Here is a 49,301-nt window from a genome sequence, read left to right as displayed (position 1 = left end):
GTAAGGTTGGTCGAGTTGCCCCAGGGTGGATGTCACGGTTTCGTGGTTGATGTCTGGGAGTGCCCGAATCTTGAGAACTCAACAGTGTGCTTTAAGTCAATGCCAATTTTTTTTGCACTGCAGGGCCTTTGTGGTCTTGTTTTGCGTTTTCCCGTCGCGTGGCCTCTTTTTTGGGGTTGCGTGTTGGGTTTCTTTGAGTGAAATTTTGATTGATCCAGTGATGGATTTTGGTCAGTGTTTGATTCGAAGTTGTTTGTGACGGTTTGCGGGCTGCCTCTTTTGGGGTGGTTTGTTTCCGATATTTTTCAACGGAGAGTTTGATCCTGGCTCAGGACGAACGCTGGCGGCGTGCTTAACACATGCAAGTCGAACGGTAAGGCCTCTTCGGGGGTACACGAGTGGCGAACGGGTGAGTAACACGTGAGTAACCTGCCCTTGACTTTGGGATAACATCTGGAAACAGGTGCTAATACCGGATATGAGCCTTTTCCGCATGGGATTGGTTGGAAAGCTCCGGCGGTCATGGATGGACTCGCGGCCTATCAGCTTGTTGGTGAGGTAGTGGCTCACCAAGGCTTCGACGGGTAGCCGGCCTGAGAGGGCGACCGGCCACATTGGGACTGAGATACGGCCCAAACTCCTACGGGAGGCAGCAGTGGGGAATATTGCACAATGGGCGGAAGCCTGATGCAGCAACGCCGCGTGCGGGATGACGGCCTTCGGGTTGTAAACCGCTTTCAGCAGGGACGAAGCTAACGTGACGGTACCTGCAGAAGAAGCACCGGCTAACTACGTGCCAGCAGCCGCGGTGATACGTAGGGTGCGAGCGTTGTCCGGATTTATTGGGCGTAAAGAGCTTGTAGGCGGTTTGTCGCGTCGGGAGTGAAAACTCAGGGCTTAACCCTGAGCCTGCTTCTGATACGGGCAGACTTGAGGAAGGTAGGGGAGAATGGAATTCCTGGTGAAGCGGTGGAATGCGTAGATATCAGGAGGAACACCAGTGGCGAAGGCGGTTCTCTGGACCTTTCCTGACGCTGAGAAGCGAAAGCGTGGGGAGCAAACAGGCTTAGATACCCTGGTAGTCCACGCCGTAAACGGTGGGTACTAGGTGTGGGGGACATTCCACGTTCTCCGTGCCGCAGCTAACGCATTAAGTACCCCGCCTGGGGAGTACGGCCGCAAGGCTAAAACTCAAAGGAATTGACGGGGCCCCGCACAAGCGGCGGAGCATGCGGATTAATTCGATGCAACGCGAAGAACCTTACCTGGGTTTGACATATGCCGGAAACATCCAGAGATGGATGCCCCTTTTTGGTCGGTTTACAGGTGGTGCATGGCTGTCGTCAGCTCGTGTCGTGAGATGTTGGGTTAAGTCCCGCAACGAGCGCAACCCTCGTCCTATGTTGCCAGCGGGTAATGCCGGGGACTCATAGGAGACCGCCGGGGTCAACTCGGAGGAAGGTGGGGATGACGTCAAGTCATCATGCCCCTTATGTCCAGGGCTTCACGCATGCTACAATGGCCGGTACAAAGAGCTGCGAACCTGTAAGGGTGAGCGAATCTCAAAAAGCCGGTCTCAGTTCGGATTGGGGTCTGCAACTCGACCCCATGAAGTCGGAGTCGCTAGTAATCGCAGATCAGCAACGCTGCGGTGAATACGTTCCCGGGGCTTGTACACACCGCCCGTCAAGTCATGAAAGTCGGTAACACCCGAAGCCGGTGGCCTAACCCTTGTGGAGGGAGCCGTCGAAGGTGGGACCGGTAATTAGGACTAAGTCGTAACAAGGTAGCCGTACCGGAAGGTGCGGCTGGATCACCTCCTTTCTAAGGAGCCTGTAGCGTCATCACTGTGTGGTGGGGCTCATGGTCGTGTTCTGGGGCGTCTGTTCCCGGCGCGGCCGGCACCGGAATGTGGAACATTGATTTTGTATGCCTGGTCAGAAGTCTGGTTCGTTAGTACAGCCTCCTTTTTTGGGGGAGTGGAATGCGGGTCGGGTGGAGGTTGGGTTAAGCACACTGTTGGGTTTTGAAGGGTCGGTCGCTTGTGCGGCGGCTTTTCTGTGCGGACCAGGTCTGATCATCTGTTTGTGGGTGGTTGGGTGTGGGCTCGCCCGTATTTTGAGAACTTCACAGTGGACGCGAGCATCTTTGTAGATTAACAAGCTACTAAGTGCGATCGGTGGATGCCTTGGCACCAAGAGCCGAAGAAGGACGTTGTAACCTGCGATAAGCCTCGGGGAGTTGGTAAACGAGCTTTGATCCGAGGATGTCCGAATAGGGAAACCTTGAAATACCGGAGTCATGTCCGGCAACCTCTGCCTGAATATATAGGGTAGTTGGAGGGAACGCGGGGAAGTGAAACATCTCAGTACCCGCAGGAAGAGAAAACAATTGTGATTCCGTGAGTAGTGGCGAGCGAAAGCGGAAGAGGCCAAACCTCATGTGTGTGATAGCTGACAGGTGTTGCACATGGGGTGTTGTGGGGCCGTTCGGACCGTGCTGTCATGCGGTCAGAGAGTAAGAAATGGACAGGGAAGTCGAAGTGGCTGCGAAGGCCACAGCATAGAAGGTAACACTCCTGTAGACGTAAGTTGTTCACTCTCGAGCGTTACCCCAAGTAGTGCGGAACCCCTGAAATTCCGCATGAATCTGGCGGGACCATCCGCTAAGCCTAAATACTCCTTGGTGACCGATAGCGGACAAGTACCGTGAGGGAAAGGTGAAAAGTACCCCGGGAGGGGAGTGAAATAGTACCTGAAACCGATCGCATACAATCCGTCGGAGCCTGTAAGGGTGACGGCGTGCCTTTTGAAGAATGAGCCTGCGAGTTAGTGGTACGTGGCGAGGTTAACCCGTGTGGGGTAGCCGTAGCGAAAGCGAGTCCTAATAGGGCGTTTTAGTCGCGTGCTCTAGACCCGAAGCGGAGTGATCTATCCATGGCCAGGGTGAAGCGACGGTAAGACGTCGTGGAGGCCCGAACTCACTTGGGTTGAAAACCGAGGAGATGAGCTGTGGATAGGGGTGAAAGGCCAATCAAACTCCGTGATAGCTGGTTCTCCCCGAAATGCATTTAGGTGCAGCGTCGCATGTTTCTTACCGGAGGTAGAGCACTGAATGGTCTAGGGGGCCCACAAGCTTACCGAAATCAGTCAAACTCCGAATGCCGGTAAGTGAGAGTGCGGCAGTGAGACTGTGGGGGATAAGCTTCATAGTCGAGAGGGAAACAGCCCAGATCATCAGCTAAGGCCCCTAAGCGATAACTAAGTGGAAAAGGATGTGGAGTTGCGGAGACAACCAGGAGGTTGGCTTGGAAGCAGCCACCCTTGAAAGAGTGCGTAATAGCTCACTGGTCAAGTGATTCTGCGCCGACAATTTAGCGGGGCTCAAGTTATCCGCCGAAGCTATGGCATTCACGTGTTTAGGCCGTAAGGCTGCGTGGATGGGTAGGGGAGCGTCGTGTGCGCGGTGAAGCGGCGGGGTGACCCAGCCGTGGAGAGCACACGAGTGAGAATGCAGGCATGAGTAGCGAAAGACGGGTGAGAAACCCGTCCGCCGAATATCCAAGGGTTCCAGGGTCAAGCTAATCTGCCCTGGGTAAGTCGGGACCTAAGGCGAGGCCGACAGGCGTAGTCGATGGACAACGGGTTGATATTCCCGTACCGGCGAAATATCGTCCGTGCTGAGGCGAGTGATGCTAAGCATGCGAGGTCGGTTGTGGTCTTCGGATCGTGGCTGGCTGAGTCTGTGACCCAATCTTGTAGTAGGCAAGCTGCGGAGGGACGCAGGAAGGTAGCTCTTCTCGGGTTTGGATATCCCCGGGCTAAGTGTGTAGGACGGAACGTAGGCAAATCCGCGTTCTATATGTTTGAGACATGATGGGTCGGTCACTTTTGTGGCCGTAAGAGTGATCCTATGCTGCCTAGAAAAGCTTCGTGAGCGAGATATGAGCCGCCCGTACCCCAAACCGACACAGGTGGATAGGTAGAGAATACTAAGGCGATCGAGATAACCATGGTGAAGGAACTCGGCAAAATACCCCCGTAACTTCGGGATAAGGGGGACCTGATGCGTATTAGAATTTACTTCGAAAGCGTTGAGGGTCGCAGAGACCAGGCCCAAGCGACTGTTTACTAAAAACACAGGTCCGTGCTAAGTCGAAAGACGATGTATACGGACTGACTCCTGCCCGGTGCTGGAAGGTTAAGGGGAAGGGTTAGCCTCACGGCGAAGCCTTGAACTTAAGCCCCAGTAAACGGCGGTGGTAACTATAACCATCCTAAGGTAGCGAAATTCCTTGTCGGGTAAGTTCCGACCTGCACGAATGGAGTAACGATTTGGGCGCTGTCTCCACCATGGACTCGGCGAAATTGCACTACGAGTAAAGATGCTCGTTACGCGCAGCAGGACGGAAAGACCCCGGGACCTTCACTATAGTTTGGTATTGGTGATCGGTGTGACTTGTGTAGGATAGGTGGGAGACTTTGAAGCTTGGACGCCAGTTCAGGTGGAGTCATCGTTGAAATACCACTCTGGTCACTCTGGTTATCTAACCTAGGTCCATTATCTGGATCAGGGACAGTGCCTGATGGGTAGTTTGACTGGGGCGGTCGCCTCCTAAAAGGTAACGGAGGCGCCCAAAGGTTCCCTCAGCCTGGTTGGCAATCAGGTTTCGAGTGTAAGTGCACAAGGGAGCTTGACTGCGAGAGAGACATCTCGAGCAGGGACGAAAGTCGGGACTAGTGATCTTCTGGTGGCACATGGAAGCGCCAGGACTCAACGGATAAAAGGTACCCCGGGGATAACAGGCTGATCTTGCCCGAGCGTCCATAGCGACGGCATGGTTTGGCACCTCGATGTCGGCTCGTCGCATCCTGGGGCTGGAGTCGGTCCCAAGGGTTGGGCTGTTCGCCCATTAAAGCGGCACGCGAGCTGGGTTTAGAACGTCGTGAGACAGTTCGGTCCCTATCCGCTGCGCGCGTAGGAGTCTTGAGAAGAGCTGTCCTTAGTACGAGAGGACCGGGACGGACTAACCTCTGGTGTGCCAGTTGTTCTACCAAGAGCACGGCTGGTTGGCTACGTTGGGAAGTGATAACCGCTGAAAGCATCTAAGCGGGAAGCACGCTTCAAGATGAGGGCTCCCACAGATTAATCTGGTAAGGCCCCCTATAGACCATGGGGTGATAGGTCGGATGTGGAAGTGCAGTAATGCACGGAGCTGACCGATACTAATAGGCCGAGGGCTTGTTTCTACAAAGATGCTACGCGTCCACTGTGAGGTTCCCGGGATACGGTCGGGAACCTCGAAAATGCAATAATTCAATATTGGCTTTTCGTAGGCTTCGAATGCTATCCTCATAGTGTTTCGGTGGTCATAGCGAGAGGGAAACACCCGGTCCCATCCCGAACCCGGAAGTTAAGCCTCTCAGCGCCGATGGTACTGCAAGGGGGACCTTGTGGGAGACTAGGACGCCGCCGGACTTACATAAACCCCCCGACCCTTGGTCGGGGGGTTTATTTGTTTCCCCACCGGCACGATTGGCCGGCCTCCCTCGTGCTGCTGGCCTGCCCGATTGGGCGGATGCCGCCCAGGCTGGGAGAATGGGCCCATGTCTAGTGAAAACTCCACACCGAGCCAAGACCGCCAGGGTCCGCGCGACGGCCGCCCGCACCGTGACGGTGGCACTTCAGGGGGCGCCGGCCGGCCAGGTGGCGAGCGCGAAGGATCCTGGGGTGGCGGGCCCAGGCGCGACGACGACCGCCGCGGGCCCCGGCAGGGCGATTCCCGGGGTCAGCGCTCCGGCGGAGACCGGGCGCAGTGGGGTGGCAGGAACGATGACCGTCGCGGCCCAAGCCAGGGCAACTGGCGTGGCGACCGGCCCCAATGGGGGAACCGCGACGATGACCGGCGTGGGCAGCGCCCCGCCGGCGATCGACCGCAGTGGGGCAACCGGGACGACGACCGTCGTGGGTCGCGTCCCGAGGGTGACCGGCGTCAGTGGGACAACCGTGGCGATGACCGCCGCGGCCCGCGGCAGGACTCCCGGGGTCAGCGCCCCGGCGGCGACCGCCCCCAGTGGGGTGACAGGAACGATGACCGTCGCGGCCCAAGGCAGGGCGACTCACGTGGCGATCGGCCGCAGTGGGGCAACCGCGACGACGGCCGTCGCGGGTCGCGTCCCGAGGGTGACCGGCGTCAGTGGGACAACCGCGGAGACGACCGCCGCGAACCTCGACAGGGTGATTCCCGAGGCCAGCGCCTCGGCGGCGATCGGCCCCAGTGGGGCAACCGCGACGATAATCGTCGCGGCCCGCGTCAGGACGACCGGCGTCAGTGGGACAACCGCGGAGACGACCGCCGCGGCCCACGGCAGGGTGACTCGCGTGGCGACCGGCCTCAGTGGGGCAACCGCGATGATGACCGTCGCGGCCCGCGTCAGGACGACCGGCGTCAATGGGACAACCGTGGCGACGACCGTCGCGGCCCGCGTCAGGACGACCGGCGTCAATGGGACAACCGTGGCGACGACCGCCGCGGACCACGGCAGGACGACCGACGTCAATGGGACAACCGCGGAGACGACCGCCGCGGACCACGGCAGGGTGACTCGCGTGGCGACCGGCCCCAGTGGGAAAACCGCGACGACGACCGTCGCGGCCCGCGTCAGGACGACCGGCGTCAGTGGGACAACCGTGGCGACGACCGCCGTGGCCCTCGACAGGGTGACTCCCGAGGCCAGCGCCCCGGAGGCGACCGACCGCAGTGGGGCAACCGCGACGACGACCGCCGCGGCCCGCGTCAGGACGACCGGCGTCAGTGGGACAACCGTGGCGACGACCGCCGTGGCCCCCGGCAGGGAGACTCCCGAGGCCAGCGCCCCGAGGGCGACCGCCCCCAGTGGGGCAACCGCGACGACGATCGCCGCTTCGATCGACGCGGGGATGCGGAGGAGCGTGCGTACAAGCCGGGCACGGCGCCGCGTTCCGACGAGCCGGAGACGCCTCGCGACTTCGTCGAGTCCGAGCTGCCTGTCGGCGTGAGGGCGGAGCTGAAGGGACTTCCCAAGGACCTGGCCGAGACGGTGGGTGCGCACATCTGGGCCGCGGGCCAACTCGTCGATGTCGATCCTGAGCTCGCGTTCCGGCACGCGGAGGCGGCACGCCGTCGGGCCGGCCGGCTCCCGATCGTGCGGGAGGCGGCCGCTGAGACCGCCTATGCGGCCGGTGAGTACGCGGTGGCGTTGCGTGAGTTCCGGGCGATCCGGCGCATGTCCGGCGGAGACGAACTCATCCCCGTGATCGCCGACTGCGAGCGTGCGTTGGGGAGGCCCCGCGACGCCCTGGAGGTGTTGGCGGAGCTCAGCCCGAAGAACAGGGACATCTGGCTGCGGATCGAGTGCCTCCTCGTCGAGGCGGGTACCCGTGCCGACATGGGCCAGAGGCCCGAGGCGATGCGCCTGCTCCAGGCCGCCATCAGCCGCAAGGTCGGACCTCCGTTCGGGCAGGCCCGCCTGCGCTACGCCTACGCCAACCTCCTTGAGGAGGCAGGGGACCTGGACGGGGCGCGCGAGTGGTTCAGCTCGGCGGCCGCACTCGACCAGGGGACGGAACTCGACACGGCCGACCGCATCGCGCGGCTCGACGGAGTGGTCCTCCCCGACTTCGAGCCCGAGGATGAGGACGACGAGCTCGACGCCGACGAGGAACTCGACGCGGACGTGTCCGGGGAGGATGTGGCCGACGCAGACCTCGACGAGGCTGACGATGACGACTACACGGGCGCCGACGGGGACGACCTTGACGGGTCGGAGGCTGTCGGGGACGTCGACGACGACCTCGACGCCGACGCGTCCGATGAGGATCTGGCAGACGCCGAGGTGGACATCGACGGGGCTGGGGAGCTCGACGCTGACGAGGTCCTCGCTACGCACGATTCGTCTGAGGCCGACGCGGCCTCGAGGGATGACCGCAGCGTCGAGGATGAGGACGTCGAGGATGAGGACGTCGCGCCTGAGGTCGACGTCGAGGGCGAGGACGTCAGCGAGACCGACGAGCAGGACGACGCTCGGCCGGAGGCTACCGTCGTGGACGACGACGACGCAGAGCGGGCCGCCGACGACGGGGACGCCGTCGACGACGATGCCGACACTGAGGAGGATGAGCACTGATGCAGGCACTGGCGGCCGCCTACGATGCGGCACTGTTCGACCTCGACGGCGTGATCTACCTCGGCCCGTACGCGGTCGAGGGCGTCGCGGAGGCCCTTGACGAGTTGAGGTCGCGGGGGACCCACCTCGGTTTCGTGACCAACAACGCGGCCCGGACGCCCGCCGCGGTGGCCGAGCACCTCACCGAGCTCGGCATCACCGCGCAGGAGGAGGACGTGGTCAACTCGACCCAGGCCACGCTCCGCATGCTGGCGGCGGACCTGCCCGCCGGGGCACGGATCCTCGCCGTCGGCACGGAGGCCCTCGCCGAACAACTGGGCGGGGCGGGCTTCACCGTCGTGGCGTCGCTCGATGACGATCCCGTCGCCGTGGTGCAGGGCTACAGCCCAACCATCGCGTGGCAGCGGCTGGAGGAGGCGGCCCTCGCGGTCCAGCGGGGGGCCGCGTGGTACGCCACGAACCCGGATCTGACCAGGCCGTCGGACCGAGGCATCGTGCCCGGGCTCGGGTCTCAGGTGGCCGTGGTGCGCGCGTGCGTGGACGTCGAGCCGAAGATCGCCGGCAAGCCGTACCGCCCGCTGCTCGACGAGACGGTCCTGCGCATCGGCTCGGAGCACCCGATCTTCGTGGGTGACCGCACCGATACCGACATCCTCGGCGCCAACAACGTCGGCATGGACTCCCTGTTCGTCTTCACCGGTGCCCACGGCAAGGCCGACCTGGCAGAGGCCCCGCCGGCCTACCGCCCCACCTACATCGGCTACGACGCCTCCGCGCTCCTCGAGCCGCCACGGGAGGCCGAGTTCCGCGGTGAGCGCTTCGTCTGCGGCTACCAGGAGATCGACATCATGGACGGCTTCGGCTACCTGTCGACCAAGCCGGTGACGCGCGACGAGCAGCTGGACGCGCTGTGGGCGGCGCTCCAGGCCGCCTGGCGGCTCGAGGTGGACATCTCCGCGGTGCTCAACTCGCTCGACACCCTGCGATGAACCCTCCCAGCCCGGCGGACTCGGCGCCCTCGGACGTGAAACGCACAGCACTCGTCCACGCGACCATGGCGGGGCTCGAAGGCCTCGAGGACCTGCCCCTGGGTGAGCAGATCGCGCTCCTGGGCGAGGCGCAGACGGTCTTGGCGGGGGTGCTCAACAACGATCCCGGCCTCAACCAGCCGGGCATCCCCGGCGTGTCCCGGTGAGGCTGGACCTGGCCCTCGTCGACCGTGGACTGGCGCGTTCGCGCACCCATGCCGCCGCGCTGATCGCCGACGGACGGGTGCGCGTCAACGGCGCGGTCGCCTCGAAGCCGTCCACCCGGGTCGACCCCTCCGATGAGGTCGTGGCGGAGGCCGAGCAGTGGGTGTCGCGGGCGGCGCACAAGCTCATCGGCGCCCTCGACGGCTCAGGGGTGAGCGTGGGGGGCGTTGTTCTGGACGCCGGCGCCTCGACCGGCGGATTCACCCAGGTGTGTCTCGAGCGTGGGGCGGCGCTCGTGCACGCCGTCGACGTGGGGCACGGGCAGTTGGCCCCGCTGCTGCGGGATGACCCCCGCGTCCGGGTGCATGAGGGCCTGAATCTGCGTTCGCTCACCCTGGCTCACCTGGATGGGCAGCCGGTGGATCTCGTCGTCGGCGACGTGTCGTTCATCTCGCTGCGGCTGCTGCTGCCCGCGGTGCTGGCTGTGGTCCGCCCCTCCGGTGACGCGCTGCTGCTCGTCAAGCCGCAGTTCGAGGTGGGCCGCGAACTCCTGGGCTCCGGAGGCGTGGTCCGCGACGACCGGCTCAGGGCGCGCGCCGTCGACGACGTGGCTGAAGCCGCCGAACAGCTGGGATGGGTGGAGCGATGGCGCGGCGTCAGCGCGCTGCCGGGGACCGCCGGCAACGTGGAGTACTTCCTGCACCTCACTCGGTAGGGTGAGTATGTGATGCAACGAACTGTGGCGGTGCTGGTCCACCCGGAGCGCGACGAGGCCATCGACAAGGCCGCGCAGTTCATCGCCGACCTTCACGAGATGGGCTTCGCGTTCATCGTCTTCCCGGCAGACCTGGCGCGCCTGCAGGAGCGGGTGCCCAGTGCTCGGATCCACGCGCTGGACGGCACCCCGGCCGAACTGGCCGTTGTGTTCGGCGGCGACGGCACCATCCTGCGCGCCGCCGAGTGGGCCCACCCGCTGGGCGTGCCGCTCCTCGGCGTCAACCTGGGGCACGTCGGGTTCCTGGCGGAGCTGGAGCCGTCGGACATCCACGCGCTCCCCGGGGTGGTGGCGAACCGGCTCTACCTGGTGGAGGAGAGGCTCGCCCTCCAGGTCGAGGTGCGTGACGCCGAGGGGAAGACCACCTGGGCCTCGCCGGCCGTCAATGAGGTGTCCCTGGAGAAGCTGGCCCGGGAGCGCATGCTCAACGTCCTGGTCAGCGTGGACGAGCGGCCGCTCTCCAGGTGGGGGTGCGACGGGGTGCTGGTCGCGACGCCGACGGGGTCGACCGCCTACGCCTTCTCCGCAGGCGGGCCGGTGGTGTGGCCCGACGTCCGCGCGATGCTCGTGGTCCCGCTGGCCGCGCACGCGCTCTTCAACCGGCCGATGGTGCTCAGCCCCGCATCGGTGGTCAAGCTGGAGATCCCGGACGACCAGCCCATCCGCGGGATCCTGTGGTGCGATGGGCGGCGCAGCCACGATCTGGCCCCCGGCGAGTGGGTGAGCGTCCGGTCGCACAAGCACCCCGTGCGCATCGCGCGGATCGGGGAACAGCCGTTCACCACGCGCCTGGTGAAGAAGTTCGCCCTGCCCATCGAGGGCTGGCGGAAGCGCAGCGACCGCTGATGCTCGCCACCCTCCGCCTCACCTCCTTCGGCGTCGTCGACGAGGCACACCTGGAGCTGGGGCCAGGCCTGACCGCCCTGACCGGCGAGACGGGTGCAGGCAAGACGATGGTGGTCTCCGGCCTCGGTCACCTCCTAGGGGCCCGGGCCGATTCCGGGATCGTGCGCCGCGGCAGCGACCGCGCCGTCGTCGAGGGGCGCTGGGAGCTTCCACCGCGGCTGGTCGATCGCGTGCGGGAGCTCGGGGGCGAGGCCGACGACGGCGAGGTGGTCACCCTGCGCCAGGTCACGGCCCAGGGAAGGTCGCGGGCCGTCGTGGGCGGCGCCGGCGTGCCCGTCTCCGCGCTGGCGGAGCTGATCAGCGAGGCAGCCACCATTCACGGACAGGCCGGACAGATCCGGCTCTCCTCGCCGGAGCGGCAGCGGGAACTACTGGACGCCCATGCGCGGCCCGCCAGGCTGGAGGCCTACCGGGCCGCCCATGCCGAGCGCCGGACGGCGGCCGCCGAGCTGGACCAGCTCGTGGCCGAGGCCACGGCGCGCGCCCGCGAGGCAGACATGCTGCGGTTCGGCCTCGACGAGATCGCCGCGGTCGATCCCCAGCCCGGGGAGGATCACGCCCTGGCGGGCGAACAGGCCCGGCTGATGGACCTCGACGACCTGAGGCGCCTCGGCGCCCTGGCGCAGGAGGGGCTCAGCGGCAGCGAGGTCGACTTCGACGCGCCCAGCGCCGTCGCCCTGATCGGCGAGGCGCGCAAGGCGCTGCGGCAGCTCGCGGACAGGGACGAGGTGGCCGCTCCGCTCGCGGCGCGCGCCGTCGAGTTGGGGATGCTGGCCGCAGACCTCGCGGCCGAGGTGGCCGGCTATGTCGACGACCTGGTGGCCGATCCCCTGAGGCTGGAGGCGGTGGGGGAGCGCCGGGCGCAGCTGGCCGGGCTCACGCGCCGGTACGGCGCCACCGTCGACGATGTCCTGCGGTGGGCGTCCGACGCGGGCGCCCGGCTGGCCGAGCTGGTGGGCAGCGATGAGCGGATCGGCGAGCTGCGGGCCCGCATCGCGCAGCTTGACGCAGCCCTGGCCGCGGATGCCGCCGAGATCTCCACGGCACGCCGCGTGGCGGCGCAGGAGCTCGCCGCGAGCGTGAAGGAGGAGCTGGCGGCGCTCGCCATGCCCCACGCCGAGCTGCGGTTCGAGGTCACCGACGCACCCCTGGGCCCGCACGGGGCGGACCGGGTTGAGCTGCTGTTCTCGGCCAACCCCGGATCGGCTCCGGCCACCCTCGCGAAGGTGGCCTCGGGTGGCGAGCTGTCACGGGTCCGCCTCGCGCTCGAGGTGGTGATCGCGGGGAGCGCCGAGGGGCACACGTTCGTCTTCGACGAGGTCGACGCGGGCGTGGGCGGCGCCGTGGGCCTCGAGATCGGCCGGCGGCTGCAGCGCCTCTCCACCACCTCGCAGGTCATCGTGGTCACCCACCTCGCCCAGGTGGCGGCGTTCGCCGACGCGCACTTCGTCGTGCACAAGGCCTCGGACGGGCAGGTCACCACCTCGGGAGTCCGGCGCCTCGCCGACGCGGAGCGCGCGGCGGAGCTGGCACGCATGATGGGCGGCGAGTCATCGTCCCTCAAGGGGGTCGAGCACGCGGCGGAACTGCTGGAGCGGGCGCGCCGGGGCTGAGCCGTCGCGCCGGGCGTTACGGTCTCGTTTCACCGTCGTCCTGCCTGTACTTGACCCCCCTCCACCCCATAGGCTGGAGTTCCGTGGACAACTCGAAGATCACCAAGCATGTGTTCGTGACCGGCGGAGTGGTGTCGTCGCTCGGCAAGGGACTCACGGCCTCCAGCCTCGGCAACCTGCTCGTCGCCCGCGGGCTTCGCGTCACGATGCAGAAGCTCGACCCGTACCTCAACGTGGACCCGGGCACGATGAACCCCTTTCAGCACGGCGAGGTCTTCGTCACCGAGGACGGCGCGGAGACCGACCTCGACATCGGACACTACGAGCGGTTCCTGGACGTCAACCTGTCCGGGGACGCGAATGTGACCACCGGCAAGGTGTACTCCACCGTCATCGCGAAGGAGCGGCGCGGCGACTACCTGGGTGACACGGTGCAGGTCATCCCGCATATCACCGGGGAGATCCGCGACCGCATGATGGCCATGGAGTCCGAGGGCGTCGACGTGGTGATCCACGAGATCGGCGGCACCGTCGGCGACATCGAGTCGTTGCCGTTCCTGGAGGCCGCGCGCCAGGTCCGCCACGAGATCGGCCGCGGCAACGTGTTCTTCCTCCACGTCTCCCTCGTGCCCTACATCAAGCCCTCGGGCGAGATGAAGACCAAGCCGACCCAGCACTCGGTGGCCGCGCTGCGCCAGGTGGGCATCCAGCCCGATGCGATCGTCTGCCGCTCCGAGTCGCCGATCTCGGAACCGCTCAAGCGCAAGATCGCCCTCATGTGCGACGTGGACGAGGAGGCGGTGGTCAGCTGCCCGGACGCACCCAGCATCTACGCCATCCCGAAGGTGCTCCACGACGAGGGGCTCGACGCCTACGTGGTGCGCAGGCTCAACCTGAGCTTCCGCGACGTGAAGTGGAAGGCGTGGGACAACCTGCTGCAGCGGGTGGAGCACCCCCGCCACAGCGTCACGGTTGCCCTGGTCGGGAAGTACATCGACCTGCCCGACGCCTACCTGTCGGTCTCCGAGGCCCTCCGCGCCGCCGGCTTCGCCCACTGGGCGAGCGTTCGCATCCGCTGGGTGGCCTCGGACGACTGCGACACCCCCGAGGGGGCGGCGGAGAAGCTCTCCGACGTGGACGCCGTGTGCGTCCCCGGCGGGTTCGGCATCCGAGGGGTCGAGGGCAAGCTCGGGGCCCTGACGTACGCCCGCGAGCACCGGATCCCCACCCTGGGGCTCTGCCTCGGCCTGCAGTGCATGGTGATCGAGGCCGCCCGCAACCTCGCAGGCATCCCTGACGCGGCCTCCAGTGAGTTCGACACGCACACCGCCCATCCCGTGATCGCCACCATGGCGGAGCAGGTCAGCATCGTCGACGGCGGGGGAGACCTCGGCGGCACCATGCGCCTCGGCTCCTACCCGGCCACCCTGGCCGAGGGCAGCGTGGTGGCCGCTGCCTACGGAACCGGGAAGGTCACCGAACGCCATCGGCACCGTTACGAGGTCAACAACGCCTACCGCGGACGGCTCGAGGAGGCGGGGCTCGTGATCTCCGGCACCTCACCCGACGGCCGCCTGGTGGAGTTCGTGGAGCTGCCCGCGGACGTCCATCCCTATTACGTGGGGACCCAGGCCCACCCCGAACTCAAGTCGCGGCCGACGAGGCCCCACCCGCTCTTCTCAGGGCTGATCGGCGCCGCCCTCGCGCGACAGGAGAACGCCGCACATGCGCATGGATGAGCCGATGAGCTGGCCTGTGCGCTCCCGCACCGTGCTGGGGGAGGGGCGGATCTCGGCGTTCGTCGACGAGGAACTCACCACCCCGTCGGGCCACGTCATCACACGGCAGTACCTCACGCACCCGGGTGCCGTCGCCGTCGTGGCCTGGCGTGAGGACTTCGACGACATCGCGGTGCTGCGCCAGTACCGGCATCCCGTCAGGATGGAGCTCGTGGAGATCCCCGCGGGCCTGCTCGATCTCGACGGCGAGGAGTGGGTGGTCGCGGCGCAGCGGGAGCTGGCCGAGGAGGCGGAGCTGCAGGCGTCGAGGTGGGACGCTCTGGTGGACATGTGCACCACCCCCGGCGCCTGCGAGGAGTCGCTGAGGATCTTCCTGGCGCGCGATCTCAGCCCCGCCGAGCGACCCGACGGATTTGTGCTGGAGGGCGAGGAGGCGCACATGACGTGGGACTGGGTGCCGCGGGCCGACCTCGTGGACGCGGTGCTCGCCGGCCAGTGCCAGAGCCCCACCCTCGTCGCCGGGATCCTGGCGCTGGAGGTGGTCAGGGCGGCCGGGAGGCTCGACGGGTTGCGCCCGCCCGACGCGCCGTGGCCGATCCGAGGATGACCCTCGTCGCCGATGCGGTGACCGACTACCTCAACCACGCGCGGGCCGAGCGCGGGCTCGCGACCAACACGGTGGCGGCCTACCGCCGCGACCTGGGCGCATACGCCGACTTCCTCGAGGCCCGGGGGGTCCGCGACATCGGCGACGTCACCCCGGTGGAGGTCAGCGAGTACGTCCGCGAGCTCAGCACCACGCAGGCGAGATCATCCGTGGCCCGCCACGTCGTCAGCGTCCGCATGCTGCACCGGTTCGCCGCCGCGGAGGGGCTGGCTGAGGCTGACCCGACAGTGGAGATCTCCCCGCCCAAGCTGCAGCAGAACCTGCCCAAGGCCCTCAGCGTCGACGAGGTCACCCGCATCCTTGAGGCGCCTGACCGGGGCGATGTCGTCGGGCTCCGGGACGCGGCGCTCCTGGAACTGCTCTACGGCACCGGCGCCCGGGTCTCCGAGGTGTGCGGCCTCGACGTCGACGAGGTGAGGGCCAGCCTGGCCGCTCCGGAGGCGGGGCTGCGGCTGCTCGGCAAGGGCGGCAAGGAACGGGTGGTGCCGATCGGCTCCTACGCGGCCGCCGCGGTTGGGGCGTACCTGGTGCGGTCGCGGCCGGTGCTCGCCGCCGGCAGCGCGCGACACGATCCCGCGCTCCTGCTCAACCTGCGGGGACGCCGGCTCAGCCGCCAGTCGGCCTGGGCGGTGCTCCAGACCGTGGCGAGGGCGGCGGGTGTGACCACCGACGTGTCGCCGCACTCGCTGCGGCATTCGTTCGCCACCCACCTGCTCGACGGCGGGGCGGACCTCCGGGTGGTCCAGGAACTGCTGGGCCACGCGTCGGTGGCCACCACGCAGATCTACACGCTGGTGACGATCGAGCACCTGAGGGAGGTGCACGCGGCGGCCCACCCGCGGGCCCGCTGACCCGACGATGGCGGCGGCCCCCGGCGAACCGACGGGGATAACCACTAGGCTGGATCGAACGTGAGACGAGGAGGCCGACAGGTGGCGGAAGACGGGCTGTTCGAGGAACCCCCCATCAGCACGGGCGGCCTGCCCGCATCGTCGTCGGCGGTGGACCCCGGTGGCATCGGGCCGACGGGCCGCCCGCTGCCCGTCTTCCCGGAGCCTGCCCCGGTGGCCCCCGGCCGGAAGCACGCCACCATCGTGTCGATGTGCAACCAGAAGGGCGGGGTGGGGAAGACCACCACCACCATCAACCTGGGGGCGGCGCTGGCGGAGCTCGGCCGCAAGGTGCTTCTCGTGGACTTCGACCCGCAGGGGTCGCTCTCGGTGGGGCTTGGCGTCAACCCCCACACCCTGGACGTCTCGATCTACAACCTCCTGCTGACCCGCGGAACCGACCCGCTTGAAGTCATCACGCCCACCACCGTCGAGGGGCTGGACGTGCTGCCCAGCAACATCGACCTCTCCGCCGCGGAGGTCCAGCTGGTCAGCGAGGTGGCGCGGGAGCAGACCCTCATGCGGGTGCTGTCCAAGCTGCGCCCCCACTACGACTTCATCCTCATCGACTGCGCGCCCAGCCTGGGCCTGCTCACCATCAATGCGCTGACGGCCAGCGACTACGTCATCATGCCGCTGGAGTGCGAGTTCTTCGCCCTGCGCGGCATCGCGCTGCTCACCGACACCATCTCGAAGGTGCAGGACCGGCTCAACCCGGACCTCCAGCTCCTCGGGATCCTCGGCACCATGTACGACGCCCGCACGCTGCACAGCCGCGAGGTGCTGGAGCGCGTGGTGCAGGCGTTCGGCGACGACGTGTTCCACACCGTCATCCGACGCACCATCAAGTTCCCGGAGACCACGGTGGCCGGTGAGCCGATCACCACCTACGCCTCGGCCTCGCCCGGCGCGGACGCCTACCGCCAACTGGCCCGGGAGGTGCTCCAGCGATGCCAGGACCAGTGAACCGGCGCGCGTCGCTGCCCGGCGCCTCCGAGCTGTTCCGGCCCACCAGGGAGCCGGTGCAGGTCGAGCCGGAGCCGCCCGCCGACCCGGTGGCGCCGAGCGCGGAGACCACCGCGCCGGCGACCGGACGGGTGCGGCACTCGCAGAAGATCACGGTGTACTTCAGCGACGAGGAGCTCATCGCGCTCGAGGACGCCAACCTCGAGCTGCGGCGGGCGCACGGCATCCGCGTGGACCGCGGCCGGATCGTGCGGCTGGCGGTGTCGCGGGCCGTGGCGGACCTCACGGCCAACGGCGCCGAGAGCTTCCTCGTGAGTGAGCTCACCCAGCAGTGAACCGGCCCAGGGCTTCCGAGCGCCACGACGGCGTGGAGGGGTTCGAGGTGCACCTCACCAACTTCGAGGGGCCGTTCGATCTGCTTCTCCAGCTCATCACCCGCCGGGAACTCGACGTCACCGAGGTGGCGCTGTCCCAGGTCACCGACGAGTTCATCGCCCACGTGAGGGCCGGAGGGGCGGGGTGGGACCTCGAGAAGACCAGCGCGTTCCTTGTCGTCGCCTCCACCCTGCTGGACCTGAAGGCGGCCAGGCTGCTGCCGGGAGGCGAGGTGGCCGACCCGGAGGACATCGCCGCGCTCGAGGCCCGCGATCTGCTGTTCGCCCGGCTGCTGCAGTACCGCGCCTTCAAGCGGGCCGCGGAGTGGCTGGCGGAGACGATGACCGCGGCGGAGACCACCCACTGGCGTCCCGGCGGGCTGGAGGAGCACTTCCGGGCGGTGCTACCCGAGGTGGAGCTCCACCTGACGCCCGCGGACGTGGCCCGGCTCGCCGCGGCGGCCATGACCCCCCGGCCGGAGCCCGTGGTGGAGCTCACGCACCTCCACGGCTCGGCCGTCAGCCTCAGCGAGCAGGTCACCCTCCTGGCGGATCGGCTGCGCCGCGACGGAGCCGCATCCTTCCGGGCCCTGATCGCCGGGAGCGACCGGCTCACGGCGGTGGTGCGCTTCCTGGCCGTCCTGGAGCTCTTCCGCGCCCAGCAGGTGGCGTTGGACCAGCTCTCGCCCCTGGGGGAGCTGACGGTGCGCTGGATAGCGGGCGAGCAGCGCGCCGTCGAGGTCATCGACGACTACGGTCCACAACCCGAACTGGAGGAAGCATGAGTCTCGGTCGCGCGCTGGAGGCGATGCTGCTCATGGTCACCGAGCCGGTGCCCACGGACGAGTTGGCGGCGGCCCTCGACGCGCCGTCGGCCGAGGTGGAGGCTGAGCTCGAGCAGATCGCGGACTTCTACGTCAGGCATGACAGGGGGATCCGGCTGCGGGCGGTCGCGGGCGGGTGGCGGTTCGCCACCACCCCGGACGTCTCCGACGTCATCGAGGCGTGGCTGGTCTCGGACCAACGTTCCCGGCTCACCCAGGCGGCGCTCGAGACCCTGTCGGTCATCGCCTACCTGCAGCCGGTCTCGCGCGGGCGCATCGCCGCGGTGCGTGGGGTCAACGTCGACGGTGTGGTCAAGACGCTGGTGGTCCGCGGGCTGATCAGGGAGGCGGGCGAGGACTCGGTCAACGGGGCCATGACGTTCGCCACCACGCCGCTCTTCCTGCAGAAGTTGGGGCTGCGGACGCTCAAGGACCTGCCCGATCTGGCACCGTTGCTGCCCGACGCCGTAGCCTTGGAGGCTGAGCTCGGTCAACTGGCCGCCGCGGAGGCGGCCCAGGTCCGGGACGAGAAGGAGAGCAGTGATGGCTGAGGACACCGAGAGCCCCGAGGGCACCCGCCTGCAGAAGGTGCTGGCTGCGGCGGGCGTCGCGTCCCGAAGGGCCAGCGAGATCCTCATTGAGGAGGGGCGCGTCGAGGTCAACGGCGAGGTCGTCACCGAGCAGGGACGGCGCGTGAATCCGGAGACCGACCGGATCCGCGTCGACGGAGCGAGGATCCCTCCGCCGCGGCGCCACGTCTACCTGGTGCTCAACAAGCCCAAGGGCGTCGTGTCGACCATGGAGGACCCGGAGGGCCGGCCCACTCTCAGCGACTACCTTCCCCGCACCGGCGAGCGGCTGTTCCACGTGGGGCGCCTGGACACCGACACGGAGGGCCTGATCGTCCTGACCAACGACGGAGACTTCGCGCACCGTCTGGCGCACCCCAGCTACAAGGTGCCCAAGACCTACACCGTCCAGGCTGCGGGCGTGATGGACAACCGGATCATCCGGCGGCTCGAGAAGGGCGTCACCCTCGACGACGGGCCAGTGCGCCCTGACAAGGTCAAGCTCATCTCACGGGGGCAGGACCGCACCCTCCTGGCCATCACGCTGCATGAGGGCCGCAACCGGGTGGTCCGGCGCATGATGGACACGGTCGGCCACCCCGTCGACAAGCTGTCGCGCACCGAGATCGGGCCCGTCCGCGTCGGAAACCTGCGCCTCGGGGAGACCCGCGAGCTCACCCGCGACGAGCTCGGCGCGCTGCTTGACCTGGTGGGGATGTAGCGTCTTTGGGCGCCTGGGTTAGCATTCCGGGCGTGACACTTACCGCCCGCACGCTCCGCCGCGCCGTCATGGCCACGGCCACCGCGTCCCTGATCGCACTGTCCGCCTGCTCGGATCCCGACAGCGCGACGCCGTCCGCGTCGCCCTCGTCGGCATCCGCCAGCGCCTCGCCCAGCGCGAGTCCCAGCGCCAGCCCTGCGCCGACGGTGGAGCCGTCGGCGGACCTCAGCCTCGTGGAGGTCAGCGACGAGGACACCCCGGTGATCACGGTCCCGGCCCCGTGGGGGATCACCTCCACCCAGTCGAAGGTGCTCCGCCCGGGCGGCGAGCAGACCCTGACCGCCAGCTCGGTGGTCACCCTCAACTACGTGGGCGTCAACGGCACCACCGGCGAGATCTTCGACAGCTCCTACGAGGGCGGTGAGCCCGCGACGTTCCCGCTCGAGGGCGTGGTGGCCGGCTTCCAGAAGGGCCTGGAGGGGCAGGCCGTCGGGTCGCGGGTGCTCATGGCGATGCCCAGCGAGGACGGATACCCGGATGGCACGCCGGACGGCAGCATCGCCGCGGGCGACTCGATCCTGTTCGTCGTCGACATCCTCTCGGCGAACTTCGACGACGCGACGGGGGAGCCGGTCACCCCCGCCGCCGGGCTGCCCATGGTCACGATGACCGACGGCAAGCCTGAGATCGCGGTGGCCGCAGACCTGCCCGCGCCGTCCGAGCTCACCGTCCAGCCGCTGATCAAGGGCCCTGGCGCCGCCATCACGCCGGAGTCCACCATCCAGGTGCGCTACCGCGCATGGACCTACGTCGACGGACAGCTGTGGCAGGACGCGTGGGAGCCGCAGGAGGGCCCGCTGGCCAACCTGATCGCCGGGTGGACCGAGGGCCTCGTGGGGCAGACCGGCGGTTCCCGGGTGATGCTGGTGGTGCCGCCCGCGAAGGCCTACCCGGACGGGCTGCCCCAGGCCACTCCGACGCTGGCCCCGGGCCAGACCCTGATCTACGTGATCGACATCCTCAACGTGCAGGGCTGATCGGGAGCAACGCCCCGTCGGCCCACTCCGCGCCGGCGAAGAAGCGCTGGTCGCCAGGCATGGCGGCCAGCGCTTCGCGCGTCGTGCGGCAAGGGCCGAGCCCGAGCGAGGAGGTCAGCTCCGCCAGCACGGCGCCGGCATCGAGGGGGTGGAGGTCGGCCAGCGACACGGCGCCGTCGCGCTTGGCGAGGCGACGTCCCTCAGCGTTGACCACGAGCCCGACGTGCGCGTATCGGGCGGGGGTGCCGCCCAGGCGTTCAGTGAGCCAGGCCTGCCTGGGCGCCGAGCTCAGCAGGTCGTCCCCACGCGTGATGTGGGTTACGCCCATCGCGATGTCGTCGACGACCACGGCCAGGTTGTAGGCGAACTGCCCGTCGTTGCGCACCAGGACGAAGTCGTCGACCACGTCGGTGAACCGGCCCGCGCGGGCGTCGTCGACGGTGAACCTCTCTCCGCCGGAGTCGACTCTGATCGCGGGCGGGCGAGCGGCCCTGCGCTCGGCGCGCTCACGCGCGGTCAGCGTGCGGCACGTCCCCGGGTACGGGCGGTAGCCGTCGTGCGGCGCCGACGCGGCCTCGGCGATCTCCCTGCGGGTGCAGTAGCACTCGTAGGTGGGCAGGCCCGCCAGGGCGTCACGGTAGAGGTCCAGCCGCTCGGACTGGCGCACGATCCCGCCGTCCCAGTCCAACCCCAGGGCCAGGAGATCGCGCAGCTGCCGTGCCTCGACGCCCTCCGCGGCCCGAGCCCGGTCACGGTCCAGGTCCTCCACGCGCATCAGCCACCGGCCGCCGGCGGCCCGGGCGAGCAGCCACCCGGCGACCGCCGTGCGGAGGTTGCCGAGGTGCAGGTCCGAGGTGGGACTCGGGGCATATCGGTCGACGTGGCTCACAGCACCATGCTGCCAGCCCGAGGGCGGGTCGCCACCCACGGCGAGGCCCGCCGGATAGCCTGAGGCCTGGAGGTGTCATGTCGGCGAGGAAATCGGAGCGGATGCTGAATCTGCTCATCGCGCTGCTCAGCACGCGGCGCTACCTGACCAAGCATGAGCTGCGCGAGATGGTGGAGGGCTACCGCGGCGGAACCGTCGGCGGGTTCGAGCGGCAGTTCGAGCGCGACAAGGAGGAGCTGCGCGCGCTGGGGGTGCCCATCGAGACGGGCTCCAACTCGCCCGACTCCGACGAGGAGAGCGGGTACCGCGTCCTCCGCAGCGAGTTCGAGCTCCCCCCTCTGGCGTTCACCCCCGACGAGCTGGCCGCGCTCAGCGTGGCCGGCCAGGTGTGGCAGGACTCCGTGGCCGCTGAGCACACCGCCCAGGCCTTCGAGGCGCTCCAGGCGGGTGGGGCGGCGCCCGATCCCGCGCTGCTGCCGACCGTCACCCCGATCGTGGCGGTGCACGACCCGAACTTCGACGTGGCCTACGAGGCGGTCCTGAGCAGGACGGAGCTGACCTTCGGCTATCGGGACGAGCCGCGCCGCCTCCAGCCGTGGAAGCTCATCCAGCGTCGCGGCCAGTGGTACGTCTTCGGGTTCGACCCCCTGCGCGGGGCAGACCGCTTCTTCAAGCTGAGCAGGTTCACCGCCGCGGCCGCGACAGCCGGCAGGCCAGGGGCCTTCGTCGTACCCGACGACGTGGACGAGCGGGCCGCCCGCCTGGAGCCCTCCTTCGACGTGGCCGCGGTCGTCGCGCTCCGCGACGGGGTGGCCCACGCCTGGCAGGATCTCGAGCCGGTCGCCTGGGAGGGCGCGCTGCCCGCCGGGTTCACGGCCTACCTGGTGCGCCAGGGGAGCGAGGGGGCCCTCGTGGACGAGGTGGTGGCCGCCGGCCGCGACGCGGTCCTGATGGACCCGCCGTCGCTGAGGGCCCGGGCCATCGAGCGGCTGACGGAGATGGCCCGGTGAAGGCCGAGGAGCAGGTCGCGCGGATGCTGCGCATGGTGCCTTATCTGTCCGCGCACCAGGGCGTGGCCGTCACCGAGGTGGCGCGCGTGTTCGGCACCACGCCGAACCAGGTGATCCGCGACCTCGAGGTGCTGCAGTTCTGCGGGCTGCCGGGGGGCTACTACGACGACCTGTTCGACGTCGACATCGACGTCGTCCGGGAGGAGGGCCACGTCTACTTCCGCAACGCCGACGTTCTCGCCCGGCCGCTACGGCTGCGGCCGGCGGAGGCGGCCGGCCTGCTCGCTGCGCTGCGCCTCGTGGTGGAGGTGGCCGGAGATTCGGAGGCGGCCCGCTCAGCGCTGGCGAAGCTCGAGGCGGCGGTGGGCAGCGAGGCGCGTGGCGTGAGTGTCGCGGTGGCCGCGTCCGACCCGGGGCGTCGTGCCGTGCTGGCCGCGGCCATCGCCGACCGGCGGGCGGTCCGCCTGACCTACCGCACCCCCGGCAGACCCGGGTCCTCCGACGCCGTGGTGGAGCCGGCCCGGCTGCACGTCGTCGATGGCTACACCTACCTCGACGCCTGGAGCCGCCCGCGCGAGGCGTGGCGCTCCTTCAGGCTGGACCGGGTGGAGGGGGCCGAGGTCCTCGACGAGCCCTCCGGCGACCACGGATCACCGCCGTCGGGATGGTTCGGAGACGTCGCCACCAGGCTGACGCTCACGGTTGCCCCGGCGGCGCGATGGGTGGCCGAGTACTACCCCACCACGGCGGTCGAGGACCTGGGAGACCGCTTGCGGGTCACGTTCCCGGTGGCCTCCACCGACTGGGCCGTGGCCCTGGTGCTGCGGCTGGGCGACCAGGTGCTCGACGTCTCCGACCCCTCTGTGGCGGAAGCCGCGCGCGCGACGGCCGGGGCGGCGCTGGCGTTGTACCAGGACGGCGTCCGGTAGCATCTGAGCGGTGATCTTGGTTGCGGTTGTGGGCGGCATCGCCCTGATGGGATTCATCGCCGTCGCCGTCTACGCCGTCATGCTCACGCACAAGGTCGACGACGTGATGGCGGAGGTGGCCGTGGTGCGTGGCCGGCTGGGCGAACTGAGCACCCTGATCGGTCAGCTTGAGCTGCCCCCAGGATCACGAGAGTAGACTCGCACACATCATTTCGCAGTGGCCTGCCGCTGCAGACGGGAGAAATTTCACTATGCCTGGTGGATGGGAATGGATCATCATCCTGGCCGTCGCCCTTCTGCTGTTCGGCGGTTCGCGGCTGGCCGGACTCGGCAAGGGCGTCGGGCGTTCGATCAGGGAGTTCAAGGAAGAGGTCAAGACGGTCGAGCCGCCCAAGACCCCCTCGGATGAGGTCGTCGACGCCGAGATCGTCCAGCCCGAGATCGACCGCAAGAACAACCCCGAGCACTGACCGTGGCAGCCGCCCCCACTGAACCGGCGACGAAACCGCGCCGGCTCGCGTGGCTGCGGCCCCCTCAAGGGGGGCCGGGCGGGACGATGTCGCTGACGGACCACCTGCGGGAGTTGCGCTACCGCGTGACCGTGGCGTCGTTCGCCATCGTCGTCGGCTCGGTCGCCTGCATCTTCTTCTACCGCGAGCTCATCGGGATCATCATGGGCCCGTACTACAGCGCCGTCGCCGAACTGGAGCGGATCAGGCCGGACGCCGAGACGATGATCGTCAACGACGGCGTGGTGTCCCCGTTCACTCTGGCGGTGATCGCCTGCGTGTCCGGCGGGATCGTGCTGTCAAGCCCCGTGTGGCTCTACCAGCTGTGGGCCTTCGTCGCCCCCGGCCTGGTGGCGCAGGAGAAGAAGTACGCGATGGGCTTCATAGGGGCGGCGCTGCCTCTGTTCCTGGGCGGCGCGGCGCTGGGCTACTTCGTCTGGCCCAAGGGCATCACGGTGCTGCTCAGCTTCACCCCCCAGGACATGGACATCGTCAACCTGCTCGAGATGAGCAGCTTCCTGAGCATGGAGCTCAAGGTCATCCTGGTGTTCGGGCTGTCCTTCCTGCTGCCCGTGGTGCTGGTGGGCCTCAACATCGCCGGCGTGGTCCGCGGCTACCAGCTCAGGCGCGCCCGCAAGTTCGTGATGTTCGGCTCGGTGGTGTTTGCAGCGATCGCCACCCCGTCGACCGATCCGTTCTCGATGCTGGCGCTGGCCGTGCCGCTGTCGGTGATGTTCCTCATCGCCGAGTTCATCTGCCGCGCGTGGGACCAGAAGCGCGGTATCAGTGAAGAGACCGCCGCCGAGTTCGCCGTCGACCTGGACGACGGTAAGTGAGCGGGGAGCTCGCGAAGCGGCGGCTCATCACCGTCGTGTGCAACCAGGCCTCCGGCGGTGGCCGCGCCGGCCGGGTGCTGCCGAAGGTGGCCCGCAGGCTCCGCGACGGCGTGGGCAACGCCGAGCTCCACATCGTGATCTCCACCTCCTACGAGCAGGCCCGCGACCTCACCCGCTCCGCGGCCCTCAGCGCCGTGCCGGGTGACGTGGTGGCCGTGATGGGCGGCGACGGGATGGCCCACCTGGGCCTGAACGCCTGCGCCGGGACCGATGCCACCCTCGCGATCATCCCCGCAGGCACCGGGAACGACTTCGCCCGCGGCGCCGGCGTGCCCGGCTCGGTCAAGGAGGCCGTCGAGGCACTGGTGCGCGGGGAGACGCGGGTCATGGATCTGTCGCTGCTCACCAACGCCGCCGGATCGCGGTACGTGGGGGCGGTGGTCTCCAGCGGCTACGACGCGCGCGTCAACCGTGCCACCAACGACATCAGGCTGCGGTTCGGGCCGCTCAGCTACGGCTACATCGCTCTGCGTGAGCTGGCGCACTTCTCGCCCCTGATGTACCGGCTCGTCATCGACGGCGTCCCGCGCGAGGTGGAGGCCATGCTGGTGGCCGTGTGCAACACCGGCGTCTTCGGGGGCGGGATGCAGATCTCGCCCGATGCCGACGCCGCGGACGGGCTGCTGGACGTGACCATCATCCACAAGGCATCCCGCGGCAAGCTCATGCGCCTGCTGCCGCTCACCTACAACGGCAGCTTCGTGAACTCGCCGGTGGTCGAGCGGCTCCGGGCCCGCACCGTCGAGGTGGACGGCGCGGACCTGTTCCTGATGGGCGACGGCGAGGAGATGGGCGAGGTCCCCGCGATCGTCGAGTGCCGCCCCGGCGTGCTGAGGCTCATCGTCGGCTGAGGCTGGTTTGCTAGGTTGGGCGGTGTGAGCACAGACGCCCTGCCAGACGAGGTGCGCGAGTTTTCCGCCCTCTACCCGTTCGGCCTGGACGCGTACCAGCTGGACGGATGCCGCGAGCTCGCCCTCGGGCGCGGGGTCCTGGTCGCCGCGCCCACGGGCGCCGGCAAGACGGTGGTGGGGGAGTTCGCCGTCCATCTCGCCACCACCCAGTCCCGTAAGTGCTTCTACACCACGCCGATCAAGGCGCTGTCCAACCAGAAGTACCACGACCTCGTGGAGCGCTACGGCCCCGAGCGCGTGGGCCTGCTCACCGGCGACACGTCCGTCAACTCCGAGGCGCAGATCGTGGTGATGACCACCGAGGTGCTGCGCAACATGATCTACGCGGGATCGCCGACGCTGGGCAACCTCGGGTTCGTGGTGATGGACGAGGTGCACTACCTGGCGGACCGATTCAGGGGTCCGGTGTGGGAGGAGGTCATCCTCGGCCTGTCCGACTCGGTGCAGATCGTGGCGCTCTCGGCCACAGTCAGCAACGTCGAGGACTTCGGCGAGTGGCTGCGCACCGTCCGCGGCGAGTTCTCCGTGGTGGTCTCCGAGCGACGCCCGGTGCCGCTGTTCCAGCACGTGCTCGTGGGACGCAGACTCATCGACCTGTTCGACGGCGTGGCCCCCACCGCCACCGAGCTGCCCGCCGAGCGGATGGCCAGGGTCAACCGCGAGCTCCTCCAGGTGAGCAGGGCCGAGTCCTCCCGGGTGCGCGACGACTCCCGCCGCCCCCGCGGGCGCAGCGGGCGCGGCAAGACCTCCCACGGCCAGGGCTCGGGACAGTACGGGGGCGCCACCCACGGCAGGTTCGCCGGGCGTCCCACCAGCCGGGGCGAGGTGGCCGTCGCGCTTGAGCGTGCATCGCTGCTGCCCGCGATCTACTTCATCTTCTCCCGGGTGGGCTGCGACGCGGCGGTGCGCCAGGTCTTCGACGCGGGGATCACCCTCACCGACCGGGGCGAGGCGGCCCTCCTCGGCAGCATCGCCGACCGGCACGTGGCCGGCCTCAGCGCGCAGGACCTCGAGGCGCTGGACTTCGAGGGGTTCCGCGAGGCGCTGTGCGCCGGTGTCGCGGCCCACCACGCGGGCCAGCTGCCCGCGTTCAAGGCGATCGTCGAGGAGGCCTTCGTCACCGGGGCGCTGAAGATCGTCTTCGCCACCGAGACCCTGGCCCTGGGCATCAACATGCCCGCGCGGACCGTGGTGCTGGAGAAGCTGATCAAGTACAACGGCGAGAGCCACGTCGACATCACGCCCGGCGAGTACACGCAGCTCACAGGCCGGGCCGGGCGTCGCGGGATCGACGTCGAGGGCCATGCGGTGGTGATGTGGCAGTCCGGCATGGACCCGCGCGCCGTGGCCGGGCTCGCGTCGAGGCGGACGTACCCGCTGAAGTCCAGCTTCGCCCCCACCTACAACATGGCCGTCAACCTCATGGCCACCCTCGGCCGCGAGCGTGCCCGTGACCTGCTCAACCAGTCCTTCGCGCAGTTCCAGACGGACAAGTCCGTGGTGACCGCGGCCAGGGTGGGGAGGCAGCTGCAGTCCGACATCGAGGAGGCGCGCGCCGCCGTCGAGTGTCACCTGGGCGACTTCATGAGCTATGCGCGGCTGCGTGAGCAGATCTCGTCGCTGGAGTCCTCGTCGTCGAAGGCGAGGAAGGCCGACCATGCTGCTGCCGTCGCGGCGAGCCTGACCACCCTGCTCCCCGGTGACGTGGTGCATGTGCCGCGCCAGGGCTGGTGCGTGGTGCTCAGGGTTGGGCAGAAGGCCGACCGGCACGCCGACCCGTGGGCGCAGATCATCTCGGGCGATCACACTGTCCTCAAGCTCCAACCCCACGACCTGACCGGGCCGCTGAGCCCAGTCGGGAGGGTGCGGGTGCCGCGTGACTTCTCCGTCCGCGACCGCAAGGACCGCCGCTCGCTGCTGTCGGCGATGTCGGCCAAGGTGGAGCAGGTCGACCCCTCGATTCCCGACACGTCCCTCCCGAGCGACGACGCGGTGGAGCGCGAGATCCGGCAGCTGCGCACCGAGATGAGAGCGCACCCGTGCCACGACTGCCCCGAGCGTGAGGACCACGCCGTCGAGGCGGCCCGGTTGCTGAGGCTGGAACGGGAGGCCGCGCGCGCGGAGGCCGAGGTGACCGGCCGGGCAAACTCGTTGGCCCGCCAGTTCGACAGGGTCACGGCCGTCCTGGAGGAGCTCGGCTACCTCGACGGCGACGAGCTCACCGACGCCGGCCGGATGCTGCGCCGCATCTACAACGAGCTCGACCTGGTGGCCGCGGAGTGCGTGCGCCGCGACGTCTTCGCCGGGCTGACCCCTCCGCAGCTCGCGGCGGTGCTGTCGACGATCCTCTACGAGGCCAGGCCCACGCGCGACGCGGTCCCGCCGCGCATGCCGGACGCGGCTTCGGAAAGGGCGCAGTCCGAGCTGCGCGCGGTGTGGCGCGACGTCGGGCTGCTCGAGCGCAAGCACCACCGCGACCGCGGCCGTGAGCCCGACATCGGCTTCGCGGAGGCGGCCTGGCGCTGGGCGAGCGGACAGGACCTCGCGAAGGTGCTGAGGCACACCAGCATGTCCGCGGGCGACTTCGTGCGCTGGGTACGTCAGGTCGTCGACCTGGCCGGACAGCTGGCGGTGGCCACCGGCCCCGGCGATCTCAGGCGCACCTGCCATGCCGCAGCGGACGCCATGCGTCGCGGCGTGGTGGCGGCCGATCTGACCGAGGATTAGGTTGTCCTCCATGGCCGTAGCCCTCCGCGTGATCCCCTGCCTCGACGTCCACGACGGTCGTGTCGTCAAGGGCGTCAACTTCCGCCACCTGCGCGACGCGGGGGACCCCGTCGAACTGGCCGCCCGGTACTCGGCGGAGGGGGCCGACGAGCTCACCTTCCTCGACATCTCCGCCTCCTCCGACGGCCGGGAGACCACCCGCGACATGGTGGCCCGCTGCGCGGAGACGGTCTTCATCCCGCTGACCGTCGGCGGAGGCGTGCGCGAGGTCGCCGACGTTGACCTTCTGCTGCGCAGCGGCGCCGACAAGGTGGGGATCAACACCGGCGCCCTCGCCCGCCCCGGCGTCATCGACGAGATTTCGCGGACCTTCGGCAACCAGGTGCTGGTCCTGTCCGTCGACGCCCGCCGTGAGGACTCGATGCCCTCCGGTTTCGGCGTCACCACCCACGGGGGGCGTCGCTCCGCGGGCGTGGACGCCATCGCCTGGGCACGCGAGGCCTGCCGGCGCGGTGTGGGGGAGATCCTGCTGAACTCCATGGACGCCGACGGCACCACCGACGGATTCGACATCGAGATGATCCGCGCCGTGCGCGAGGTGGTGGACGTGCCCCTCGTCGCCTCCGGCGGTGCCGGAACCGTGGAGCACTTCGTGGCGGCGGCGCAGGCCGGGGCAGACGCGGTGCTCGCCGCCAGCGTCTTCCACTACGAGCGGCTCACCATCGACGAGGTCAAGGCCGGGCTGCGGGCCGCCGGATTCGAAGTCCGCTAGGACACCAACGAGGAGGAACCATGGACTGCCTGTTCTGCGCCATCGTCGCCGGTGACATCCCGGCCAAGCTGATTTATGAGGATCAGGCGGCCATCGCCTTCCTCGACATCAAGCCCTGGCAGGAGGGCCACACGCTGGTGGTGCCCAGGCGGCACACGGCCGATGCGCTCGACGACGACCAGGTCCTCGCGGAGATCGGCCCAGCGGTGGCCCGCGTGGGGCGCCTGCTTAAGGAGCGCCTCGGGGCCGACGCCTGCAATCTCCTCTCCAACGCCGGCCCGGTCTCCGGGCAGGAGGTCCTGCATACGCACGTCCACGTGCTCCCGCGCTACGCGGCCAATCCGGGGATCGCGGGCATCCGCGGCCCCGTCCACTCGAACCTCGACGAGGTATGGGCGCGGCTCGGTGGGGCAACCTAACGCATCCCCTCCCACCGCTTAATACCACCCCCCGGTAAGGGTGTCTTTAGGGTGTTCTACATTGGTCATATCAAGGGGCGTGGACGCGTCCCGAAGGAACAAGAAAGGGACCTCCATGAAGGCCACCAAGATCGCCGGGATCCTCTCCATCGTCGCCGGAATCGTCATGATCGTCGCCGGCGCCCTCACCTGGGGCACCGTCAGCGCGCAGCTCGCCGCCGAGAACATCACCGTTCCGGGCGACTCGACGTTCATGGGCGGCTCGTTCGCGGGCAAGCCCGTCTCCGGCCCGCTCAGCGCCTACGCGCAGGCGGACATCATCAACCACCACGCCCTCGACGGCGCCGGCGGCAAGACCTACGCCGAGCTCGGCGCCCTGGCCCGTGAGGCCAAGGAGGCCGGTGACGACGCGGCCGCCGAGGAGTACACCGCGCAGCGCACCACCGCGATGAACGCCTCGTTCCTCCGCGCCTCGCTGTTCACCTCCGTCGTGTCCTACGGCATCGCGGCTCTGGTCATGGGCCTGGGTCTCCTGTTCGCGGTCATCGGCTGGGCGCTGACCACCGTGAAGTACCCCGTCGCGACGGCGGGCACCGTCACCGAGTGACGCTGGGCACCGGACGCAGGACGGCGGGAGGGCAGGAGCCCTCCCGCCGTCTTACATTTCGGGACCGGGCGTTCGTGTGCTTGACAGGCCGCCGACGACGGGCAAAGGTGTACCCATGCCCATGAGCCGGCTCGTAGTCATTCCCTAAGCGCTTCGCGATCAGCATCGAACCGAAGCGCTCCCTCGTGTGCCCCAAACGGGCAACGGGGGTTTTTTCTTGGAATGACACCGTGCGAGCGACAGAAGAAGGGAGAGGCACATGACACAGACAGACGGTCAGGTCATGACGGGGGCGCAGGCGCTCGTCGAGTCGCTGGAACGGATGGGTGTGGATGTAGCCTTCGGTATCCCGGGCGGCGCCATTCTCCCCGCCTACGATCCACTGTTCGACTCCAAGATCCGCCACATCCTGGTGCGCCACGAGCAGGGCGCCGGGCATGCGGCGGAGGGCTACGCGATGAGCTCCGGGCGCGTGGGCGTGTGCATCGCCACCTCCGGTCCGGGCGCCACCAACCTGGTCACCCCCATCGCCAACGCCTACATGGACTCCACGCCGCTGGTCGCCATCACAGGCCAGGTCAACAGCCATGCCATCGGCACTGACGCGTTCCAGGAGGCGGACATCCGGGGCATAACCATGCCCATCACGAAGCACAGCTTCCTCATCAAGGACGTCCGGGGCATCCCGCTGGCCATCCGCGAGGCGTTCCACATCGCCGCCACCGGCCGGCCGGGGCCGGTCCTCGTCGACATCGCCAAGGACGCCATGGTCCACAGCGCGCCCTTCGTGTGGCCGGAGGAGCTCGATCTCCCCGGGTACAAGCCGACCGTGAAGCCCCACTCTCGCCAGGTGCGGGCCGCCGCGAAGATGATCTCCGAGTCCAAGCGGCCGGTGCTCTACGTCGGCGGAGGGGTTGCGCTGGCGAAGGCGGCGCCGGAGCTTGCCGAGTTCGTCGCGAAGACGCGCATCCCCGTCGTGACCACGCTGATGGCCCGCGGGCAGTTCCCCGACAGCCACGAGCTGCACATGGGCATGCCCGGCATGCACGGGACCGTCGCCGCGGTCGGCGCGCTCCAGAAGTCGGACCTGCTGATCGCGCTCGGCACCCGGTTCGACGATCGGGTGACGGGCAAGCTCGACAGCTTCGCCCCGCACGCCAAGGTGATCCACGCGGACGTGGACCCCGCCGAGATCGGCAAGAACAAGGCGGTCGACATCCCCATCGTCGGCGACGTCAGGGAGACCCTGATGGCGCTCAACGAGGCCGTCGAGGCCTACCCGGCACCCGAGGCCGACGCGTGGCGCAGGCAGCTGGGCCTCATGAAGGACCGGTACCAGCCCCGATGGGAGGAGGCGCCCGACGGCCGGCTCTCCCCCCAGGAGGTCATCAAGCGCATCGGCGAGCTGAGCCCGCCGGACACCATCTACGCCGCCGGCGTGGGGCAGCACCAGATGTGGTGCGCCCACTTCCTCCCGCACGAGAAGCCCAACACCTGGATCAACTCGGGCGGCGCGGGCACCATGGGGTTCTGCGTGCCCGCCGCGATGGGGGCCAAGGTGGCCAACCCCGACGCCACGGTGTGGGGCATCGACGGCGACGGCTGCTTCCAGATGACCAGCCAGGAGCTGGTCACCTGCGCGCTCAACAACATCCCGATCAAGATCGCCATCATCAACAACAACGCGCTGGGCATGGTGCGCCAGTGGCAGTCGCTGTTCTACGAGGGCCGGTACTCGAACACGGACCTGATGACCGAGTCGCTCCCCAACTTCCCCAAGCTGGCGGAGGCCATGGGCTGCGTGGGGCTCCGCGCCACCAACGAGGTGGAGATGGAGGCGGCCATCCAGCAGGCGCTGGAGATCAACGACCGCCCCGTCGTCGTCGAGTTCGTGGTGCACAAGGACGCGATGGTGTGGCCCATGGTGCCTGCCGGCGTCAGCAACGACGAGATCCGCGTGGCCCGCGACATGGCCCCCGAATGGGAAGAGGAAGTGCTGTGAACAACCACACCCTGAGCATCCTGGTGTCCAACCGCCCGGGCGTGCTGACGCGGATCGCCGCGCTCTTCTCGCGTCGCGGGTTCAACATCCAGTCACTGGCCGTGGGCCCCACCGAGCGCGAGGACATCTCGCGGATGACCGTGGTGGCCCAGGTGGAGGACGACGCCACCCTGGAGCAGATCGTCAAGCAGCTCAACAAGCTCATCGAGGTGCGTAAGGTGCTGGAGCTGGGCGCCTCCGCGGTGCGCCGCGAGATGATGCTGGTCAAGGTGCATGCGGACGTCCAGACCCGCAGCCAGGTGATCGACGTGGTGAGCCTGTTCCGCGGGAAGGCGGTGGACGTGTCCGCCGAGTCCATCACCGTGGAGGCCACGGGCAGCGACGAGAAGCTCGCGGCCCTGCTCGAGATGCTCGCACCACACGGCATCATCGAACTCGTGCAGTCCGGGCAGGTGGCGCTCACGCGCGGCTCCCGGAGCATGTCCGAGCACAAAGCTAAGTAGAAACCCAACAAGGAGAACCCATGGCAGAAATGTTCTACGACAAAGACGCCGACCTGTCGATCATCCAGGGTCGCCATGTCGCCGTCATCGGCTACGGCTCGCAGGGCCACGCCCATGCGCTGTCCCTGCGCGACTCCGGTGTCGACGTCCGCGTCGGCCTGCGTCCGGGCTCGCCGTCGGCCGCCAAGGCCGAGGCCGAGGGTCTGCGGGTGCTGCCGGTGGCCGAGGCCGTCGAAGAGGCGGATCTCATCATGATCCTCGCGCCGGACCAGGTCCAGCGCGCCCTCTACAAGGAGGAGATCGAGCCGCACCTCACCAAGGGCGACGCGCTGTTCTTCGCGCACGGCTTCAACATCCGCTTCGGCTACATCACCCCGCCCCCCGGCGTGGACGTGTGCATGGTGGCGCCCAAGGGCCCCGGCCACCTGGTGCGCCGCGAGTACGCCAACGGTCGCGGCGTGCCGGCGATCATCGCCGTCGAAAAGGATGAGACCGGCAACGCCTGGCCGCTCGCGCTGAGCTACGCCAAGGCGATCGGCGCCCTCCGCGCCGGCGGCATCAAGACCACCTTCACCGAGGAGACCGAGACCGACCTGTTCGGCGAGCAGGCCGTGCTGTGCGGCGGCGCCTCCGCCCTGGTGCAGGCCGGCTTCGAGACCCTCGTCGAGGCGGGCTACCAGCCCGAGGTGGCCTACTTCGAGTGCCTCCACGAGCTGAAGCTGATCGTCGACCTCATGTACGAGGGCGGCATCGCCAAGCAGCGCTGGAGCGTCTCCGACACGGCCGAGTACGGCGACTACGTCTCCGGCCCCCGCGTCATCGACGCGCGGGTGAAGGAGAACATGAAGGCGGTCCTCACCGACATCCAGACCGGGGCCTTCGCCAAGCGGTTCATCGACGATCAGGACGCGGGCGCGCCCGAGTTCAAGGAACTGCGCGCCAAGGGTGAGGCACACCCCATCGAGGAGACCGGGCGCCAGCTGCGCGGGCTCATGAGCTGGGTCAAGACCGACGACGCCGACTACGTCGAGGGCTCAGCCGCTCGCTGACACAGACACCACAGAAGGGCCCGTGAGGATCTCACGGGCCCTTTGTGTCGCCGCACCACCCAAAACAACATGATCCAACAGCTTTGTGGCGAGATTTACTTGACTTTGAGTTGGTTTGCCTTCAGGATTGCTCCGTGGGCACAACCCACCCGGCTGCGCATCGGGGCGCCGACCGGTCGAGTATGGGAGAAGAACATGACTGCTCTTCCTGACGCACGCGTCAACAAGAACTTGGAGGGTCCGGGCCTGCGGGCGAAGATCCAGAAGTTCGGCGGCTATCTGGCCGGCATGATCATGCCGAACATCGGCGCGTTCATCGCCTGGGGCCTCATCACCGCGATGTTCATCGAGACGGGCTGGCTGCCCAACGCCACCCTGGCGGGCCTCGTCGGGCCCATGCTGTACTTCCTGCTGCCCATCCTGATCGGCCACACCGGCGGCAAGATGGTGCACGGCCACCGCGGCGCGGTCATCGGCGCCATCGCCACCGCCGGCGTGATCATGGGCGGCATCACCGAGTTCGCCACCCTGAGCGGCACGCCGATGTTCCTCGGCGCCATGATCATGGGCCCCTTCGCGGGCTGGGTCCTCAAGCACTTCGACCGCGCCATCGAGGGCAAGGTCCGGCCGGGCTTCGAGATGGTGGTCGACAACTTCTCGCTCGGCATCATCGGCATGGTGCTGGCCATCGTCGGCACCCTCGGCGTCGGGCCGGTCGTGTCCGCGATCGTGGCCGTGCTGTCCGCCGGTGTGAACTGGCTGGTGGCGGCGAACCTGCTGCCGCTCGCGTCGATCTTCGTCGAGCCCGGCAAGGTCCTGTTCCTCAACAACGCGATCAACCACGGCATCTTCACGCCGCTGGCCGCCATCGACGTGCAGACCGCCGGCCAGTCCATCCTGTACATGGTGGAGTCCAACCCCGGCGCAGGCCTGGGCCTGCTGACCGCCTTCATGCTGTTCGGCCCCCGGTCGCTGCGCGCCTCCACCTCCGGCGCCATCGTCATCCACTTCCTCGGCGGCATCCACGAGATCTACTTCCCCTACATCCTGATGCGCCCCGTGATGCTGCTGGCCATGATCGCCGGCTCCATGTCCGGGCTGTTCGTCGCCACCGCCACCGGGGCCGGGCTCGTCGCGCCCCCGTCGCCCGGATCGATCCTGGCCTACTTCGCCGTGACGCCTCCCGGTGGGCACCTCCCCATGATCCTCACCGTGCTCACCGCCGCCGTCGTATCCTTCCTGGTGGCCTCCGCGCTGCTCAAGTTCGGCCGCGGCTCCGATGACAGCGCCCAGGTGGCGGCCGAGGCCGAGGCAGTGCTCGCCGCAGCCGACGCCCAGGGTGACGGCGCCTCCGTCGCCGGCTCCAGCGTGCGCAAGCTCGTCATCGCCTGCGACGCCGGCATGGGCTCCTCGGTCATGGTGGCCGGCCAGATGCGCAAGCGGCTCGCCCCCTTCGGCGTCGAGGTCATCCACACACCCGTGGACCAGATCCCCTCGGACGCCCAGCTGGTGCTGACGCACGAGGGCCTCGCCGACCGCGCCGCCAAGCGCGTGCCCGGCACGCTCGTCATCCCCTTCTCCTCCTACCTCGGGGACGCGGCGTTCGACCGCGTCGAGCTGGCGATCCGTGAGGGACGCACCCTGACGGCCACCGGTGTGGGCGCGGGCGCCTCGACGCCGGTCGCCCCCAGCGCCGCCCCGGCGGCCGCGACGACCACGGCCACGATGGCCCGGCCGAAGAAGCGGCTCGCCCCCGGCATCCTCCCGCGCCAGAACGTGCGCCTGGGGCTCACCGCCACCGGCAAGGACGACGCCATCAGGCAGGCCGGGCAGGTCCTGGTGGGCTGCGGCGCCGCCGAGCCCGCCTACATCGAGGGGATGCTGGCCCGCGAGCTGCAGACCACCACCTTCCTCGGCCAGGGCGTGGCCATCCCCCACGGCACCAATGAGGCCCGTGCCCACATCAACTCCGCCGCGCTGGGCTTCCTCCAGTACCCCGACGGCGTCGACTGGGACGGCCACACCGTCAACGTCGTGATCCCCATCGCCTCCAACAGCGACGAGCACGTCTCGCTCCTGGCGGCCCTGGCCACCACGCTCGCGGACAAGACCCGCGCCGCGCGACTCCGCTCGGCCACCTCCGTCGACGAGGTCCTCGACCTCCTGACCCCCACCGAGGAGTGACCCATCCATGAAGGCACTGAGATTCCACGCCCCAGGCGACGTGCGGCTCGAGGACGTCCCCGAGCCGCAGTGCGGGCCGGAGGAGGTCAAGATCCGGGTCCGCAACTGCTCCACCTGCGGGACGGACGTCAAGATCCGCGCCAACGGTCACGTCAACATCACCCGGGTCACGACCATGGGCCATGAGATCGCCGGCGAGGTGGTCGAGGTGGGCGCGGAGTCCCTCGGTGGCTTCGAGGTGGGGGACCGCGTGCAGGTCATCGCGGCCGTGCCCTGCGGCGACTGCCACGAGTGCCGGAAGGGCTGGATGGAGGTCTGCCAGAATCAGACCTCCGTCGGCTACCAGTACGACGGTGGGTTCGCCGAGTACATGATCGTGCCGAAGGAGGTGCTCAAGGTCGACGGCCTGAACCGTATCCCCGATGAGGTGGGCTTCGACGAGGCCTCCGCGGTGGAGCCGTTCGCCTGCGCGATCAACGCCCAGGAGCAGCTCGGCATCGAGGAGGGCGACTTCGTCGTCGTCTTCGGGGCGGGCCCGATCGGCTGCATGCACATCCGGATCGCCCGGGGCGTGCACAAGGCCGGCACCATCGTCCTGGTGGACATCAACGCCGAGAGGCTGGCCATGTCCGCGGATGCGGTCCATCCCGACGCGACCATCGATGCGTCGTCCACCGATGTGGTGGCCGAGGTCATGCGCATGACGGAGAGTCGCGGCGCGGATGTGATCATCACCGCCACCCCGGCCAACGTGTCCCAGGAGCAGGCCATCGCCATGGCCGCGCGCAACGGGCGGATCTCGTTCTTCGGCGGCCTGCCGAAGACCAACCCCACCATCACCTGCGACAGCAACCTGGTGCACTACCGCCAGCTGCACATCCACGGTGCCAACGGGTCGGCGCCCAAGCACCACAGGGACGCGCTCGGCTACATCGCGTCGGGCCAGATCCCGGTCAAGGACCTCATCACCCGCCGGGTCCCGCTTGCCGACGCGCTCAGCGCGTTCGACATCGTGGCGCGCGGGGAGGCGATCAAGGTCACCGTCGAGCCGTAATCCGCAGATCGAAGGGCCGGGCACCGCAAGGTGCCCGGCCCTTTCTGCGTCCGCACGCCCCTCTCGGCGTCCGCACCGCCCCTCTCGGCGTCCGCGTCGCCTCTCTCTGCGTCGGCGTGCCCTCTCCGAGGCCCCGCCTCTCCGCGTCGGCACCCACCCCGCACCCTCACACATGAAACAGGGCCGGGCACCGCGAGGTGCCCGGCCCTGTCTGTGGTCGATCAGCCGAGGAGCTGCAGCGCGAGCTCCTTGGCGTCGCGGGCGTTGCGGGAGCGCACCACCTGGAGCGCCGCCACCCGGCACTGGTCGGCGGTCACGCCGCCGAGCCGGACGCCCACCGACGGGATGGCGGTGACGGCCATCGACAGGGAGGAGACCCCGAGGCCCACGAGCACGCAGGCGAGCAGCGGATCGGCCGCGGCCTCCCCACACACGCCCACCGGCTTCCCCGCGGCCACGCCCGCCTCCGCGGCCAGCTGGATCAGCCTCAGGACGGCCGGCTGCCACGGGTCGGTCAGCTGCGCGAGCGCGCTCGACATGCGGTCCGCGGCCAGCGCGTACTGCGTGAGGTCGTTGGTGCCGATCGAGAAGAAGTCCACCTCGGCGAGGAACTGCTCGGCGAGGAGGGCCACGGAGGGCACCTCGACCATGATCCCGGGCTTGAGGCTGCGCGCCCTGCAGAGCGCCGCGAACTCGAAGGCCTCGTCGACGGTGGCCACCATGGGCGCCATCACCCACGCCTCGCCCACGCCCCGCTGATCGGCGGCCATCGCGATGGCGTCCAGCTGGCGCTCCACCAGACCAGGGTTGGTCCAGCTGAGGCGGATGCCGCGCACGCCGAGGGACGGGTTCTCCTCGTTGGCGTGGTTCGCGAACGGCACGGGCTTGTCCGAGCCGGCGTCGAGCGTGCGGACCACCACCTTGCGGCCCTCGAACGCCGCGAAGACCTCGCCGTAGATCCGGGCCTGCTCCTCGACGCTCGGCTCGGTCTGAGCGGTCAGGAAGCACAGCTCCGTCCTGAACAGCCCCACGCCCTCGGCCTGCGAGGCCGACGCGGTGCGGGCGGCCGAGCCGTCCTGCACGTTGGCCAGCAGCTGCACGGGCCCGCCGTCGGCGGTGCGGGCCGGTCCCTGCCAGGAGCGGACCTGCGCGCGGTGCTCGCGGTCGCGCACCATGAGCGAGGTGGCCAGCGCCGCCTCGGGGTTGACCGTGATGATGCCGGAGGTGCCGTCGACCAGCAGCGGCGCCCCCTCGGGCACCGTGTCCAGGTCCGTGACCGCGACGACGCAGGGGATCCCCAGCTGGCGGGCGATGATGGCCGTGTGGCTCGTCGGGCCGCCGAACCGCGTCACGAGCGCGGTGATCAGGGTGGGATCGAGGCCGGCGGTGTCGGCCGGGGCGAGATCGTCGGCGCAGAGCACGACGGGCGCCGACGGCGTCGGGATGCCGGGCTCCGGCAGGCCGAGGAGCTCGGCCACCACGCGGTTGCGGATGTCTCGCAGGTCCGTCGCGCGCTCGGCCATCAGGCCGCCCAGCTGCACCAGCTGGGCGACGAAGCCCTCGATGGCCTGGTCCGTCGCGGACTCGGCCGAGGCCCCGGCGGCGATCAGCTTCTTCGCAGCGCGCAGCCATCCGCGGTCGCGGGCGAGGGCTGCGGTGGCGCCGAGCACCTCTGAGGCGACGCCCGTGGAGGAGCTGGCGCGGTGCGTGAACCGGTCCGCGACTGTGGTGGCGGCGTCCATGAACCGTTGCGCCTCCGCCTCCCGGTCCGGCTCGTCGAGCGGGGGGCGCGGTGGTGGGGGAGCGATGGCCGGGCGCGTCCACGCGGCCGGGGCGAAGGCGATGCCGGCGACCACACCGGTGCCACGAACAGAAACAGATTCCATGTTTCCTCCACAATGAGGGTTGAGTATGACTATCGTCGCCCGTGGATGGGTTGAAGTCAACATAAACACAGATCTGACCGTGTCCGATTGCTTCTGGGGCCGGCTCAGGGTTGCAGGGTGGAGGGTGCATGTACGCGGAGGAGCGGCAACACGAGATCGTGACGCTGGCCCGGGGCCTGGGGCGCGTGGCGGTGGCCGAGCTGGCGTCCAGCTTCGGCGTGACGCCCGAGACCATCAGGCGTGATCTCGACGCGCTCGCGGCCCGCGGGCTGCTCAGTCGGGTGCACGGCGGCGCGGTGCCGTCGGACAAGCTGTGGTTGGCGGAGGCCCCCGTGGGCCAGCGCGAGGCCACGTCGCAGGACGAGAAGCTCGCCATCGCCTCGCACGCGGCGTCCCTGCTCCCGGCGCGCGACGACCTGACGGTTCTCATCGACGCCGGCACCACCACCTCGCGGCTGAGCGCCTTCCTGCCGGGCCGGGTCTCGACCGTCGTCACCAACTCCGTTCCCACGGCGGCCTCGCTGGCCGACAGGGGCGACGTGGAGGTGCTCCTGCTGGGCGGGCAGGTCCGCGGCCTCACCCAGGCGACGGTGGGCGCGGAGGCGCTGGCCACGCTGGCCCGGCTCAGGGTGGACGTGGCCTTCATGGGCACCAACGGCTTCTCGGCCGAGCACGGATTCTCGACCCCGGACCCGGCCGAGGCGGCCGTCAAGCGCGCCATGATCGGCGCCGCGCGCGAGGTCTACGTGCTGGCCGACGCCACCAAGTTCGGCGCCGACTACCTGGTGCGATTCGCCGAGGTCGGCGACGTGGATGCGCTGGTCACCGACGACCGCCTGGCGCGGGCCTCGATCGAGGCGTTGGAGGCCGTCGAGCTGCGGGTCGACGTCGTCGGCTGATGTTGGTTTATGTCGCTTTCTCTTGCTTTGCTTCCGAAATAGGGGTATAAACGTAGCAACAGCCTCGAGGGAGCGGACATGGTCGACGACGTCGCACGCAGAGTGGTCACATTCACGGCCAACCCCAGTATCGACCGGACGCTCACGCTCGACCGGTGCCTCGAACGCGGTCAGGTGCTCCGCGCGTCCGGCGTGACCGAGCAGGCGGCCGGCAAGGGCGTCAACGTGGCGCGGGTGGTCAGCGCGTCCGGCCTGCCCGTCACCGTCGTGGCCGCGGCCCTGGACCGGGGATTCCGGAACCTGGCCGAGCGGGCGGAGGCGCCGCTCACGGTGCTGGGCCAGATGCTCGACGACGGCCGCCGCGTGCGGATGAACACCACGGTCACCGAGCCCGACGGCACCACCACCAAGCTCAACGAGCCGGGGCCCTCGCTGACCTCGGCGCAGCTCGCCGTGGCGGGGGACACCCTGGTCGACGTCGCCCAGGGGGCGGCCTGGGTGGCGCTCGCCGGCTCGCTCCCGCCCGGGGCACCCGACGACTGGTACGCGCTCCTCGCCGACCGGCTCTCGGGGCTGGGCTGCAGGATCGCCGTCGACACCTCCGGGCCCGCCCTGGACGCGCTGCTCGCATCGCTCAAGGCGCCCATCGACCTCATCAAGCCCAACGCCGAGGAGCTGGCGCAGCTGACCGGCGGTGACGCCGCGGCACTCGAGGCGGCCGCCGATGCCGGGGACGTGAGCGGCGTCGTCGAGGCCGCCCGCCAGCTCCACGCCCGGGGCATCAGGGCCGTCCTGGTGACCCTGGGCGGTGCCGGGGCGGTCCTGGTGACCGGGGAGGGCGCCTGGTTCGCGGCTGCGCCGCCCACGGACGTGCGCAGCACGGTCGGCGCCGGCGACTCGGCCGTTGCGGGCTACATCCTCGCGCACGTCCGCGGTCAGGATCCGGCCAGCTGTCTCGCCTCGTCCATCGCCTACGGCTCGGCGGCGGCGGCGCTGCCGGGCACCACCCTGCCGACCCCGTCGGACCTGACGGCCGAGAAGATCGACGTCGTCGCGCTCGGCTGACCGGCCGGGCACACCACCACCCACAGAAGAGAGACACCCATGGCTTCCAGAACCGTCGTCGTCGGATCATCCGTCGGCCTCCACGCCCGCCCCGCCGCGATCGTCGCCGAGGCGGCCGGCGCCTACGACGAGGACATCACGATCCGCCTCGCCGACATGCCCGAGGACGAGGGTGTGGACGCCGCGTCCAGCCTCATGATCATGACGCTCGGCGCGGGCGCCGGCGCCGAGGTGATCGTCGAGTCCGAGGATGCCGCCGCGGTCGAGGCGATCGCCGCCCTTATCGAGCGGGACCTCGACGCCTAGCCTCCTGCCGCGCTTGCCGCGGTCACTGCGGCGGCTCTGACTTCGCGCGGTCGAGGATGGCCAGCCATGCCTGATCCGTCAGGAGGCTGATCGCCTGCTCGTCCGTCAGAGGCAGCGAGTCGCGCGTGGCCGCACCATCGTTGCCGACGTTGCTGAAGGTGAGGTGGATCGCCGCGTCATCGGTGCGTCGATAGGTGTAGGTGCGGCTCATCCGGACACCGCCGTGGAACTCGGCATCGACATACACGGTTCCGTCGAACGACGGGAACTCGAGGCACGATGGCGACGCGCATGCCTCCGCCGATGGGGTCAGGTGCCAGATGTTGATGCTGCCGTGGACGGTCCCGTCGAGGTCGGTCAGCGTGAACGCGGCGCTGTTCGCACTGCGTGCGCCGACCGAGGCGACCTGGAGGCTCTCCGGAAGGAGGCTGGCGAAGACGCCGAGGACCTCCGAGGACCGGGCCTCGTCCTCCGGAGACAGCGCGATCTCGGTGGGGATGACGGGGAGCGTGACCTCGTCCAGGGGGATGACGGCGGCGTCGCGCTCGTAGCGGGTGTCGATCGGGACCATGCTGGCCTCTGGTCCGCCCTCGACTTCGAGCAGCGCCCCGCGCATGTACGGGGGGCCGTCGAGCCCGAGCAGGCTGTACATGCCCACCATGATCTCACCGGGCGTCGATCCGAAGGGCCCCCTCGTGGTGGGATTGCCGAGTGGCCCGCTCAGCCTGACGATGAATGCCGGCGAGTCGTCCGCACCGGTGACCTCGACATCGGGGGACAGGACTGCGAGGCCATCTGCCCAGGTGGTCCGGGATACGGTCGCGACGAAAGGCGACGGATCATCGGTTCCGATCGCTGCGGACACGTGTTGCAGGATCAACTGCTGCTCGGACTCCGAGTATGCCGTGAAGAAGTCCGCGGTCGCCGTCGGATCGGGTTGGAGCTCCGTGGGTCCCGCCGATGGGCTGGGTGCCCCGGAGGCCGAGCTGGGCGTGGAGGACGGGGACGAAGATGCCGACGGGGTGGCCTGCACGGGGGCAGCAGTGATACCTCGCCGCTCGACCAGCGTGAGGGTCCCGATGGCCAGACCGGCCACGACCCCCACTGCGGCGAGTCCGGCAAGTCCGCGGCGCACGGCGCGGGTGCGTCTGCCGCGCCGAACGGCGGTGGCGATCATCTCGTCGACTCGATGGGGAGGCAGGGACGCGGACATGTGCGGACCTTTCACAGGGGAGTGGATGCGAGCTCGGGTGCCAGCCGCAGCTTCTGCAACGTCCTGGCGGAGGTGACTTTGACCCACCCCTCGGTGCGGCCGAGGAGCTCGGCGCAGGCGGCTACCGGGAGGTCGTCGATGTACCGGGCCACCACCAGCGCCCGCTCGATCGGCTTCAGCGACGCGAGCGCGCGCGTGAGGTCGATGCGGGTGGCGTTGTCGATCTGCGGCTACAGCAACTCCGGGAGGTCGTCGGTGACCCACTCCGTCGAGCTGCGCCGCCGCCTGAGGGAGACGAACTGGTGGTACAAGCTCCGCATGGCATACCCATGGGGGTTCCTGGCGGCGTCAACCCGGCCCCACGCCAGATACATCCTGGTCAGGGTGTCCTGGACGAGATCCTCAGCCAACTGGGCGTCGCCCGTGAGGAGGCGAGCACGTGAGTACAGCGCCGGCACGGCTTCGCGGGCCCAGGACGTGAACGTGTCCGGTTCCGTCATGTGCCCCCTCCCCGTGTCGATCGTCTCACCTGGACATACGCGACGGGGCCGTCACCAGGTAACGGCCCCGTCGGGGAGCGAGCGCGCGTTGCGTCAGGCCAGGCGGGCCGCGATCCGGTCGCCGATCTCGGTGGTGCGGAACTTCGCCGCGCCACGGTCGGCGATGTCGGCGCTGACCGCGTCGTCGATCCGCTGCGCCAGCTCGGGCCTGCCGAGGTGGTCCAGCAGCAGCGCCATCGAGGAGATGGCGGCCGTCGGGTCCGCGATGCCCTGACCCGCGATGTCAGGCGCCGAGCCGTGGACCGGCTCGAACATCGACGGGTACTCCCCGGTGGGGTTGATGTTGGCCGAGGCCGCCAGGCCGATGCCGCCGGTGACGGCCGCCGCGAGATCCGTGACGATGTCGCCGAACAGGTTGTCGGTGACGATCACGTCGAACTGGCTGGGGTCAACCACCATGGCGATCATGGCCGCGTCGATGTGCAGGTACCTGCGCTCGACCTCGGGGAACTCCGCGCCCACCTCGGTGAAGATGCGGTTCCACAGGCTGCCGGCGTTGACGAGCACGTTGTGCTTGTGCAGCAGAGTCAGCTGGCCGCGACGCGCCTGCGCCCGGCGGAAGGCGTCGCGGACGACGCGCTCCACGCCGTAGGCGGTGTTGACGGAGACCTCGGTGGCGAGCTCCTGCGGGGTGCCGACGCGCACGGCGCCGCCGTTGCCGCAGTAGAGGCCCTCGGTGCCCTCGCGGACCACGACGAAGTCCACCGTCTTGCCCTCGACCACGCTGGGGGCAAGGGGCGTGGGGACGCCGGGGTACAGCTTGGAGGGGCGCAGGTTGACGGCGTGATCGAACGCGAAGCGCAGCTTGAGCAGCAGGCCGCGCTCGAGCAGGCCGCTGGGGATCGCCTTCGATCCCGGGGCGGCGCCGACGGCGCCCAGCACGATGGCGTCGACGCCCTTGAGCTCCTCGAGCACCGAGTCCGGGAGCACCTCTCCGGTGCGCTGCCAGCGCTCGGCGCCGAGGTCGTAGTGGACGAAGCTGAACGCGTCGGCGCCCGCGACCGCGGTCAGCGCCTTGAGCGCCTCCGCCGTCACCTCGGGGCCGATGCCGTCGCCGCCGATGACGGCGATGGTGCTGGTCTGAGTCATGGGCAGACCCTACGGCTTGGCACTTTGGCGGGGGTAGGGGTGAGGGGTGCCCGTCCACTGGCTGAGACACCTCGCGGGGCGCCCGGCGGGGTATCCTTCGCTCTGATTCACGACCCTTGGGAGAGATCAATGCCGATGCTGCCGACCCGCCCGGCCGAATTCCACGTCTTCGACACCTCGCTGCGCGACGGCGCGCAGCAGGAGGGCATCCACCTCTCGGTGGCGGACAAGCTGAAGATCGCCGGGTACCTCGACGAGCTGGGCGTCACCTTCATCGAGGGCGGCTGGCCCGGCGCCAGCCCCGCCGACACCGAGTTCTTCGTGAAGGCCAAGGAGCTCAACCTGCAGCGGTCCAAGCTGGTGGCCTTCGGCGCCACGCGCAAGGCCGGTGGGAGGGCCGAGGAGGACGCGCTGACCCGCGCCCTCGTCGACGCGGACACCGAGTACATCTGCATCGTGGCGAAGTCGCACGACGAGCACGTCTACCGGGCGCTGCGGACCACCCTCGAGGAGAACCTCGAGATGATCACCGACACCGTGCAGTTCCTCCGGGCGCAGGGGCGGCGCGTGTTCGTGGACTGCGAGCACTTCTTCGACGGCTACCGCGCCAACCCCGAGTACGCCATCAAGGTGGTCCAGACGGCCCACGACGCGGGCGCCGAGGTGGTGGTGCTGTGCGACACCAACGGTGGGATGCTGCCGAGCTGGATGGCCGAGGTGGTGGAGGCCGCCGCGGCGACGGGCGCCAAGCTCGGCATCCACTGCCACAACGACACGGCCTGCGCGGTGGCCAACACGCTCGCCGCCGTCGAGGCCGGCGTGATGCACGTCCAGGGCACCTTCAACGGGTACGGCGAGCGCACGGGCAACGCGGACCTGTCCGCGCTCATCCCGAACCTGCAGCTCAAGTACGGCTGGGACGTGCTGCCCCCCGAGCAGCTCGCGGACCTCACCCGGGTGGCGCACGCCATCGCGCTGGTGGCGCACCAGCCGCTGCTCGGCCGGCAGCCCTACGTGGGGCACTCCAGCTTCGCCCACAAGGCCGGCCTGCACGCCTCCGCCATCAGGGTGGACGAGAACCTCTACCAGCACACCGATCCGGCGCTGGTCGGCAACGACATGCGCATGCTCGTCTCCGACATGGCGGGCCGGGCCAACATCCAGATCAAGGGTGAGCAGCTGGGATTCGACCTCGAAGACCGCGCGCTTGCGGCGTCGATCACCGAGCGGGTCAAGGCGAAGGAGGCCGAGGGCTACTCCTACGAGTCTGCGGACGCGTCGTTCGAGATGCTGCTGCGCGACGAGCTGGGCGTCCTCGAGCTGCCGTTCCAGGTGCAGTCCTGGCGGGTGTTCACCGAGGAGCGCGACGGCGTCAACATCTCCGAGGCCACCGTCAAGCTGACCGCCAAGGGCGATCGGCACATGGTGGTGGGCGAGGGCAACGGGCCCGTCAACGCCCTCGACGGCGCGCTCCGGCAGGCGCTCGCCGTGCCGTTCCCCGCCGTCGCCGAGTTCGAGCTGACCGACTACCGGGTGCGGATCCTCGACGAGGGGCACGGCACCGACGCCTCGGTGCGCACGCTCATCGACACCTCCTACAACGGGTTCACCTGGACGACGGTGGGCGTGGGCACCAACGTCATCGAGGCCTCGTGGGAGGCGCTGATGGACTCGCTGGCCTACGGCATCCTCACGCACCTGTCGGCCGAGTAGCCCCGGGTAGCGGGGGCAGCCTCCCACTAGGCTGGGCGCATGCGCATCGCTCGTTTCGTCAAGGACGGCCAGGACCCCGCCTACGGGATCATCGAACTCGCGGTTGACGGGGGGGACCACCCGGATTCCATCGCGACGCTCACGGGGGACCCGCTGGCCGGGGTGGCGGTGAACTACACCGGCGAGCGGCACGAGCTGGAGGACGTCCGCCTGCTCGCGCCTGTGATCCCGCGCAGCAAGATCGTCGCGGTGGGCAAGAACTACGCCGATCATGCCAAGGAGATGGGCGGCGAGGTGCCCGCGTCGCCGCTGCTGTTCTTCAAGCCCAACACCTCGGTCATCGGGCCGGAGGAGACCATCCTCCGCCCCGAGGGCTGCTCCGAGCTGCACTACGAGGGGGAGCTGGCCATCGTCATCGGACGCATCTGCAAGCAGGTGCCGGCCGAGCGGGTGCCCGAGGTGATCTTCGGCTACACCATCGCCAACGACGTGACCGCCCGGGACTGGCAGGCCACCGACGGGCAGTGGGCCCGAGCCAAGGGCTCCGACACCTTCCTGCCGCTCGGCCCCTGGATCAACACGCACCTGAGCATCGAGGAGGCCGAACACCTGTCCCTGGAGACGCGGCTGGGCGACGAGGTGCGCCAGCACGGCTCCACGTCGCAGATGGTGCGCGGCATCGTCGAGCTGGTGACCTACATCTCGTCGTTCACGACGCTGCTGCCGGGCGACCTCATCCTCACCGGCACCCCTGCGGGGGTCGGCGCGATGGAGCCGGGGGACCGGGTTAGCGTGGAGATCGACGGCCTGGGCGTGCTGAGCAACCCCGTCGCGGACGCGTGAGCCAGCCCCCGCAGCTGGCGCTGCTCGGCGAGCCGCAGGATCCGCCGTCGGGGCTGACCTACCCGTTGGCGCTGCGGCGCCCGGGCTTCTCGGGGTTCACGGCGATGTTCGGCGCGCTGCTGGCGTTCATCGGGTTCGCGCTGGTGGTGCCGCTGGTGTCCGCCCTGGTGCTACGGGTGGGGTTCCTGGCGCGCGGGGGAGGCGACTTCGACGCGTACTCGGCGGCCGCGTCGGCCTACGAGCTGCCGGAGGGCCCCGCCGCCGGGCACCTCGCGCTGGCCGCGCTGATCCCGCTGTGCGTGCTGCTGGTCCGCTACGTGCACGGGGTGCGGCCGCGGTGGCTGGCGTCGGTCCAACCGGGCCTGAGATGGCGCTATCTGGCGCTGTCGCTGGTGGTGGCGGCGGTGATCCTCAACGCCGTGACCTGGGCCTCCTTCTGGTTCGGCGAGATGCCCGTGTTCCACGGCGGGCAGGACGGCTGGGCGTGGTTCCTGCTGGTGGTCGCGATCACCTCGCCGCTGCAGGCCGCCGCGGAGGAGGTGTTCTTCCGCGGCTACCTGCTGCAGGCGATCGGGTCCGCCACCGGGCGGGCGTGGGCGGGGGTCGTCGGCTCCGCGTTGGTGTTCGCGCTGCTGCACGGGGTGCAGAACCCGGCCCTCTTCGCGCACCGCCTGGCGTTCGGCCTGGTGGCCGGGGCGCTCGTCGTCGTCACCGGCGGGCTGGAGGCGGGGATCGCGGCTCACGTGGTCAACAATGTCGCGGCGTACGCGTACGCGATCTTCACGTCGTCGGTCGCCGCGCTCCGGGGCGTGACGACGATCTCGTGGGCCGAGGCGGCGTGGAATGTGGGGGCGTTCGCGGCGTTCGGTGTCGCGGCGTGGTGGTTGGGCCGACGGCTGAGGGTCGCCACGCTCACCCCGTGACGTCGGGCCTGCTCGCCCCGGCCGGGTCCGGGTGAGGGTTGGCTGGTGGGGTTGGCTGGTGTGGGGGTTGAGCCAATGGATGGGTTCGCGGATCGGTTCACGCTCAGCGTGAGCGTGGGCCCCGTCGCGAACCCATCCATTGGCTCAACGCAGGTCGCTGGGCAGGACCGCGGAGGACCTGGCGACCGTCAGAGGGGCCGGAGCGCCAACAGCCCGAGGGTCGTCTCGACGAGACTGGGCAGGCTCTTCTCCGTGAAGTGAGCGACGAGCCACCCGGCCTTCATGAGGGTGAGATCGCGTGCCCTGTCTGCGTGGAACGATTCCGCTGAGCTGTGATAGGCGTAGCCGTCGAACTCGAGCGCGATCTTCTGCTCGCGGAACCCGGCGTCGACGTAGAACTTGCGACCGTTCGCGAAGACGGGGAGGTTCGACCGCCAGCCGGTGATGCCGGCGTCGCGAAGGGCCGCGTGAGCAGACAACTCGAGCGCTGACCACGGCGAGTCGGAGGACTGATCGAGGAGATCGCGACGGAGCTTGTTTCCCCGGCGGCGTGGCGTCAGTGCCAGCGCGCGCCTCATCTGCTTGAGGGTGCAGGCATTGCGTCGAAGCGCCTGCTGGATGGGCTCAGCGCCGAGCTCAGTGATGAGATCGAGCACGGTGAGTTCCGGGACGGTGCAGAGCACGCCGTCGCGGCGAGTCAGGAGCTCGATGGGGATGAGCCTCTCCTCGACCTCGAGTCCGTAGCCTGGGTTGATCGCGCGTCGGCACGCGAGTTCCAGCGTCTCCTTCTGCTCGATCTCTGGCCAGAAGGTGTGCGCTGCCGCGCTGCGGCGCACCAGCGCGAGGTCGTCCCCGTAGGCCTTGATGGCGCGAAGCCGCCCTGTGGTTGTCGCGGCGGTGCCGGGACTCCCGTACACGCCGGGCAGCATGCGGTCGAGTTGGCCCCGGAACGCGCGGGCATTCAGGGCGCGGGCCTTGTGCGGGAGCAGCCGCGCGGTGACGACGCCGTCGGCGATTCCCCGGATGATCTCGGGATCCATGCCGCCTAGTCTCGGCACCGATCGGGTCGCGGCCAAGGGGGATTCCACAACTGTGGATAACTCTGCGACCGGGCTACAGATTGTCGGCGCGCTGGGACGGGGGACGGGGGAGGCGGGGAGACGGGGCGAGACGGGCGGACGGGGGGACGGGGTTTGAGCCGATGGATGGGTTCGCGAGATGGCTTGCGCTCAGCCCACGCCTGGCCTCGTCCGCGAACCCATCCATCGGCTCAAACCCCTCCAGGCCGGGGCGCCGCTGCCAACAGCGTGGGCGCGCGGCCGGCGACGGCGGGGCCGACGACGGTGGTGTGGACGGGCGACGGTGGTGTGGACGGGCGACGGTGGTGTGGACGGGCGACGGTGGTGTGGACGGGCGACGGTGGTGTGGACGGGCGACGGCGGTCACGGGCTGCCTGGGCGTGGGTCAAGGGGACAGGAGGCGATGCCAGGGCATGGAGGGGGCGGTGTGGGAGCCGGTTTGCGGGGCGCCGAAGCGATCGTGTACTGTTCCTACTCGTGCCCGGGTGACCGGGCGCACAGGGGTATGGGGTAATTGGCAGCCCGCCGGATTCTGGTTCCGTCAGTCTAGGTTCGAGTCCTAGTACCCCTGCGGAAGGTGTTAAACTCCTTCTCGCTAGGGCCCCGTTGTGTAGCGGCCTAGCACGCCGCCCTCTCAAGGCGGTAGCGCGGGTTCGAATCCCGTCGGGGCTACAAATGAAGTCCCCCAGTCGGAAACGGCTGGGGGACTTCATCATTTCCGGGTCATTACTGGGCCGGCGCAGCCACCCGAGACCAGGCAGGTCCAGGCGCCTCGGCCCGGAGACCCGCGTTGGGCGGGCCCCGGACCGACCACGGCTACTCCGG

General features: G+C 69.0%; 45 protein-coding genes, 2 tRNA genes and 3 rRNA genes (1 of these 50 cut by a window edge). 42 read left to right on the top strand and 8 right to left on the bottom strand.

Going from position 1 to position 49,301, the window contains the following annotated elements:
- Positions 1–305 precede the first annotated feature (305 nt).
- The 19 genes from ACZK5D_RS07135 to ACZK5D_RS07045 all read left to right on the top strand — a co-directional run bounded on the left by ACZK5D_RS07135 (position 306) and on the right by ACZK5D_RS07045 (position 20,439).
- Positions 306–1,824, top strand: a 16S ribosomal RNA gene (locus ACZK5D_RS07135).
- 332 nt (positions 1,825–2,156) lie between these two features.
- Positions 2,157–5,249, top strand: a 23S ribosomal RNA gene (locus ACZK5D_RS07130).
- Positions 5,250–5,361: 112 nt separating this feature from the next.
- Positions 5,362–5,478: ribosomal RNA gene (gene rrf / locus ACZK5D_RS07125) — 5S ribosomal RNA — on the top strand.
- The 16S, 23S and 5S rRNA genes sit together here, the layout of an rRNA operon.
- Before the next feature lie 354 nt (positions 5,479–5,832).
- A complete protein-coding gene (locus ACZK5D_RS07120) occupies positions 5,833–7,038 on the top strand; it encodes a hypothetical protein (RefSeq protein WP_463664784.1) in 1,206 nt (401 codons plus the stop codon).
- On the top strand, positions 7,035–8,165 hold the full coding sequence (locus ACZK5D_RS07115; RefSeq protein ID WP_463664783.1) for a tetratricopeptide repeat protein: 1,131 nt from the start codon (positions 7,035–7,037) through the stop codon (positions 8,163–8,165). The genes ACZK5D_RS07120 and ACZK5D_RS07115 overlap by 4 nt, the downstream gene beginning before the upstream one ends.
- The gene (locus ACZK5D_RS07110; protein ID WP_458996518.1) at positions 8,162–9,154 is read left to right on the top strand and encodes an HAD-IIA family hydrolase; all 993 of its coding nucleotides are present in this window, start codon (positions 8,162–8,164) and stop codon (positions 9,152–9,154) included. The genes ACZK5D_RS07115 and ACZK5D_RS07110 overlap by 4 nt, the downstream gene beginning before the upstream one ends.
- Positions 9,151–9,360, top strand: a complete 210-nt coding sequence (locus ACZK5D_RS07105; RefSeq protein ID WP_463664782.1) for a hypothetical protein — start codon at positions 9,151–9,153, stop codon at positions 9,358–9,360. Before ACZK5D_RS07110 ends, ACZK5D_RS07105 begins: the two co-directional genes overlap by 4 nt.
- Entirely contained in the window at positions 9,357–10,073 is a 717-nt protein-coding gene (locus tag ACZK5D_RS07100; RefSeq protein ID WP_463664781.1) for a TlyA family RNA methyltransferase, read from the top strand. The genes ACZK5D_RS07105 and ACZK5D_RS07100 overlap by 4 nt, the downstream gene beginning before the upstream one ends.
- A gap of 12 nt (positions 10,074–10,085) precedes the next feature.
- Positions 10,086–10,979, top strand: coding sequence for an NAD kinase (locus ACZK5D_RS07095; RefSeq protein ID WP_463664795.1), 894 nt, complete (start codon positions 10,086–10,088; stop codon positions 10,977–10,979).
- Positions 10,979–12,652 carry a DNA repair protein RecN gene (gene recN / locus ACZK5D_RS07090; RefSeq protein WP_463664780.1) on the top strand — a complete coding sequence of 558 codons (1,674 nt, stop codon included), beginning with the start codon at positions 10,979–10,981 and terminating at the stop codon, positions 12,650–12,652. Before ACZK5D_RS07095 ends, recN begins: the two co-directional genes overlap by 1 nt.
- Positions 12,653–12,735: 83 nt before the next feature.
- Positions 12,736–14,391, top strand: coding sequence for a CTP synthase (gene pyrG, locus ACZK5D_RS07085; protein ID WP_463664779.1), 1,656 nt, complete (start codon positions 12,736–12,738; stop codon positions 14,389–14,391).
- Entirely contained in the window at positions 14,378–14,998 is a 621-nt protein-coding gene (locus ACZK5D_RS07080) for an NUDIX domain-containing protein (protein ID WP_463664778.1), read from the top strand. Before pyrG ends, ACZK5D_RS07080 begins: the two co-directional genes overlap by 14 nt.
- Complete coding sequence (gene xerD, locus ACZK5D_RS07075; RefSeq protein ID WP_463664777.1) at positions 14,995–15,909, top strand: site-specific tyrosine recombinase XerD; 915 nt, start codon at positions 14,995–14,997, stop codon at positions 15,907–15,909. Before ACZK5D_RS07080 ends, xerD begins: the two co-directional genes overlap by 4 nt.
- A 114-nt stretch (positions 15,910–16,023) precedes the next feature.
- The gene (locus tag ACZK5D_RS07070; protein ID WP_458996519.1) at positions 16,024–16,914 is read left to right on the top strand and encodes a ParA family protein; all 891 of its coding nucleotides are present in this window, start codon (positions 16,024–16,026) and stop codon (positions 16,912–16,914) included.
- Positions 16,899–17,249, top strand: a complete 351-nt coding sequence (locus tag ACZK5D_RS07065) for a hypothetical protein (protein WP_458993651.1) — start codon at positions 16,899–16,901, stop codon at positions 17,247–17,249. The genes ACZK5D_RS07070 and ACZK5D_RS07065 overlap by 16 nt, the downstream gene beginning before the upstream one ends.
- Entirely contained in the window at positions 17,246–18,073 is an 828-nt protein-coding gene (locus ACZK5D_RS07060) for a segregation and condensation protein A (protein ID WP_463664776.1), read from the top strand. The genes ACZK5D_RS07065 and ACZK5D_RS07060 overlap by 4 nt, the downstream gene beginning before the upstream one ends.
- Positions 18,070–18,663: an SMC-Scp complex subunit ScpB gene (gene scpB / locus ACZK5D_RS07055; protein WP_463664775.1), complete on the top strand. Its 594-nt coding sequence runs from the start codon at positions 18,070–18,072 to the stop codon at positions 18,661–18,663. Before ACZK5D_RS07060 ends, scpB begins: the two co-directional genes overlap by 4 nt.
- On the top strand, positions 18,656–19,402 hold the full coding sequence (locus ACZK5D_RS07050) for a pseudouridine synthase (protein ID WP_463664774.1): 747 nt from the start codon (positions 18,656–18,658) through the stop codon (positions 19,400–19,402). The genes scpB and ACZK5D_RS07050 overlap by 8 nt, the downstream gene beginning before the upstream one ends.
- Before the next feature lie 32 nt (positions 19,403–19,434).
- The gene (locus ACZK5D_RS07045; RefSeq protein ID WP_463664773.1) at positions 19,435–20,439 is read left to right on the top strand and encodes an FKBP-type peptidyl-prolyl cis-trans isomerase; all 1,005 of its coding nucleotides are present in this window, start codon (positions 19,435–19,437) and stop codon (positions 20,437–20,439) included.
- Here the strand turns inward: ACZK5D_RS07045 and gluQRS are convergent.
- Positions 20,423–21,328 (bottom strand): tRNA glutamyl-Q(34) synthetase GluQRS, encoded by a 906-nt coding sequence (gene gluQRS, locus ACZK5D_RS07040; RefSeq protein WP_463664772.1) that lies wholly within the window; start codon positions 21,326–21,328, stop codon positions 20,423–20,425. The two genes, ACZK5D_RS07045 and gluQRS, sit on opposite strands and share 17 nt — an antisense overlap.
- 101 nt (positions 21,329–21,429) lie before the next feature.
- Between gluQRS and ACZK5D_RS07035 the strand changes: the two genes are divergently transcribed.
- The 15 genes from ACZK5D_RS07035 (at position 21,430) to ACZK5D_RS06965 (ending at position 36,900) form a co-directional block, all read left to right on the top strand.
- Positions 21,430–22,338 carry a helix-turn-helix transcriptional regulator gene (locus ACZK5D_RS07035; protein ID WP_463664771.1) on the top strand — a complete coding sequence of 303 codons (909 nt, stop codon included), beginning with the start codon at positions 21,430–21,432 and terminating at the stop codon, positions 22,336–22,338.
- Positions 22,335–23,267: a helix-turn-helix transcriptional regulator gene (locus ACZK5D_RS07030; protein WP_463664770.1), complete on the top strand. Its 933-nt coding sequence runs from the start codon at positions 22,335–22,337 to the stop codon at positions 23,265–23,267. The genes ACZK5D_RS07035 and ACZK5D_RS07030 overlap by 4 nt, the downstream gene beginning before the upstream one ends.
- Positions 23,268–23,277: 10 nt before the next feature.
- A complete protein-coding gene (locus tag ACZK5D_RS07025) occupies positions 23,278–23,463 on the top strand; it encodes a hypothetical protein (protein ID WP_463664769.1) in 186 nt (61 codons plus the stop codon).
- Between the two features lie 55 nt (positions 23,464–23,518).
- Positions 23,519–23,737 (top strand): twin-arginine translocase TatA/TatE family subunit, encoded by a 219-nt coding sequence (locus ACZK5D_RS07020; protein WP_463664768.1) that lies wholly within the window; start codon positions 23,519–23,521, stop codon positions 23,735–23,737.
- An 86-nt stretch (positions 23,738–23,823) separates the two neighbouring features.
- Positions 23,824–24,612 carry a twin-arginine translocase subunit TatC gene (gene tatC / locus ACZK5D_RS07015; protein WP_463664767.1) on the top strand — a complete coding sequence of 263 codons (789 nt, stop codon included), beginning with the start codon at positions 23,824–23,826 and terminating at the stop codon, positions 24,610–24,612.
- Positions 24,609–25,523, top strand: a complete 915-nt coding sequence (locus ACZK5D_RS07010; RefSeq protein WP_463664766.1) for a diacylglycerol/lipid kinase family protein — start codon at positions 24,609–24,611, stop codon at positions 25,521–25,523. The genes tatC and ACZK5D_RS07010 overlap by 4 nt, the downstream gene beginning before the upstream one ends.
- A 39-nt stretch (positions 25,524–25,562) precedes the next feature.
- Positions 25,563–28,310, top strand: a complete 2,748-nt coding sequence (locus ACZK5D_RS07005; protein WP_463664794.1) for a DEAD/DEAH box helicase — start codon at positions 25,563–25,565, stop codon at positions 28,308–28,310.
- A gap of 10 nt (positions 28,311–28,320) precedes the next feature.
- On the top strand, positions 28,321–29,082 hold the full coding sequence (gene hisF, locus ACZK5D_RS07000; RefSeq protein WP_463664765.1) for an imidazole glycerol phosphate synthase subunit HisF: 762 nt from the start codon (positions 28,321–28,323) through the stop codon (positions 29,080–29,082).
- A gap of 20 nt (positions 29,083–29,102) precedes the next feature.
- The gene (locus tag ACZK5D_RS06995) at positions 29,103–29,501 is read left to right on the top strand and encodes an HIT family protein (RefSeq protein WP_463664764.1); all 399 of its coding nucleotides are present in this window, start codon (positions 29,103–29,105) and stop codon (positions 29,499–29,501) included.
- A 115-nt stretch (positions 29,502–29,616) separates the two neighbouring features.
- Positions 29,617–30,108, top strand: a complete 492-nt coding sequence (locus ACZK5D_RS06990) for an aromatic ring-opening dioxygenase LigA (protein WP_463664763.1) — start codon at positions 29,617–29,619, stop codon at positions 30,106–30,108.
- 259 nt (positions 30,109–30,367) lie between these two features.
- Positions 30,368–32,110 carry an acetolactate synthase large subunit gene (locus tag ACZK5D_RS06985; protein WP_463664762.1) on the top strand — a complete coding sequence of 581 codons (1,743 nt, stop codon included), beginning with the start codon at positions 30,368–30,370 and terminating at the stop codon, positions 32,108–32,110.
- Positions 32,107–32,613, top strand: coding sequence for an acetolactate synthase small subunit (gene ilvN, locus ACZK5D_RS06980; RefSeq protein ID WP_463664761.1), 507 nt, complete (start codon positions 32,107–32,109; stop codon positions 32,611–32,613). The genes ACZK5D_RS06985 and ilvN overlap by 4 nt, the downstream gene beginning before the upstream one ends.
- A 20-nt stretch (positions 32,614–32,633) precedes the next feature.
- Positions 32,634–33,662: a ketol-acid reductoisomerase gene (gene ilvC / locus ACZK5D_RS06975; protein WP_463664760.1), complete on the top strand. Its 1,029-nt coding sequence runs from the start codon at positions 32,634–32,636 to the stop codon at positions 33,660–33,662.
- Between the two features lie 195 nt (positions 33,663–33,857).
- Positions 33,858–35,846: a PTS mannitol transporter subunit IICBA gene (locus ACZK5D_RS06970; protein WP_463664759.1), complete on the top strand. Its 1,989-nt coding sequence runs from the start codon at positions 33,858–33,860 to the stop codon at positions 35,844–35,846.
- A 7-nt stretch (positions 35,847–35,853) separates the two neighbouring features.
- The gene (locus tag ACZK5D_RS06965) at positions 35,854–36,900 is read left to right on the top strand and encodes a zinc-dependent dehydrogenase (protein WP_463664758.1); all 1,047 of its coding nucleotides are present in this window, start codon (positions 35,854–35,856) and stop codon (positions 36,898–36,900) included.
- A 221-nt stretch (positions 36,901–37,121) separates the two neighbouring features.
- On the opposite strand, the gene ptsP is transcribed toward ACZK5D_RS06965, so the two are convergent.
- Positions 37,122–38,786: a phosphoenolpyruvate--protein phosphotransferase gene (ptsP, locus tag ACZK5D_RS06960; RefSeq protein ID WP_463664757.1), complete on the bottom strand. Its 1,665-nt coding sequence runs from the start codon at positions 38,784–38,786 to the stop codon at positions 37,122–37,124.
- Between the two features lie 128 nt (positions 38,787–38,914).
- On the opposite strand from ptsP, the gene ACZK5D_RS06955 reads away from it, so the two are divergent.
- From ACZK5D_RS06955 to ACZK5D_RS06945, 3 genes are all read left to right on the top strand, one after another.
- A complete protein-coding gene (locus ACZK5D_RS06955) occupies positions 38,915–39,685 on the top strand; it encodes a DeoR/GlpR family DNA-binding transcription regulator (protein ID WP_463664756.1) in 771 nt (256 codons plus the stop codon).
- A gap of 78 nt (positions 39,686–39,763) precedes the next feature.
- A complete protein-coding gene (locus tag ACZK5D_RS06950) occupies positions 39,764–40,750 on the top strand; it encodes a 1-phosphofructokinase family hexose kinase (RefSeq protein WP_463664755.1) in 987 nt (328 codons plus the stop codon).
- Between the two features lie 39 nt (positions 40,751–40,789).
- Positions 40,790–41,056 (top strand): HPr family phosphocarrier protein, encoded by a 267-nt coding sequence (locus ACZK5D_RS06945; RefSeq protein ID WP_463664754.1) that lies wholly within the window; start codon positions 40,790–40,792, stop codon positions 41,054–41,056.
- A 22-nt stretch (positions 41,057–41,078) separates the two neighbouring features.
- Here ACZK5D_RS06945 and ACZK5D_RS06940 read toward each other — a convergent pair whose 3' ends face one another.
- From ACZK5D_RS06940 to ACZK5D_RS06925, 4 genes are all read right to left on the bottom strand, one after another.
- Positions 41,079–42,269, bottom strand: a complete 1,191-nt coding sequence (locus ACZK5D_RS06940; RefSeq protein ID WP_463664753.1) for a hypothetical protein — start codon at positions 42,267–42,269, stop codon at positions 41,079–41,081.
- A gap of 11 nt (positions 42,270–42,280) precedes the next feature.
- On the bottom strand, positions 42,281–42,475 hold the full coding sequence (locus ACZK5D_RS06935) for an RNA polymerase sigma factor (protein WP_463664793.1): 195 nt from the start codon (positions 42,473–42,475) through the stop codon (positions 42,281–42,283).
- Between the two features lie 24 nt (positions 42,476–42,499).
- Positions 42,500–42,769: a sigma factor gene (locus ACZK5D_RS06930; RefSeq protein WP_463664752.1), complete on the bottom strand. Its 270-nt coding sequence runs from the start codon at positions 42,767–42,769 to the stop codon at positions 42,500–42,502.
- Positions 42,770–42,862: 93 nt separating this feature from the next.
- Positions 42,863–43,918 carry a 3-isopropylmalate dehydrogenase gene (locus ACZK5D_RS06925; protein WP_463664751.1) on the bottom strand — a complete coding sequence of 352 codons (1,056 nt, stop codon included), beginning with the start codon at positions 43,916–43,918 and terminating at the stop codon, positions 42,863–42,865.
- A 129-nt stretch (positions 43,919–44,047) separates the two neighbouring features.
- On the opposite strand from ACZK5D_RS06925, the gene cimA reads away from it, so the two are divergent.
- Genes cimA through ACZK5D_RS06910 form a run of 3 tightly spaced genes read left to right on the top strand, consistent with a single transcriptional unit; the run spans position 44,048 to position 47,397 of the window.
- On the top strand, positions 44,048–45,631 hold the full coding sequence (gene cimA, locus ACZK5D_RS06920; protein ID WP_463664750.1) for a citramalate synthase: 1,584 nt from the start codon (positions 44,048–44,050) through the stop codon (positions 45,629–45,631).
- A gap of 39 nt (positions 45,632–45,670) precedes the next feature.
- Positions 45,671–46,474, top strand: a complete 804-nt coding sequence (locus tag ACZK5D_RS06915) for a fumarylacetoacetate hydrolase family protein (protein WP_463664749.1) — start codon at positions 45,671–45,673, stop codon at positions 46,472–46,474.
- The gene (locus tag ACZK5D_RS06910; protein WP_463664748.1) at positions 46,471–47,397 is read left to right on the top strand and encodes a CPBP family intramembrane glutamic endopeptidase; all 927 of its coding nucleotides are present in this window, start codon (positions 46,471–46,473) and stop codon (positions 47,395–47,397) included. The genes ACZK5D_RS06915 and ACZK5D_RS06910 overlap by 4 nt, the downstream gene beginning before the upstream one ends.
- A 188-nt stretch (positions 47,398–47,585) precedes the next feature.
- On the opposite strand, the gene ACZK5D_RS06905 is transcribed toward ACZK5D_RS06910, so the two are convergent.
- On the bottom strand, positions 47,586–48,437 hold the full coding sequence (locus tag ACZK5D_RS06905) for a putative endonuclease domain-containing protein (RefSeq protein WP_463664747.1): 852 nt from the start codon (positions 48,435–48,437) through the stop codon (positions 47,586–47,588).
- Between the two features lie 538 nt (positions 48,438–48,975).
- On the opposite strand from ACZK5D_RS06905, the gene ACZK5D_RS06900 reads away from it, so the two are divergent.
- Positions 48,976–49,047 (top strand) — tRNA-Gln (locus ACZK5D_RS06900).
- 28 nt (positions 49,048–49,075) lie between these two features.
- Positions 49,076–49,148, top strand: a tRNA-Glu gene (locus ACZK5D_RS06895).
- Positions 49,149–49,292: 144 nt separating this feature from the next.
- Here ACZK5D_RS06895 and ACZK5D_RS06890 read toward each other — a convergent pair.
- On the bottom strand, positions 49,293–49,301 hold the end of the coding sequence (locus tag ACZK5D_RS06890; protein WP_458993677.1) for an IclR family transcriptional regulator. 717 nt of this gene lie beyond the right edge of the window; 9 of the gene's 726 nt are visible here — the last part of the coding sequence; the start codon falls outside the window, past its right edge; the stop codon is at positions 49,293–49,295.

Source organism: Tessaracoccus yangjingae, assembly GCF_055326235.1.
This window is presented reverse-complemented; position numbering and strand designations above follow the sequence as displayed.

Coding starts and splice junctions, on each gene's coding strand:
- ACZK5D_RS07120 (WP_463664784.1), top strand. CDS start 5,833: ATGACCGTCGCGGCCCAAGCCAGGGCAACTGGCGTGGCGACCGGCCCC.
- ACZK5D_RS07105 (WP_463664782.1), top strand. CDS start 9,151: ATGAACCCTCCCAGCCCGGCGGACTCGGCGCCCTCGGACGTGAAACGC.
- ACZK5D_RS07095 (WP_463664795.1), top strand. CDS start 10,086: ATGCAACGAACTGTGGCGGTGCTGGTCCACCCGGAGCGCGACGAGGCC.
- recN (WP_463664780.1), top strand. CDS start 10,979: ATGCTCGCCACCCTCCGCCTCACCTCCTTCGGCGTCGTCGACGAGGCA.
- ACZK5D_RS07080 (WP_463664778.1), top strand. CDS start 14,378: ATGCGCATGGATGAGCCGATGAGCTGGCCTGTGCGCTCCCGCACCGTG.
- xerD (WP_463664777.1), top strand. CDS start 14,995: ATGACCCTCGTCGCCGATGCGGTGACCGACTACCTCAACCACGCGCGG.
- ACZK5D_RS07065 (WP_458993651.1), top strand. CDS start 16,899: ATGCCAGGACCAGTGAACCGGCGCGCGTCGCTGCCCGGCGCCTCCGAG.
- scpB (WP_463664775.1), top strand. CDS start 18,070: ATGAGTCTCGGTCGCGCGCTGGAGGCGATGCTGCTCATGGTCACCGAG.
- ACZK5D_RS07050 (WP_463664774.1), top strand. CDS start 18,656: ATGGCTGAGGACACCGAGAGCCCCGAGGGCACCCGCCTGCAGAAGGTG.
- ACZK5D_RS07035 (WP_463664771.1), top strand. CDS start 21,430: ATGCTGAATCTGCTCATCGCGCTGCTCAGCACGCGGCGCTACCTGACC.
- ACZK5D_RS07020 (WP_463664768.1), top strand. CDS start 23,519: ATGCCTGGTGGATGGGAATGGATCATCATCCTGGCCGTCGCCCTTCTG.
- tatC (WP_463664767.1), top strand. CDS start 23,824: ATGTCGCTGACGGACCACCTGCGGGAGTTGCGCTACCGCGTGACCGTG.
- hisF (WP_463664765.1), top strand. CDS start 28,321: ATGGCCGTAGCCCTCCGCGTGATCCCCTGCCTCGACGTCCACGACGGT.
- ACZK5D_RS06995 (WP_463664764.1), top strand. CDS start 29,103: ATGGACTGCCTGTTCTGCGCCATCGTCGCCGGTGACATCCCGGCCAAG.
- ACZK5D_RS06990 (WP_463664763.1), top strand. CDS start 29,617: ATGAAGGCCACCAAGATCGCCGGGATCCTCTCCATCGTCGCCGGAATC.
- ACZK5D_RS06985 (WP_463664762.1), top strand. CDS start 30,368: ATGACACAGACAGACGGTCAGGTCATGACGGGGGCGCAGGCGCTCGTC.
- ilvC (WP_463664760.1), top strand. CDS start 32,634: ATGGCAGAAATGTTCTACGACAAAGACGCCGACCTGTCGATCATCCAG.
- ACZK5D_RS06970 (WP_463664759.1), top strand. CDS start 33,858: ATGACTGCTCTTCCTGACGCACGCGTCAACAAGAACTTGGAGGGTCCG.
- ACZK5D_RS06965 (WP_463664758.1), top strand. CDS start 35,854: ATGAAGGCACTGAGATTCCACGCCCCAGGCGACGTGCGGCTCGAGGAC.
- ptsP (WP_463664757.1), bottom strand. CDS start 38,786: ATGGAATCTGTTTCTGTTCGTGGCACCGGTGTGGTCGCCGGCATCGCC.
- ACZK5D_RS06955 (WP_463664756.1), top strand. CDS start 38,915: ATGTACGCGGAGGAGCGGCAACACGAGATCGTGACGCTGGCCCGGGGC.
- ACZK5D_RS06950 (WP_463664755.1), top strand. CDS start 39,764: ATGGTCGACGACGTCGCACGCAGAGTGGTCACATTCACGGCCAACCCC.
- ACZK5D_RS06945 (WP_463664754.1), top strand. CDS start 40,790: ATGGCTTCCAGAACCGTCGTCGTCGGATCATCCGTCGGCCTCCACGCC.
- ACZK5D_RS06940 (WP_463664753.1), bottom strand. CDS start 42,269: ATGTCCGCGTCCCTGCCTCCCCATCGAGTCGACGAGATGATCGCCACC.
- ACZK5D_RS06930 (WP_463664752.1), bottom strand. CDS start 42,769: ATGACGGAACCGGACACGTTCACGTCCTGGGCCCGCGAAGCCGTGCCG.
- ACZK5D_RS06925 (WP_463664751.1), bottom strand. CDS start 43,918: ATGACTCAGACCAGCACCATCGCCGTCATCGGCGGCGACGGCATCGGC.
- cimA (WP_463664750.1), top strand. CDS start 44,048: ATGCCGATGCTGCCGACCCGCCCGGCCGAATTCCACGTCTTCGACACC.
- ACZK5D_RS06915 (WP_463664749.1), top strand. CDS start 45,671: ATGCGCATCGCTCGTTTCGTCAAGGACGGCCAGGACCCCGCCTACGGG.
- ACZK5D_RS06905 (WP_463664747.1), bottom strand. CDS start 48,437: ATGGATCCCGAGATCATCCGGGGAATCGCCGACGGCGTCGTCACCGCG.